The organism is Cupriavidus sp. SW-Y-13, from assembly GCF_009793345.1.
Taxonomy (GTDB): domain Bacteria; phylum Pseudomonadota; class Gammaproteobacteria; order Burkholderiales; family Burkholderiaceae; genus Cupriavidus.
Window position 1 is genome coordinate 171,993 of sequence record NZ_WHLX01000002.1, and the last position, 57,671, is coordinate 229,663.

Sequence of the window (57,671 nt, forward strand, 5' to 3'; positions counted from 1 at the left end):
GCAGGGCGAGGATGCGGTGCGCTTCGAGGTGCGGGACACCGGCATCGGCATTGCCAAGGACAAGCAGCAGGTCATCTTCGAGGCATTCCAGCAGGCCGATGGCACCACAAGCCGTCGATTCGGCGGTACGGGGCTGGGGTTGTCGATCTCGCGCGAACTGGCGCGGCTGCTGGGCGGTGCAATCACCGTGGTCAGCGAGCCAGGGCAGGGCAGCGTATTTGCGCTGACCGTGCCGCGTACGCTAATGGCCGATGCGTCTACGCAGGCCGGCTTGCTGACGCAGGCGCCGCCGCTGCAGGTTGCCGCGCCACCGCGTCCGGTGCTGCCTGCACCGGCGCCGGCTACCGAACCGCTGGAGCGCGTGCAGCCTGGGTATCCCGCGCCGATCCCCGATGACCGCGACCATCGCACGCGCGGCAGCCGGCTGATTCTCGTGGTCGAGGACGATACCGATTTCGCGGGCATCCTCTACGACCTTGCGCACGAACTCGATTTCGACTGCCTGCACGCCACCACGTCGGCGCATGGGCTGGAACTCGCGCGGCAGTATCAGCCATGCGGCATCCTGCTGGACGTGGCGCTACCCGATCAATCGGGGCTGACGCTGCTGGACTGGCTCAAGCGCGACCCGACCACGCGCCACATTCCCACACATCTGGTTTCCGTCAGCGACCATGCCGAGGCCGCGCTGCACCTGGGCGCCATCGGCTACACGTTCAAGCCCAGCGAGCGAGACAAGCTCGCGGCGGTGATTCGCGGGCTCGAAGCGCGCATGACGGCGGGCAAGCGCCGCGTGTTGGTGATCGAGGACGATCCATCGCTGCGGGAGAGCATCCGCGCGCTGCTGAAATCGCTCGATGCCGAGATCGTGACCACCGACAGCGTGGCCGGCGCAAAGACCGCGCTGAACGGCACGCCCTTCGATTGCGTGGTGATGGACATGGTGCTGCCGGATGGCACCGGGCATGATCTGCTGGCCCATATGGCCGACGCCGAATCCGGCGCCATGCCGCCCGTGATCATCTACACGGGGCGCCAGCTCAGTGCGGAGGACGAACAGCGCCTGCGCCGCTATTCGAAATCGATCATCATCAAGGGCGCGCGCTCGCCGGACCGGCTGCTCGACGAGGTGACGCTGTTCCTGCATAGCGTGGAGTCGTCGCTGCCGCCCGAGCACCAGCGCATGCTGCGCGCGGCGCGCAGCCGCGACGATGCGTTCGATGGCCGCAAGCTGCTGCTGGTGGAAGACGACGCGCGCAATATCTTCGCGTTGTCGAAGGTCATCGAGCCACTGGGCGCCACCGTGGAAATCGCGCGCAGCGGCCGCGAGGCGCTGGACATGCTGAACAAGGTCGATGACGTGGACCTGGTGCTGATGGACATCATGATGCCGGAGATGGATGGCATCACGGCCATGCGCCATATCCGCCAGATGCCGCGCTACGGACGCCTGCCCATCATCGCGCTGACCGCCAAGGCCATGCAGTCCGACCGTGAAGCCTGCCTGCAGGCAGGCGCGAACGACTACATCGCCAAGCCCATCGACGTGGACAAACTGCTTTCGCTCTGCCGCGTATGGCTACACGCAAACTGAAGTCGCGTATCGCTGGCGCCGCGCCCTCTGCCGATCTCATGGGCGAGAGCGAGGGCGAGACGTTGCTGCCCGACGCCAACTTCGAGATCGAGCTGGAACTGCTGCTCGAAGCGATCTTCCGCAAGTACCAGCACGATTTCCGGCGCTATTCGCGGGCGTCGCTGCGTCGGCGGCTGCAGCAGGCGTTGCGCGATTTTCATCTGGCCACGCTATCGCAACTGCAGGACCGCATGCTGCGCGATACCGCGCTCTTTGGCCGATTGCTGCAATACCTGACGGTGCAGGTCAGCGAGATGTTCCGCGATCCCAGCTACTTTCGCGCGATCCGCGAGCATGTGGTGCCAGTACTGCAGACCTATCCTTCGGTCAATGTATGGGTGGCCGGGTGCAGCAGTGGCGAGGAGTTGTGGTCGCTCGCCATCCTGTTCGAGGAAGAGGGGCTGGCATCGCGCACGGTGTTCTACGCGACCGATATCAATCCGGAGGCGCTGGCGGTTGCGAGGGCAGGCGTCTATGATGCGGGCCGCCTGCGTGGTTTCGGAGAGAACTACCTGGCGGCGGGCGGCAAGCGTTCGCTGTCGGACTACTATCACGCGGCCTATGGCAAGGCAAAGTTCCGTTCGCAGCTGATCCGGCAGTCGGTATTCGCGGACCATAGTCTGGCCACGGACAGCGTGTTCCAGGAAGCGCACCTGATTTCCTGCCGCAACGTGCTGATCTATTTCGACCGGCCGCTGCAGGATCGCGCGATCGGTTTGTTTGGCGAAGCGCTCGCACGGCGCGGATTTCTCGGGCTGGGCAGCAAGGAGAGCCTGCATTTCAGCGCGCACGGCGATGCGTTCGAAGCGGTGGCCGCGCAAGAGCGGCTCTACCGCAAGGTGTGAGACGCGCAATGGCAATCCCCGACCTGCGTCCCTGCAGCGCCGTCGTGATCGGCGGATCGGCCGGTGGTATCGAGGCGCTCACCGCGTTGCTGCCGATGTTGCCGGCGCGGCTGGGTGTGCCGATTGTCATCGTGATGCATCAGCATCCGTCCATGCCGAGCCTGTTGCCCGAGTTGTTCACGGCGCGGTGCGCGCTGCCGGTGAGCGAGGCCGACGACAAGATGGCGGTGCTGCCAGGCCATGTCTATTTCGCTCCGCCCGACTACCACCTGCTTGTGGAAGCAGACCCCGACGCAGCGGGCAGCATGCGGCTGGCATTGTCAGTGGAGCCGCCGGTGCGGTATTCGCGGCCATCCATCGATGTGCTGTTCGAATCGGCGGCCATCGCATGGCGCGCGCAGGTGCTGGGCGTGCTGCTGTCCGGTGCGAACGACGACGGTGCGCGCGGGCTTGCTGCAATCCGGGCAGCCGGCGGGCAGGCGTGGGTGCAGGCGCCCGAAAGCGCAAAGGTGGACACCATGCCGCAGGAAGCCATCGCGCGTGGCGCGGCGGAACGCATATTGAACCTGGAAGAAATTGGCCACGGGCTGGCCAGCATTATTGAATGACCCCTACCATGCAACCTCCCGTCAAGATCCTCGCCGTCGATGACATCGCCGCCAACCTGACGGCACTGGAAGCGCTGCTGGCCAAGCCAGGCGTGGAGATCGTGCAGGCCAACTCCGGCGCGCAGGCGCTGGAAGTACTGCTCGATCACGACTTCGCGCTGGCCATCCTCGACGTGCACATGCCCGAGATGGACGGTTTCGAATTGGCCGAATTGATGCGCGGCAGCAAGCGTACCAGCCATATTCCCATCCTGTTCCTGACGGCTGCAGGGGAAGATAGCCAGCGTGCGTTCCGCGGCTATGCCACGGGCGCGGTGGATTTCCTCTTCAAGCCGATCGACGCGCGTGTACTGTCGGCCAAGGTGGATGTGTTCGTGCAGCTCGCGCAGCAGAAGCTGCAACTGGCCGAGCAACTCGAAGCCGCGCAGCAACTGCTGAAGACCAACGAGATGCTGATGGCAGTGCTCGCACACGACCTGCGCACGCCACTGTCTGCCATCATCGCATCGGCCTCGTTCCTGGGCCGCTTTGGCGGCGAAGAAAAGATCCGGCCCGCCACGGACCGCATTGCGCGCAGCGGCCAGCGCATGGCGCGCATGGTGGATCAGTTGCTGCACGTGGCGCGCCTGCATGGCGGCCGTGTGGAACTGATGCCGCAGGACGAAGACCTTCGCGCCATCTGCGCGGCCATCGTCGACGAGTGCGAGGCATCGCGCGGCCAGCCTTGCATGACGCTGGACACCACAGGCGATACGCGGGTGCGTGTGGACGGCGGCCTGATCGCGCAGGTGCTGCAGAACCTGGTGGGCAACGCCATGCAGCACGGCGATGCTTCGATGCCCATTGCCGTGCGCGTGGATGGCACTGCGCGCGATCACGTGGTGATGTCGGTGACCAACGGCGGCGTGATCGATGCCGCCACGCTGCCGCATATTTTCGACGCCTTCCGCTCCGGGCCGGGACGTGCGGCACCCAGCGGCAACTCCGAAGGGCTCGGCCTCGGCCTCTATATCACGCGCGAGCTTGTGGTGCTGCATGGCGGGACGGTGGAGGCCGTTTCATCGCCCGAGCGTGGCCTGACCACGTTCACGGTAACGCTGCCGCGCGAATGCTGCTCGGCGCAGCGCGCGATTCGTGCCTGACGGCGCAAGGGACATGGCACGCATCCTGCGCTCCTGAACCGGAAACCATCCACTTCGGGAGATCGCATGCAACAAGACGACGTGCAGAACCGTGAAGAGAAAATGCAGCGCCTGCGCGGCAACCGGCGCTATACATGGACGCATCCGATATTCCTGATCGCGATCGCACTGATCGTCGTGGGCTACGCGGCCACGTTCTGGTAGCCATTGGCGGCAAATCCGCTGCCTGTAAGGTTTGCACGGTGTGGTGAGGATTGGCAAAGGGAAAGAGCAAGGCCAAGGGCAAGGACAAGGCCAATTCGCCGGTATTGAAGATTTCTGACTCCGATATGAAATTTTCTTTGACGCAGGCGCGCGCAGGGGCGAATGGGGCACGATAGCTGGTCAGTTCGCCGCCCATGCGCCCAAAAACCGGTCGTTCGCCCCGCGCGCCCCCGCCATGCAATGTTCCGTCGGATTCTTCAACGCCGTGCCCATGGCCGTGCTGTTCATCACGGTGGGGCTGGGTTACCTGATTGGTATGCTGCGGGCCGGACCTATCCGCCTGGGCGGGGTCTGCGGCACGCTGATCGTGGCGCTGCTGCTGGGCCAGACCGGCTGCCAGATGCACGGCGAACTCAAGGAAGTGTCGTTTGCCCTGTTCATCTTCGCGATGGGCTACGCGGGCGGGCCGCAGTTCTTTGCGAACCTGAATCGTTCGAGCCTGCGCTACATGGCGCTGCCCCTGATCGAAGCCGTGGTGGTGCTGACCGTGGTACTGGCCGCCGTGCCGTTGCTCGGGCTGGACGCCGGCACGGCGGCAGGGCTGGCGGCGGGCGCGGCCACGGAATCGGCGGTCGTTGGCACGGCAGCCGAGGCGCTGCGGCACCTGAACCTCGATCCTGCCGAGGTGAGCCGCATGGAAGCCAATATCGCCACGGCCTATACGCTGACCTATCTCGTCGGGCTCATCAGCATCGTCTTCTTCACCAGTCAGATCGCTCCGGCACTGCTGCGCATCAACCTCAAGGAAGCGTCGAAGGAGTTGGCCACACGGCTTGAAGCCGCCTCGGATGACGATGTGGCCACGCATCCGGCGTTGCCTCGCCTCGTGGGGCGCTCGTACCGCGTGGAGCAGGCGGCGGGGATGACGATCAACGGGCTGGAGACCCGCATTGGCGGGCGCACGTTGCTGATCAGCGTGTTCCGGCATGGCGAGCAGGTGGAGCCAACGCCGGAGCAGGTGCTCGAAGCCGGCGACATCGCCGCCGTGATCGGTGTGCGGGACAGGCTGCTGAAAGCGGGCGACCTGATCGGTCCCGAAGTGTTGCTGCCGCCCGGCCATGCCGATGCCCTGCAACTTGGCGAGCAACACATCATCGTGCGCAAGCCTGCCGTCAATGGCCGCACGCTCGGCGAACTGGCGCACGCGGCCACGCAGCGTCATATCCGTACCGCCTGGGTGCAGCAGATCGTGCGCTCCGGCATGAGCCTGCCGATCACGCGGGCCACGCGGCTGCAGCATGGTGACCGCGTGACGCTGGTCGGCGTGGAACCGGCGCTGTCGGCGGCCGGGCAGGAACTCGGCACCGAAGTCCGCACGACCGATGTCACCGACCTCGTGTTCCTGTGTGCGGGCATCCTCATCGGGCTGGTCGTGGGCAGCCTGACGCTCAACGTGGGCGGCATTCCGCTGACGCTGGGCAGTGGCGGCGGCGCGCTGCTGAGCGGGCTGGTCTTCGGATGGATTCACTTCAAGCGCCCTACCATTGGCGATATGCCTGCGGCTGCCGTGCAGTTGCTGAAGGATCTGGGGTTGGCGGTATTCGTGGCGTGCGTGGGGCTTTCTGCTGGCCCGGCTGCGATCTCGTTGATCCGCGAGCATGGTCTGGTGCTGCCGCTGATCGGGCTGGCGGTGTCGCTGGGGCCGGCTTGCCTGTCACTGTGGATCGGACACAAGGTGCTCAAGATCGAGGGCCCGCTGCTGGTGGGTGCAATTGCCGGCCAGCATGTGAGCACGCCGGCCATCAGCGCGATCATGGCGTCCAGCCAGAGTTCGGTGCCGCTGCTGGGCTACACGGTGACCTATGCCATCGCCAACGTCATGCTGCCGGTGCTGGGGCCGATCATCATCGCGTTGGCCCACGGCATGCAGTAACGCGTCGCACGTACGAGGACTTCATGAATCCACTGATTGCGCATCCCGCCATCCTGTTCGTGGTGTTGATCGTGCTGATGGCGATTGCCACGGCGCTTGGCGCAGTGGTTCTGCGCCGGATCTATCCGGTACCCGGCGACAATCGCGACGATTTCAACCTGGTGCAGGGCGCCACACTGACGCTGCTGGCGCTATTGATCGGCTTCACGCTGTCGATGGCAGTGGGCCGTTATGACCAACGCAAGAACCTTGAGGAAGAGGAGGCCAACGCGATTGGCACCGAGTATCTGCGCGCGGATCTGATCGAGGGACCGGAGGCAGACAAGGTGAAGGCGCTGCTGATCCAGTACCTGGACCAGCGCATCATCTATTACCGCACGCGCGACAAGGACGAACTAAGCGAGATCGCGGTGGCGACGGCGCGTATCGAAGACGAGATGTGGAAGACGGTGCGCGACGTGGCGCGCGACAAGCCCAATCCGATCACCGGGCTAGTGGTGTCAGGCATGAATGACGTGATCAATTCGCAGGGCTATACGGAGGCGGCGTGGATCAACCGGATTCCGGTGGCCGCGTGGTGCCTGATGATCGCCATCGCGTTCTTCAGCAACATGATGCAGGGCTATGGCATGCGCGGCAGCCACGTCAAGGCGGTGCTGATCGTGGTGCTGCCATTGACGGTGTCGCTGTCGCTGGCGCTGATCTCGGATATCGACAGTCCGCGCGGCGGACTGATACGCGTGGCGCCGCTGAACCTGTTGAGTCTTGAGGCGTCGCTAAAAAAGTAGGTGCTGCATCCGCGTCTCACTTGCGCCGCATTTCCGCAGTTTCACTTCTGCAACGTCCCGTGCCGCTGCGCGCGGCTATGGCGACGTGTCCGGCCGTCAGGCCGCGCCCTGCTTGCTGTGGCGCGCAAATTGCATCGTGACGGGATTGCTCAGGGTTCCCGTGCGACTGTCTTCACGAGGCGCACATCTGGCCGATATCGAACCGGGAAACGTTGCGCGCGGCCTTCGCGTGCCTTGGTCGCCCGGAAACGCTGAACCACCGCTGGCCTCCGGCCAACGGCGCCCGATTCCATTTTGTCGGAGGTTCAACATGTCCCGCTATATCGTGCTCGCAACCTTTACGGACCAGGGGGTCCGTACGGTCAAGGAGACCACCAAACGTGCGGCTGCCGTCAGGGAAGCCGCCGGGCAATTTGGCGTCAAGGTCACGGATGTCCTCTGGACGCTAGGCAAATATGACGTAGTACTGACGATGGAAGGACCCGACGATGCCGCGGTCACCGCCTTCGGCCTGACCATTGCCGCTCAGGGCAACGTGCATACCCAGACGCTGCGCGCATTCGATGCAGATGAAATGCAGGCCATCATTGGAAAGATGCGCTGAGCGGTACTGCAGAGAAGGGCGGGAAGAGGGGGCTCAGCCCTTCTGAATGACGACGATCTTCAGCGCTTCGGCACCGCCGGCGATCGCCAGCAGGCGATCCACATTGGGATGGGCACCCGGACGGTTGCGTGCATCGGCGGTGTGTTCGGCGAAGACGGCCAGGGCGTGCTCTGCAGCGCGTGCGTCGAGCGTGCCGAACGCCTGCTGCAGATAGTTGTACACGGCGAGCGAACCCTGCTTGCCCTGCACATTCTCGATGCTGGCCACGACGGCGCCGGCGGTGTCTACCAGGTCGATCCGGGCAATGCCGTCGATGGCGGGCAGTTGCGCGAGGTTGTCCTTGAATACGTTGCCGGGCTGGATCATGGAAGCACTCCGTGTTTCGAGAAGACAAACAAAAACGGACGGTCCGCGATGGACCGTCCGTGTCTGCGTGATGCGTTGGTAGGCTCGATTGGACTCGAACCAACGACCCCCACCATGTCAAGGTGGTGCTCTAACCAGCTGAGCTACGAGCCTGTAAGAAGGCGCGAATTCTATCTAGACCTTGGCCGGAGCGCAAGCATTTCTTTTCATCACGCGGCCAGCGTCTGGGCGACGAGGGCCGCTGCGGCTGCGCTGGACATGCTGACTGCCAGCCAGCATCCCAGGAGAAGGGCGCCGTTTTTCATGTCAGCGTTCGATCACCGGCGCATGCACCGGGGCGATCGACTCGTGCGTCGTCTGCGTACGCTGCGCGGCCTTGTGGACCATCGTATAGGCGTAGTCGATGCCCATGCCGTAGGCGCCCGAGTGTTCCTTGGCCAGGCTCGTCACGGCGTCGTACGTTTCCTTGTTCTTCCAGTCACGCTGCCATTCGAGCAGCACTTGTTGCCACGTCACCGGCACCACGCCAGCCTGGATCATGCGTTGCATCGCATAGTCGTGCGCTTCCTTGGTGGTGCCGCCGGAGGCATCGGCCACCATGTAGATCTCGTAGTCACCTTCGAGCATGGCGCACAGGGCAAACGTGGTGTTGCAGACTTCGGTCCACAGACCGGCGACGACGATTTTCTTGCGGCCATTCGCGGCCAGTGCGTCGCGCACCTTCTGGTCATCCCAGGAATTCATCGAGGTGCGTTCGAGCGTTTCCTTGCCGGGGAAGACGTCGAGCAGTTCGGGGTAGGTATAGCCGGAGAACGATTCGCTCTCGACGGTGGTGATCGTGGTCGGCACGTCGAAGATCTTGGCTGCCTTGGCCAGGCCCACGACGTTGTTCTTCATGGTCTGGCGGTCCATCGACTGCACACCGAAGGCCATTTGCGGCTGGTGGTCGATGAAGATCAGTTGGCTGTTGCGCGGGGTCAGGACTTCCAGCTTGGCGTTGTTGGCGTTCGACATGGTGATTCTCCGGTATAAAAAGGTGTTCAATAAGTTTGAGGTTTTATCGGGCAGCGCTGGCTTCGCTTCGTTGGCTTCGTTTCGCTTCGTTGCGTGGCTGCGCTGTCCATGGGTTGAACTATAGCGGTGGCCCCGCCGGAGAAAAACCGGGGTTCGCTGTCATAGTTGTTCAAATTTATTGAATCCATAGCGAAAGGCTAAAAGACATCCGGGCAGCAGGGAAAAAGGGGATTGGGTCATACATAGGTGTGAGACCGCGCCAACGAGTGCGCGATGGTATCCACCCTACGACGGCGCCTACGATGACATCACTCTGGCGGCAACGGTCGCCAACCCACTCATCGTGCAAGGAGCTTGCAGCCATGGCCCAGTCGCTTTCGTTCAACACTCCACCAGCCCCGAAGGCCATCGTCGTTGGTGGTTCGCTGGGCGGCCTGCTTGCGGCGGTCTGCCTGCGCGCGGCCGGCTGGGACGTGCAGGTCTTCGAGCGCTCGCCCCAGGCACTGGATAGCCGTGGCGGCGGACTGGTGCTGCAACCGCCCGTGGAAGCCGCGCTGGAGTTCGCGGGCATCCATGCCGGATCGGACTTCGGCGTGCCGTCGCGCGATCGCACCTTCGTCTCGCGCAACGGCTCGGTGCGCCGCATGTACATGCCGCAGACACAGATCGCTTGGAACGGGCTCTATCAACGGCTGCGGCAAGCCGTGGACCCCGCCACGCTGCACGCGGGCGAGACGTTCGTGTCGTTCCGCGAGGAAGGGTCCGGCGCGGGCCGCCATGTCATCGTGCGGTTCGCATCGGGCCGCGAGGAACGGGGTGATCTGCTGGTGGCCGCGGACGGTCCGTTGTCGGCCGTGCGCAGCCAGGTGTTGCCGGGCGCCGCGCCACGCTATGCCGGATACGCGGCGTGGCGCGGCGTGCTGCCGGAGCGGGCGCTTACTGAAGGCGCGCATGACCTGTTGCAGGGCACGTTCGCCTTTCAGGACGGGCGTGGTCATCAATTCCTGACCTATGCGATTCCAGGCGAGGATGGCAGCGTGCGCATTGGCGAGCGCCGCCAGAACTGGGTCTGGTATCGCCCGGTGGCCCAGGGCGCCATGCTCGATGCGGTGCTGCGCGATCGGCAGGGCCAGCAGCACACGCACTCGCTGCCTCCCGGCGCGATGCGCGACGCCGAGGTCCGGACGCTGCAGCACGACGCACGTGACCTGCTGGCGCCGCATCTCGCCAGCCTCGTCACCGCGACGCCCGATCCGTTCCTCCAACTGATTCAGGACTACGAGGCGCCACGCATGGTGTTCGGCCGGGTGGTGCTGATCGGCGATGCTGCATTCGTCGCGCGTCCACACACCGGTGCCGGTGCGGGCAAGGCAGCGGCCAACGCACTGGCGCTGGCCGAGGCATTGCGTACCGGCGGCAACGCCAACCGGATCGACGTGGGACTTGCGGAGTTCGAGGCGGGCCAGCTTCCTGCGGACAGGCAACTGGTGCGCTGGGGCATCACGCTGGGACGCCGCATCATGGGTGGGGCGGTGGCGCAGTTGGCGTGAGGGGTTTGAACGCTACCTACTTCCACGCATACGCAATCCCCGCCCCATACGTGATTTGATTGCGCGTGCCGCGCTGGCTGACGATGGGACTGTCGGCAGCGTCGCCGGCAATGCGCTGCATGTAGATCATCGCGCCGGCAAACCAGTGCTTGTCGATCTGGTAGATCGCGGCCAGCCATCCCGTGTATTGCTCCAGTCCGCCACCGGGGCTGTAGATGGGCAGGCCGCTGGCGGTGCTGTCCGCTTGCGTCACACCGAAATAGGTCTGGTTGAAGCTGCGGCTGACCCATGTCAGCCCGATACCCGCGCCGAGGAATGCGCGGCGGCTGACGGGCAGCCATGCCGTGCCCGTGGCGTTCACGCGCACGCCGCCATATTCGATCCCGGCATTGGTCATCACGTTGACACCGCCGCGCAGACGGTACGGAATCGCGCCGCTCGCGATGTATTCGTAGCCGATGTAGCCACCGGCTTCCACGGTGGTATCGATCTCGTGGATGCGCGATACCACGGGATCGTCGACATCCTTGCGACCGAGCCGCAGCGATACGGCAGGGCCGTATTGCCAGCCGGTCAGGTTGCCGAAGTTGAATTGCGCGTAGGGGCCATACCACTCGAGCAGGCGTCCGCTGTCGGTGGTGTAGCGCAGGCCCGGCAACACGCCGAGCATGCGCTCGTTGCCGCCTGCGTATTCCGTGGTGGAACCGATGCCGAGGCCGACCATGTTGGGGATCGCGCCGGGCAGGTCGAACGGCGTGGCGTCTGCGTGACCAGGGATCCCGCCCAGCAGCAGGGCACAAGTCGCGGCGGTGAGTCGGGATCGGCGCATGGCGATGTCGGCATTCGTCAGGATCGGACGAGTGTGCGACGGATGCCCCGCGATTGGTATTGAGACTTTTAGTGCGCCGAGTTAAGCAGCGGCATGCGCCTTCCCCGCCAGCGCGTGCGGGCAGGGAAGGCAAGCTGACAACTCAGTGCGCGGGCGTCATCGATGCCCTGACCGCCTTCACATTGCGCTCGGAAACCGGCGCGGCGCGGTTGTTCCAGCCCTGGCGCAGGAACGTGGCGAGTTCGGCCACTTCGGCGTCGTTCATGCGATGCGCAAAGCCGGGCATCACCAGGATCGACGGCGCCTTGGCCGTGGATGGCGTGCGTGCACCAGCCAATATCACGTTGACCAGCGCGGTCGGGCTGTCGGCATTGACGACCGTTGCCCCATCCACGCGCGGGAACACGCGCTCCGCACCCTTGCCGGTGACAAAGTGGCAGGCCGCGCAGTTATCGAGATACAGCCTTTCGCCGAGCGTCAGGTTCTTGGCGGCCGTCAGCTTGCGGATCGTGGCGTCTGAACCTTGGGGCTTGATCGAAGCCGCTTGCGACGGTACCGGCGACAGGCTCTTCAGATATGCCGCCATCGCAGACAGATCGGTGGTGCGCATATGCGACGTGCTGTGCTCGACCACGGCGGTCATCTCGCCCGCCACGGCAGCGGTGCGGTTACGTCCGGTCTGCAGATAGTCGACGATGTCCTGGTTGGTCCACTGCGGCATGCCGCGCAGCGATGGTACGGGCCAGCCATTCAGATCCCCACCTGCGAGGTACTGCGCATCGGCGCTCGAATCGGCTTTCTCGTTCATCGCGAAACCACGCGGCGTGTGGCAACTGCTGCAATGGCCGAGCCCTTCCACCAGGTACGCGCCGAGCTTGACCTGATCGGTCCATGCCTGGCGCGGCTGGAAAGGCTTGTCCGAGGTGAACACGTAGTTCCAGGCCAGCATGCCCCAGCGCAGGTTGAACGGGAAATCCATGCTGGTCTCGGGCGGCTGCGCGTTGCTCGGTTTCACGCCTTCCATGAAGAACGCGTAGAGCGCATGGATGTCCGCGTCGGTCACCTTGCCGTAGTTCGGATAGGGCATGGCCGGATACAGGTGCTGGCCATCGGCCCGCACACCCTTGCGCACCGCATCGGCGAACTGTTTCTCGGTGTACTTGCCGATACCGTGCTGCTTGTCTGGCGTGATGTTGGTGGAATAGATGATGCCGTGGCCGCTGTCGATGGCCAGGCCGCCGCTGTACTCGGGCTTGCCCGTTGCGCTGTGGCAGGCCATGCAATCGCCCACGCGGGCCAGGTAGGCACCGCGCTGGATGAGCGCGGGGTCCGATGCGGCAAGTGCCGACGGTGCCATCGATGCCGCTGCCGTGCCGAGCGTGGCGGCGATGAGGAAGGAACGTAAGAATGTCATGGTCGTCGTGATCAGGCTTGCACCAGCGGTCCCGGGTTCTTGAGGTACTGCTTCTTGATGGCGTCCGCGGCCATCAGCGTGATGGCACCGATGGTGGCAGTGGGATTCGCCTGGAAGTTCTGCGGGAACGCGTTGCCGCCCGGCACGAACACGTTGTGCACGTCCCACGATTGCAGGTAGCGGTTCAATGCGGAGTCACGCGGCGACGTACCCATGATCGCGCCGCCCACGTTGTGGGTGGACACGTACTTGGTGATGTCCCAGTGCGAATCGAGCGCGAGGAAGCTCTCGGACATCGCATCGGGCTTCATCTCCTTCGAGATCTTCAGCACGATCTCGCGCAGATAGCGTTGCAGCTTCAACTCGTTCTCGCGCCAGTCGAACGTCATGCGCAGCAGCGGCTGGCCCCACGGGTCCTTGTAGCGCGGATCGAGATCGAGGTAGTGGCCGCGATACGACATGCACGTGGTGGTGATGCTGATCTTCATCGAGCGACCGTACCAGTCCACCATGCCTTCCTTCCAGCCCTTGCCCCAGCTTGGCGTGCCGGGCGGCAGCGCGGTGCCGATGGGCGCACCGGTTGCCTGCGAGCTATGGATCTTGGCGCCGCCGATAAAGCCCAGCGACGGACCATCGAAGTTGCCCGGCGAGATGTCGTTGAACATTTCACCCGTGGCGCCAGCCGTGGCAAACGGGTTGAAGTGCTTGTCCTTGAAGAACAGCGTGGCGCCACCATTGCTCAGGAACGCATAGTTGCGGCCCACGGTGCCGGTCTCGGAGATCGGATCGTACGGCTTGCCGATGCGCGACAGCAGCATCAATCGCACGTTGGCGAACTGGAAACTCGACAGCACCACGATCTTCGCGGGCTGGAACACCTCTTTGCCTTGCGCGTCGATATAGGTCACGCCGCGCGCGGTCTTGCGATCCTTGTGCAGATCCACGCGAATCACGTTCGCATTCACGCGATACGAGAAGTTCGGCATGCGCTTGACCACATCGAGAATGGTCGTTTGCGGCGATGCCTTCGAGTAGTTCAGGCACGGGTACTTGCTGCAATATCCGCAGTAGTTGCACGGTGCCAACTGCGCGCCGTACGGATTCGTCCATGCCTGCGACACATTGGCCGACGGATTCGGGAACGGGTGATAGCCCATCTTCCGCGCAGTGTCGGCGAACATCGAGCAGTTCAGCGTGTCCTGCAACGCAGGCAGCGGATACGGATTCGAGCGCGGACCTTCGAACGGATCGCCACCGGGCTGCACCTGGCCGCGCAGGTTGCCGGTGTTGCCGGAGAGACCGCAGACCTTGTCGAAGAAATCGTAGTACGGCTCGATCTCGTCCCATGTGAACGGGAAGTCCTTGATGCGCATGTCCGCATCGAGCGTGCCGCGCTTGTACGCCTTGTCCGCGTAGGTCTTGAGCTTGATATCGGTGGGCGTGGGACGAATCAGCACGCCGGTCCAGTGCAGGCCGGAGCCGCCGACGCCCGTGCCGGGCGCAAAGGCGCCCCACTTGCGCGTGGGCAGCGCGGTTTCATCCTGCTTGTAGCGTACGGTCAGCGCGGCATCGCGCGGCGTGGCAAAGACCTTGTTGCGCGTGGCATAGCCGTACTGGTCGGCAGGCTTCGGATACGCAAAATCCTCGGGCGGCCGATCCGGGCCGCGTTCGAGCGCGCGCACCTTGAGACCGGCCTGGGCCAGTTCGATGGCCATCAGCGATCCGGCCCATCCAAGGCCGACGATGACGACATCGACGTCGTCGTTGGTGATCTGGGGCATGTGTGTGCTTGTCGTGGGCGTGAAGTGGCCAGCCGCGCGATAGGTCGCACGGCGCGCGTCACGCCTGAAATTCGAAAAAGGAAGAAGCGCCGCTCAGGCGCGCTTGCCGCTCACGCTGACGGGGCCGAGCGGGTAGGGCACGTTGTGCTGGTCCACCCATTCGATGTACTGCGCGCGCGCACCGGGGAAGCCGATGGCGACCCAGGCTTTCATGTCCTTGTTGCCGCCATACATCGGATCGGCCAGATAGCCGTTCTTGGTATCGCCCAGCAGTTGCGAGAAGAACTGCGAAGCCTTCAGCGAGGTCTCGCCCAGCGCGGCAAAGTCCACGGTGTCTTTCTGCAGCGCCGTCAGCAGGGCGTCCTGCTCCTGGGCGGAAAGCTGCTGGAACGGCTTGGCGTGGCGCGCGTTGGCGGCCTGTTGCACCAGCGCGATACCACGCCGATACACATCCTGCGGCGCGTACGGCAACTGGAAACCCAGCGTCTTCGGCGCAGTGATGTTGTGCGGGCCCTGCAGATAGATGTCGTTGCCAAGCCCGCCCTTGAGCTGCTGATCGATGAAGACGGGGACGTTGGTCTCCAGCGCGCCAGGACCCTTGCCCTCGGCCGGAATCAGCCGGTCGCACGCGGCCAGGATGAACTGCCACTCGGGCGCGCTGAAGAAGACGGGCTGGTAGTGCTGCAGATGCACGTCCTCCAGGCCCTTGGCGCGAAGTTCGTGAAGCGGAATGGCCGCGACGGGCACGGCAACTGCGGTTGCCTTGAGAAAGTTGCGACGTGAGAACGGGGGCGTAGACATGTGAGGTCCGTTGTTATCAGGCGTCGTCCCCACGCGAATCTCTGATTGGCAGGCGTGGCGCCTACCCCGGATCCGTCTCACGCTGGAAAAGGTCGGTCATCGTACCTCTAAGTTGTTATGGAATGCAATGATTAGATTGCTAATTGATTGTTCGTGTGGGTGGACAGTGGTGGCTGGGGCTTCTTTTCTTTCTTTTCTTCCCCCGCCGCGTCAGCGTGCCGCGCGCACTCGGGTCAAGCAACCCATCCCTCAACCCGCATCCATCTCCGCAAACAGCAGCTTCGCCACGCGCGTGGCTTCGCTCCCTGCGGGGATGCCGCAGTACATCGATGCCTGCAGGAACACCTCGCCGATTTCTGCGCGCGTGACGCCGTTGTTCAGCGCCGCCCGGATATGGGTCTTCAGTTCGCCGGTGCGGCCCTGCGCGGTCAGGATCGACAGCACGCCGATGCTGCGGGCGCGGCGGTCCAGGCCGGGGCGGTTCCAGATGTCGCCCCACAGGTTCTTGATGGCGAATTCGCGCATGGGTTCGCTGAAGGCGTCGGTGCCCTTGGTCGACGCCGCAACGTATTCCTCGCCCAGTACTTCGCGGCGAATCTGCTCACCCTTGTCGAACAGTTCCTGGCTCATGCTTCGCTCCCTTTGCGTTTTGAAGGATTCCGGTGGCGGTTGCCAGCCGATGCAGCAAAGTCTGGAGTGGTGCGCAGGAGAAGGAAAGATGCCTGCGTAGTTCTCATGTTCACCAAAAGTGATTGCCGGGTAGGGACAACCCCGGTGAGAACAAGAAGTGAACACGAGAACAGCGTTCGCATCTTTTGCGAGGTCCGGTTCCGCTCATAGACTGGCTTCACATTGGCGGGCCGGACTGACCGGCTGCCTTCCTCGCAAGGTCATGAGCATGCAAAACGTTTCGTCGGAATTCAACGCGCTGGTGCTGTCGCTGATCGGGGCTGATGCGATTGGCTCCTACATTGCCGGAGAGATGGTGTCCGGCGATGGCGCAACACTGTCGTTGACTGACCCGGCCAGCGAGCAGACCCTGCTCGTGTTCGCCGATGCCAACGCAGAGGTGGTGAGCGCCGCAGTACGCAGTTGCCACGCCGGCCAGAAGCAATGGGCCGCATTCTCTGCGCAACGCCGGGGCGAAGTCATGGCGCAACTGGGCAAGCTGATCCAGCGCGATGCCGAGCCGTTGGCCCGCCTCGAAGCGATTACCAGTGGCAAGGCCATCAAGGCAGCACGTGCACAGGTGGCTGCGGTGGCCGAGATCTTCCGCTACTACGCCGGCTGGACCGACAAGTTCCTGGGTAACGTGATTCCCGTACCTGGCGGACAACTGAACTACACGTTACGGGAGCCGCTGGGCGTGGTGCTGACGATCACCCCATGGAATTCGCCGATTTACCTCGCTGCATGGAATGTCGCGCCAGCGCTCGCCATGGGCAACAGCGTGCTGCTCAAGCCATCGGAACTCACACCGCTGACCGCACTGGCCATGGCCAGGCTGGCTCGCGAGGCGGGCATGCCTTCGGGCACGCTGAACGTCATCAATGGCCTCGGCAAGACAATCGGCGATGCGGCCATCTCGAATCCGCTGGTGAAGAAGGTCGTCTTTGTCGGCTCGACGCAGACCGGGCGTGCAGTGAACGCAGCTGCCGCACAGCGCCCGATTTCGTGTTTGCTGGAGCTGGGCGGAAAATCGGCCAATATCGTGTTTGACGATGCGGATCTGGCGCAGGCTGCTCGCGCCGCCGTCACGGCAGCATGCGCCAACACCGGTCAGAACTGTGCCGCAGGCTCGCGCCTGCTCGTGCAGCGCGGCATCTACGACGAGTTCGTCGCGGCAGTCGGCAAGGCAATCGCCGACTATCGCATTGGCCATCCGTTGGATGAGTCCGTGGAAGGCGGCCCCATCAACAATCGCGCGCAGTTCGAGCGCATCAATCGCATGGTCCAAATCGGCCTGGACGAAGGGGCAGAACTGGTGACCGGCGGTGTGAGCGAAGCCACGGGCAACGGTTTCTACGTGAAGCCCACGGTGTTCAAGCATGTGAGCAACGACATGCGGATTGCGCGTGAAGAAGTCTTCGGACCCGTGGTGGTGGCGATTCCTTTCGATACGGAAGCGGAAGCGGTGGCCATCGCCAACGACAGCGAGTTCGCGCTGGCCGGCGCCGTCTGGACGCGCGATGTGGCGCGCGCCCATCGCGTGGTCGCCAAAGTGAATGCGGGCCTTCTGTGGATCAACATGTACCGCGACATGCATGTCGCCACGCCATTCGGTGGCAACGACAGCAGCGGTTATGGCCGCTCCAGCGGCGCCGAATGCCTCCATGAATACACCCGGACGAAAAGCGTCTGGGTGCCGATTGCCGAAGGCTGCTGAACGCCAGCCCTTCCTTTTCTCATTCTTCTTTCAGGTTTCAACATGGAAAACTTCAAGACTGTTGGCGTGATTGGCCTGGGCAATATGGGCCGTGGCATGGCCCTGACGCTGCAACGTTCGGGCTACGCCGTGCTGGGCCTGGACAAGTCGGAGCAGGTTGCTGCTGTCGCACGCGAGGCTGGCATTCCGCTGGCATCGAGCCTGCCGGAACTGGCGCGCGCGTGCTCGGCCATCGTGCTGTCGCTGCCGACCTCCGCCATCGTACGCGCCGTGCTGGAAGGCGCGGAGGGCCTGCTCGCCAATGCCGCTCCCGGCACGCTTCTGATCGATACGACGACTGCGGATCCGCAAATCACGCGTGAACTGGCTGCGGTGCTGAAAGAGAAGAACATCCGCTTTGTCGATGCACCAGTGAGTGGCGGTCCGACGGGTGCAATGAAGGGCGAACTGACGATGTTCATCGGCGGTTCGGAAGAGGACGTGGCCTATGCCAATCCGATCCTGTCGGCGCTAGGCACCAAGCGTTTTCATATCGGCGATGTCAGCGCGGGCCACGTGGCCAAGCTCATCAACAATCTGCTGACGGCCTCGCACCTGGTCACTGCCAGCGAAGCTTTCCGCCTGGCCAACGCAGCCGGTATCTCGACGGAACAATTGATCGAAGCCGTCAATGCGGGGTCGGGTCGCAGTGGGGTGACGCTGTTCAACTACCCGACACGCATCCTGAACAACACGTACAGCTCCGGCTTCACGATGCAACTGATGCGCAAGGACGTGAATCTTGCCGTGTCGCTGGGTGATGCCCTGGGCCTGAGCCTGCCGACGGTGTCGGTCATCGGAGACATCTGGAAGTCGAGTGCCTCGGCGCTGGCCGACGGCGAAGACTTCAACCGTATCGTCAACTTTGAACGCGACAAGTCACCTGCCAAGGTCTGACCGCGCCCGAAACTTGCTTTTTTGTTTGAGCGCCGTACCTGTATAGAGGTGGAAACCACCCGGAGGTGCGGCGTCGATTCCCAATCGTCTCTTCCCGCCAACCACCGCCTGGTTCAGCCAGCCGGAGAACCCTGAAGCTCGTATGCAAGCACCATCCCACTGAAATTGGAGTGAAAGATGTCGTTCCCGCGGATTCTCGTTTCCTGTGTTGGCCTTTCCATCGCGATGCTGTCGAGCGGCGCTGCGCTGGCGGAGTTTCCAGATCGCCCCATTCGCCTGGTGGTGCCCTTTCCTCCGGGCGGCAGCGTGGATTCCGTCGCCCGACTGGTCTCGGTGCAACTGAGCGAACGCCTCAAGCAGCAGGTGGTCATCGACTACAAGCCAGGTGCGGCGACCATCGTCGGCGCCGAAGGCGTGGCGCGCTCGCCTGCGGATGGCTACACGCTGCTGCTGGGAACCTCCACCACCTTTGTGGTGAACCCCATCATCTATCGCAAGCTGAACTACAACGCGGACACGAGCTTCGATCCCATCGGCGTGCTGGGAAGCAATTCGCTGGTGCTGCTCGCCAACAATGGCGTGGCGGCGCAGACGCTCCCGCAACTGCTGGCCGACATCAAGGCGAAACCGGGCACCTACTCCTATGGCTCGCATGGTACGGGTTCGACAGTGAACTTTGCCGGCGAGATGCTGTGGAATGCGGCGGGTGTGAAGGTGCTGCACGTGCCTTACAAGGGCAGTGCGCCGGCGATGACGGACGTCATGGGCGGGCAGATTCCGTTGAGCTTCGACGCGGTGCCAGCCTCGGTTGCTGCCTTGAAGAGCGGAAAGATCCGGGCGCTGGCTGTCACCGGTCCCAAGCGCAATCCGATGCTGCCGAATGTGCCGACCATCGCAGAAAGCGGTTTCCCCGGTTTCCGCATGGACTCGTGGTTCGCCATCGTGGCACCGAAGGGTGTCCCGGCTGCGGTCAAACAAAAGCTGGTGACGGAACTGGCGAAGTCCATGGCGGACCCTGGCTTGCAGGAGAAGCTGGTGAACCTGGGCTTCGAGCCGGAGTACGGCACGCCGGCGAAATACACCGAATCCGTCAAGGCGGATACGGCGACGCTGACCCCCGTGGCGAAAGCCAACAACATGATGCAGGACTGATCCGGAGTTCGATATGTCCCGTTCTGCCGCCCTTGAATTCGCGGTCAATCATCTGGAGTCGGGCCAGTTGTTTGCCGACCTGTCCCGACGTGTCTCCATTCGTTCAGAAAGCGATATGGGCGCGGACCCTGCCACGCTGGGACACTACTTCGATGTCGAGATCGTGCCGTGGCTCCAGCGGCTGGGTTTCGAGGTGGAAGTCTCGCCGAATCCCGATCCCAAAGGTGGTCCGTTGCTGGTGGGGCGACGTATCGAAGATCCTGCGCAACTCACGGTGCTGACCTATGGCCATGGCGATGTGGTCAACGGTCAGGAACCAGGTTGGCGGAAGGGCGCTGGTCCGTGGACGCTCGCGGTCGATGGCGATCGATGGTACGGACGCGGAACCGCAGACAACAAGGGCCAGCACAGCATCAACCTTGCGGGGCTGGAATACGCGCTGGCGGCGCGCGGTGGGAAGCTGGGCTACAACGTCATCGTGCTGATGGAGATGGGGGAGGAGGCCGGCTCGCCGGGACTGCGCGAGTTCTGCGAAGCTAATGTGCAGCAGTTGCGTGCGGATCTGTTCATCGGTTGCGATGGTCCGCGTGTCAGGGCGAACCGACCCACGCTGTTTCTCGGCTCACGTGGCATGGTGAATTTCAGTCTCACCGTTCAGGCGCGGGAGCGCGCGTATCACTCGGGCAACTGGGGTGGTGTGATTTCGAATCCGGCGACCATTCTCGCCAACGCGCTGTCGACTATCGTCGATGCACGCGGGCAGATGCTGGTCCCCGAGCTGTTTCCGCCCGCTATTTCCTCCGCCGTCAAAGCGGCACTGGCCGACATCGAATTGGGTGGTGGCAAGGATGACCCCGAATTCACGCCTGGGTGGGGCGAGCCCGATCTGTCCCCTGCGGAGCGACTGGTGGCGTGGAACACCATCGAAGTGCTTGCATTGGGTGCCGGTTCCGCGCAACGCCCCGTCAATGCGATTCCCTCCGCAGCGGTAGCGCATTGCCAGTTGCGCTTCGTGGTGGGCACCCCGTGGCAGGATCTCGAAGCGATTCTCCGCAGCCATCTCGATGCGAACGGCTTCCCGGAGGTTGCCATCAAGGTGACCATGAGCGGTGCGGCTACGCGGCTGGATGTGGAACACCCGTGGGTGAAGTGGGTGGCTGGCTCGATTGAGTCCAGCACGGGTACGTTGCCCGCGATTCTTCCGAACCTGGCCGGCACGTTGCCGAATGACGTCTTTGCGGATGTGCTCGGCCTTCCCACTATCTGGGTACCTCACTCTTACCCGGCTTGCGCGCAGCACGGGCCGGACGAGCATATGCTGACGAGTGTGACCCGCGAGGGCCTGCGGATGATGGCGGGACTCTACTGGGACCTTGGCGAGCACGCTGGCCTCCCGGTGTCCAACGCGGCCTGACCGGATTGAAGGATTGACAGGGCGATATCGAAAGGTGTTCACTCGGTCAGATCGAACACTCCGAGATATCTCCCGTCATGACGTTGGATCAGCTTCGCGCTTTCGTGGCAGTCGTCGAACATGGCAGCATCCGCGCGGCGGCGAGGTCGCTGGACCTTGCGCAAAGCGGGCTGACGCAGCAGATCAAGCGACTGGAATCGTCGCTGGGCGCCAGCCTCTTTGCACGGGGGAACCGGGGCATTGTGCTGACCGGCCCGGGAGAAACCTTGCTGGCGCGCTCACGCATCATCCTTGGCGAATGCGAGCGGACGGAGCAGGAGTTCCAGAGCTTCCAGGGAAATCCGGTTGGCGCGATGAACGTCGGCGTTTCTTCCGAGGCGTTTGCTCGCGTCGTGCCGCCGGTGCTGCGCGCATTCCGACAACGATTCCCAAGTTTCTCCGTCCATCTGGCGAGTGGCCCATCAAGTTCGCTGCTGTCCGGCATCCGTGAAGGAAGGCTCGACTTCGCGTTGACACTGGTGTCGCGCAAGACGGACATGACAGACCTCACCAGCACGCGGCTGACCAAGTCGGACCCCGTCATCGTATGCAGGGTCGGCCATCCCAACGAGAAGGCGCGAAGCATCAAGGCGCTGGCCGACTGCGAGTGGGTGAATACGAGACCGCCGGGCCAGGCGGGGTTGCCTTCCAATCGTCTTGTCGACCTGTTTCACAACGCTGGATTGGAGACACCGAATATCGCGGTGACTGTGGAATCGCTCTATGACACGCTCAATCTGGTGTCGAGGACCGACCTGCTGTTTCTCTCCCCGAGAATCGCCCTCGAACAGGAGGGGTTCATGGGAGCGCTCAGGGAAATCCGCATCGGCGAGGCGATACCGCCGGCTGACCTTTGTCTGGTGCAGCGTACGGCGGTACCGCTTCCTCCCATCACCGGAGAGTTCGCGAAGATGCTGATTTCCTACAGCAGGATGCTTCGCAAGGGAGGTACTGCGGGAGGGTGAGCGTAGGTGGCTATTGTCCCGCCACCGCCTTCGGCCTCACCGAATCCACCGTCCCCTGAATGAACGCCTTGATCTTCTCCACATCGTCGGCAGTCAGCTTGCCCGTGAAATCAGGCATGCCGCGTGCCATGAACGGGCCCTTGAAGACGATGCGGTCGAGATGCGAGATGGACTCGGCGCTGACGAAGCCGAGGTTCGGGATATTGCCGCCACGATCCACGCCCGGTACGCCGTGGCACATCACGCAACTGCTCACGTAGAGTCCGGCGCCGTCGTTGACCTTGGCCGCGTCGTACTTCACGCCGGTGAGCAGGCCATCGGTGCGGTAGCTGGCAAAGGCCGGTGGCTTGGCCTGTCCGCCGAGCGCGAATGTGTAGACGGTGCCGGGGCCCTGGCGGTCGGTGGCGCGTTGGGCCTGGCCGTACACGCCGCCCCATCCCACGGCGATGGAGATGAACTGCCGGCCATCGACTTCATAGCTGACCGGCGCGGCGATGACACCTGTACCCGTTGGCGTTTCCCAGAGCTTGCTGCCGGTCTTCGCGTCGTAGGCCACAAATCGGCCATCTGCCGTGCCCTGGAAAACGAGGTTGCCAGCGGTGGTCAGCGTGCCGCCGTTCCACGGTGAAACGTGTTCCTGCGACCAGACCGTCTTCTGCTGCACCGGGTCCCATGCCAGCAATCGGCCGAACGGCTTGCTCTTCGGTGGTTCCGCGTTGAGGAACTTGGCGGTGTTCCATCCCGTGTTGCCGCCGGGCTGCATCGGTTGCGCGCCGTTGAAGGTCCAGTTCTTGTCGTCGAGCAGGTTGACCGGCACGTTCTGCGCGGGCAGGTAGACGAGTCCGGTCTGCGGATTGAACGACATCGGGTGCCAGTTGTGCGCACCGTAGGGGCCGGGGATCGAATCGAACGGTTTGTCCGTGGCGCGGGCTTCGGCCACATCGACAGGCCGTCCCTTGGCGTCATAGCCCGTGGTCCAGTTCACATCGACAAAATTCTTGGCCGAGATGAACTGGCCGTTGGTGCGGTCGATAACGAAGAAGAAGCCGTTCTTGGGCGCGTGCAGGATGACCTTGCGCGGCTGGCCGTTGATGGTGAGATCGGCCAGGATCATCGGCTGCGTGGACGTGTAGTCCCAGTTGTCGCCGGGCGTTTCCTGGTAGTGCCATTTGTACTGGCCGGTGTCAGGGTCGAGCGCGACGATCGATGCCAGATAGAGGTTGTCGCCACCAGCGGGGCTGCGCTTGCGATGCGACCATGGCGAGCCGTTGCCCGTGCCCACATACATCAGGTTCAGGTCGGGATCGAAGGTCATCGAGTCCCATGCCGTGCCGCCGCCGCCCGCTTCCCACCACTTGCCGGCCGGGTCCCAGGTCTTGGCGGCTGTCTCCATCGATGCATCCTCGAATGGTTTCGAGGGATCGCCCGGCACCGTGAACCAGCGCCATTTCTGCGCGCCGGTATTGGCGTCGTAGGCGGTGATGTAGCCGCGCACGCCAAACTCCGCGCCGCCGTTGCCGATGATGACCTTGCCGTTGAACACACGCGGCGCGCCCGTGATGGTGTACGAGAACTTGCGGTCGATGATCGTGTCCTTGTCCCACAGTTTGCGTCCCGTGGCGGCGTCGAGCGCAATGAGTCGCCCGTCATAGGACGCCACGAACACCTTGCCTTGATACAACGCAACGCCCCGGTTCACCACGTCGCAGCAGCCACGGTAGCCGAGCGCGCGGTTCACCTTGGGATCGAAGGTCCAGAGCCGGCGGCCCGTGCGCACATCCACGGCGTGGACCACGCTCCATGACGCGGTCACGTACATCACGCCATCGACAACCAGCGGGGTCGATTCCACGCCGCGCGTCGATTCGAGTCCGTATGACCAGACGAGGCCCAGGTCTTTCACATTGTTGGCGTCGATCTGGGTCAGGCGGCTGAAGCGGGTTTCTGCGTAGTCGAGTCCGTAGCTGGGCCAGTTCTGTGTGGTCTTGGCATTGGCGCGGATGTAGTTGCCATCCACCTTGGCCGTGGCCGCGCGTATCTTGGTCGCGGACATTGGGGATGAATCGGGTGCGGCGTGGGTGGCCAGGGGCAGGGCCAGCAGGCAGGCCGCGGCAAAGCGGGGCCAATGCGGGCGCCGGAAGCGCCACGTCTCGTGCGTCATGTTGTCTCCTCTGCGGGTTTCTTGTTGTGCGCTACGGTACTGCCGGGACGCTTACCGCGCGGTAAGCCGATACAAGCCTAGTCGATCAGAATCGTCGCTGCCAAAGGAAGTGGTAAATTCGGCGGGCTTTCCCTGACATGCGCTCCCTCTCCTCATGACTTCCTTCGCCAGCATCGCGGCCATTTCCTTGGACCTTGACGACACCCTGTGGCCCTTCGGCCCGGCGGTGATCCGTGCCGAGCAAACCTTGCATGAATGGCTGCTGGCACAGGCGCCGCGCACCTCGACGCTGCTGACCTCGCCGCAGGTGCTGGGCGCCTTGCGAACGAAGTTCGAGGCATCGCGGCCCGATCTGTCGCACAACTTGCGCGAGCTACGGCTGGGTTCGATCCGGATGGCGCTGGAGATGTCTGAGGAAGATCCGGCACTGGCCGAGTCTGCCTACGACGCGTTCTTTGCTGCGCGGCAGCGTGTGGATTTCTTCGAGGATGCGTTTCCGGCGCTGGAATGGCTAAGCGCCCGATATCCGCTGGTGGCACTGTCGAATGGCAATGCCAGCCTCAAGGTCACGGGCGGGCATCATTTCTTCAAGGCGGCGTTGAATCCGGAAAGCACGGGATTGGCGAAGCCCGATGCCGCGATCTTCCGCGCTGCAGCAGACGCAGTGGGATGCCGGCCGGAGCAGATGCTTCACGTCGGTGACGATGCGGATCTGGATATCGTCGGGGCGCTGGCGGCAGGTTGCCACGCAGCGTGGCTGGTGCGTGGGGATTCGGTGGGGGGTGTTGACACTGCGCCGGCGTGGACACGCGGCGGCAGCGCGCCGCATCTGGTGGTGCGCGATCTTTACGCGCTGTGCCGGGCCATCGATCCGGCCTGCCCGGTGGCAAAGCAGATGCCGGCCGCCGCGTTCGCGTAAGCGCGGGCGGCCGATTCCGGCGTTATTCGCCAGTTTTCTCCGGCGGCACGGCTTTGCCGAGCAGCTTGCCAAGCAGGCCATTCTTGCTGGCCGCCTGCTGGCGTTGATTTTTCGGTGCCGATCCGGCCCGGTTGGCCCCGGCCTGCTTGAGGCTGTTGTTGATCTTGAGGCCCTTGTTCTTCTCGAGGTCGGTTTTCTTCACGGACGTCGTTCCATTGAGTTAAGGGCGGGATTGTACGCGGATCGGTCGGGCAATCAGTTGCCTTCCCGCGAGTCGCCCTTGATTGCCTGCTTTGTGGCGTAATAGCCGCGCTTGGTGGTGTCCTTCACGGCATGGCCGGCAGCCTTTGCGCCATGCCCCACCGCACGCGCCGCCTCGGCAAACGCGTGCCCGGTCTTGCGGCCCGCTTCCTTCACGTCTGCCTTGAAGTTGTTCTTGAATTCGCGGGCATCCTCGCCCACGGTGGCGTGCGCCAGCGGCGTCGCCAGCGCTATCGACATGACGACGATGGCCGTGCGAAAAGTGATGCGGAATGTCATGAGCAGGAATCGATGTGGTGGGGGCCGGTGGCTATTCTACTTCTCCTGCGCACCGGCCTCTTTCCACGATCCGCGCGATCAGCGCGATAACGCACCGCATTCCGTGATCGCACTGTAGACGAGCGTTCGCAACTGCCGCCGCACCGGATAGGCCGATGAGGGCAGCAACTGTGTCAGGAACAATCCGATCAGGTCTTCTTTCGGATCGACCCAGAAGAACGTGCTGGCCGCACCGCCCCAGAAGAAATCGCCAGCGCTGCCAGGAATCATCGTGCTGACCGGGTTGATCGTTGTCGCGAACCCGAGGCCGAAGCCCACGCCTTCATAAGTGGCCTCGCTGAACATCGAGCGCGACAGGCGCGGCAGGTCCACGCCGCCGGGCAGATGGTTCGATGTCATCAACGCAAGCGTCTTCGGTCCCAGCAACCGCACGCCATCGAGTTCGCCGTCGTTCAGCAGCATCCGTGCAAAACGCATGTAGTCTGCAGCGGTGGATACCAGTCCGCCGCCACCGGACAGGAAGCCGGGCGGTTGCAGATAGGGGCTGGCCTGCGGATCGTCCTGCAGCATCGGGCCACGCGGCGAGATCACCTTCGACCCCAGCGCGCCGATCGCATAGCACGCGCAGAAACGGTCGGCCTTGTGTTCGGGCACATGAAAGCCCGTATCGACCATGCCGAGCGGATCGAAGATGCGCTGCTTCAGGAAGACATCGAAGGGCATGCCGCTGATCTTGCCCACGAGATAGCCGAGCACATCGGTGGCCACCGAGTAGTTCCACGCTTCGCCGGGCGAGAACTCCAGCGGCACGGTGGCCAGCTTCTCGATCATGTCGTCGAGCGTGCCGGCCGTGGCCAGTTCGCCCAGCTTGAGCTTGCGATACGCGGCATCGACATTGCTGTTCTGCTGGAAGCCGTAGGTCAGGCCCGAGGTGTGGCGCAGCAGATCGATGACCAGCATCGGTCGAGCAGGCGGACGCGTCTGGAAACTCTCCATGAAGCCGCCCGCGAAAACGCCGAGGTTGGCCCATTCAGGGATGTACTTGCTGACGGGGTCATCGAGTGCGATCCGGCATTCCTCCACCAGCATCATGATGGCCACCGACGTAATCGGCTTGGTCATCGAGTAGATGCGGAAGATGGAGTCCTCGGCCAGTGGCACTTGCCGCTCGCGGTCGGCCATGCCGAGCACGGTGTTCAGTGCGAGTTCTCCGCGCCGCCAGACCTGCACCAGTGCGCCGGGCAGCTTGCCGGGCGCAACATACTGCTCGTCGAGAAACTTTTCGATCCGGCCTAGCCGTTCCCGGGACATTCCCTGCGTGTCATGCATCGTCGTGCGTCTCCGCTTTATCTACGCTGTCAGCGTACCCGGCCGGAGCAGCATTCATGCGGAGGGTTTGCGTTCCCGCCATGCCAGCAGCCCTGACCATCCGAGTGTCATGCCGGCGGCGGCCAGCAGGATCAGCACCGCGCCGCCAATCTGCGACGCCAGCAACTGATGTCCGAATGCAAGCCGATCCACCAGAATAGCCACGACAGGATAAATGAAGGACAGGGCGCCTGTCAGGTGGGTCGGAAGTTTCTGAATCGCGCCATAGAGCAGGATGTACATCAGGCCCGTATGGATGAACCCCATCGTCGCCAGCGTGGCCCACGGCAACGTTCCGACAGGCAGTTCGGCCTGCAGTGCCATCGGCAGCAGCATCACGGTGCCTACCAGCACATGGATCATGGCGATCAGGTGCGGCGCCACGCCCTTCAACTGCTTGGCGATCAGCGCGGCCAGCGCGTAGCAGAATGCCGCGCCAAGCGCCAAGGCAATGCCCGTCAGGTAGTTGCCGTGCGAAGGTCCACTGTGCGGCTTGCCTTGCACGATCAGCAGCATGCCAGCGAATGCCAGCAGCAGCCACACCACCTTGGCCACGGTGATGCGCTCTCCCAGGAACAGCGCGCCGAGCGCCACGAGCATGAACGGTTGCGTGTTGTAGACCGCGGTGGCAATCGAAATCGATGCGCCTTCATAGGCCGAGAACAGCAGCAGCCAGTTGGCGACAATCGCCACGCCGCCCGCAACGGCCAGCAGCACCTGGCGCAGGGAGATGCTGCCGGGCTTTAGATATCCACGCGCGAAGCAGACCGGCACCAGCACCAGCGCGCCGAACGCGCAGCGCCAGAACACCACCTGCGTGACCGGGCGACCAGAGATCACCACGAGCCAGCCGATGGTGCCCGATATCACCATGGCCGCCGCCATTTCCAGCATGCCCCGCGTGCGGTCTTCCATGACCTGTCTCCAGCAATGTTCCTGAAACGAGGGTTGCAGTTTAAGACTGGCTGCCTACAATGCACAGGCGAAAAAGCAGGTGAATGGCGGTTTCCGCCGTTCTTTGACAGGCAAAACCGGAAAAATACCGATGTCACTCGACGATCTCGACCGTCGCATCCTGGCGCTGCTGCAGCATGACGGCCGCATGCCGATCAAGGCACTGGCCGAACAGATCGGACTGTCGGCGCCCGGCACCTCGGAACGGTTGAAGCGGCTGGAGGATCGCGGCGTGATCCGTGGCTTCACCGTGGACGTGGAGCCGCGCACGCTCGGTTTCTCGATGCAGGCCATTGTGCGCATCCGCCCATTGCCGGGCAAGTTGCAGGCTGTGCAGAAATTGATCGAAGGGATTCCCGAGTTTGCCGAGTGCGACAAGGTGACCGGCGACGACTGCTTTTTCGGCAGACTCTACCTGCGATCCATCGAACACCTGGACCACATCCTCGATCAGGTCACGGAGCTGGCCGAAACCAGCTCGTCCATCGTCAAGTCGCAGCCAGTGAAGCGGCGATTGCCGCCGCTGTAGGGGCGTCGTTAAGCCGCAGAAAATTTGAATCCATGGATCGATTCACCAAGGCTTGATCCTCCTTAAGATCTGAAGGTGAACCCCACGGTTACAGTCCGCGCCATCCCGCACTACGCGCATGGCCGAACTGATGAACCGCAGTTGTTACCGTCTCGTCTTCAACCCGCATCGCGGCATGCTCATGGCCGTCGAGGAGTCTGCTGCGAGCCGGGGGAAAGGTCCGAATGGAGGTCGGAAGGCGACAACCGGAAATGCCAGGACAGACACCGTGCGCTTCGCCCTGCCGACGCTGGTGCTTGCGGCGTGGATAGCGGTGGGTTTGCCGGTCAACGGCTGGGCCCAGGTGGTGGCGGACCCGAACGCGGGCGCGCATCGTCCCACCATCGGCCAGACCGCGAATAGGCTGTCGCAGGTGGATATCACGCGGCCTTCGCGTGCGGGAGTTTCGACGAATGCCTACACGCGCTTCGACGTGCCCCACGCGGGTGTCATCCTCAATAACTCGCCGACCGCGATCGCAACGCAGCAGGCCGGGTACATCAACGGCAACCCCAACCTGCTGCCTGGTGGCTCGGCGCGCATTATCGTCAATCAGGTCACCAGCGCGCTGCCGAGCCAGTTGAAGGGCTATCTCGAAGTGGCCGGGCCGCGTGCCGAAGTGATTGTGGCCAATCCGAACGGCATCTTCGTCGATGGCGCCGGCTTCATCAACACCAGCCGCGCCACGCTCACCACGGGCACACCGATGTACGGCGGTAGTGGCAGCCTGGATGCCTTCCGGGTGAACGGTGGTCAGATCACGATTCAAGGTAAGGGACTGAATGCCGCAAACGTCGATCAGATCGATCTGATTGCGCGTGAGGTGAAAGCCAATGCTGCGTTGTATGCCAATCGACTCAATGTGATCGCCGGGGCCAACGAGGTCAACCATGACACGCTGGCCGCTACGCCAATCGCCAGCGCCAGCCCGGCCCCGGCTTTCGGCATCGACGTGGCCCAGCTTGGCGGCATGTACGCCAACAAGATCATGCTGGCCTCCACCGAGCGCGGTGTGGGGGTGTCGCTGGCGGGTGTGATGGCCGCGCAGATGGGCGATATGACGCTGAGGTCGGACGGCAAGCTCGTCATGTCCGGGCAGAGCAGTGCGAGCGGTAACCTTGGCATCTCTGCCCGGGGCGGCATCTCTCATCGGGGCACGACCTATGCGCGGGGCGCCGTCGACCTACGCACCGATGACACGCTCAAGCACAGCGGGATGCTGGCGGCGCAGCAATCGCTGGGCATCAAAGCTGGCGATATCGCGTCGACCGGTACGCTCGCGGCCGGCATCGACGCAGACGGTGCGACGGGCAAGGCAGCAGACCTGACGATCAAGGCAAGCGGTGCCCTCGCCGCGACAGGCCGGAACATTGCGAGCGGCAATGCCACGCTCCACGGCGCCGGCGTGAACCTGGCGGGGAGCCAGACCACCGCACGCGGCAATCTGGATATTTCCGCCAAGACTGGAGATCTGGACCTGCGGGGCGCGTCGACCACCGCAGGCGCTGCGTTGACGGTTTCGGCAGCCGGCGCGCTCGACAATCGCGGCGGAACGCTCTACGGCCAGCGCGTCACCATCGATCAGGTAGGGGCGACGCTCGACAACTCGGGCGGCCGGATACTGGGTGGCCAGGACATCGACATCAAGGTGGCGTCGATGTGGAACCTGGGCGGTGACGTCGAGGCGAATCGGGACGTTACGGTATCGGGTGCCGTATCGGGCAGCGGATCGATGATCGCGGGCCGCAACCTGAGACTGACGGTCGACGGCGACTACACCAACGACGCGAAGAACCGGCTCGGTGCCAACGGCGACATGCGAATATCGGCCAGCGGCACACTAAGCAACACCGGCGCCCTGGCCGCCAAGGGTGCGCTGACGGTCGCCGGCAAGCACGTGGTCAATGCAGCGGTGGGAAAGATCAATGCATCGAGCACCTCGGTCACTGCCGACACCAGTGTTTCGAACGCGGGGCGCATCGAAGGCACCACAGTCAAGGTCAACGCCCCGACCATCGACAACACAGGCACCGTGATTGGCGAGGACGTCACGGTGCAAGGCACTGACATCACCAACGATGGCACATCGGCATTGATGGCAGCAGTTCGGGACTTGAAGCTGTACGCCACCAGCTCTGTGCGCAATCTCGATGGCGCCACGCTCTACAGCGCAGGAAACCTGCAGATCGCCCGCGATGGCACGCGCGACGCCACCACGGGATTGCTCACCGAGCAGACGAATGTGCTCATCAATCGCTCCGCGGCAATCGAGGCCGAGGGTGACATCGACATCGCAGCGAAGGACGTCCGCAATACACGCACGCGCATCGTGACCGAAGCGGGTACGCCAGTGCAGACAGCCGTGCAGACGCTCAAGCTCTGGCAGGCGGGTCTGTCAGGCAGGGCGTTGAACTATCACGCCAGCATCACGTTTCCTGGCTGGAAATGGGGCACGGAGAATGCGTCAATCAGCGCGGACCAGGCCAATGCGTTGCGTGCGCCGATCACGGTGACGGTGAACAAGTCCACGGTCACCAAACTCGACACGGACAAGAAGACGCTGTCCTTCACGGATTCGCCAATCGAGGAATTTTTCTCCGTAGGCTTCGGGACCAACTGCGATGCCGAAACCGGCATCTGTTCGCGCCCGATCGCCACGCGCGCGACGCAGTATTACGAGGCGATCCTCGACAACGGCGACACCTACAGCATCACCTTCTGGCCCGATTGGGACCCGAACATCCATATTCGACCGGACGATGTCCGCCTCGCCAACTTCGGTACCGACCACACCGAGGTCTCGCGCGCCACCATCACGACGACTGCGACAGACCGGCTCATCAGCGCCACCGAAGCCGCGAAGATCCAGGCTGGCGGCAACATCCGCATCAACAGCGAGGGCGGCAGCATCTTCAACCAGTCATCGACCATGGCAGGGGGCGCGAACCTCGTGCGTGTTGCCGGGAAGGTCGAGGATGTCGGCACGGTGTTGCAGCAGAGAGTGACCACGCAGGACACCTCGACGTTTGTCTGGCACCGACGTACCGGGCCTGGCACGAAGCAACAGGTCGTTGCCTACCCCAGCGCACCGCAAGCCCCGACTACCGTCGCCGCGCTGGCCGCCATCGCCACGGCGAATCAGGCAGTCAAGACCAGCGCGCGGAAGGTCTCCGTAAAGTCGGTGGATACCGTGGGGGCAACGCTGACAGGAAGCGGGATGTCGCGCGGCGGCAAAGGCGGCACGGGATTGACCGCCGATACCTTGCCCGGACAGCCCCTCGCCGGTGGCATTCCAAACCTGACTCTGCCGACCAACGGGCTGTACACGATTCGTTCGGCGCCGGGCGACACCTACCTCGTCGCCACGGACCCGCGCTTCACGCAATACTCGCGATTCCTCTCCAGCGACTACATGCTTGGAGCCTTGGGCATCGATCCGCAGATGACGCAGAAGCGTCTTGGCGATGGCTTCTACGAGCAGAAGCTGGTCCGCGACCAGATCACCCAACTGACGGGCAGGACGTTCCTCGCCGGGCACACCAGTCAGGTGGACGAATACCAGGCACTGATGAGCCAGGGGGTAGCCGTCGCCAGCGCCTTCGGCCTGATGCCCGGTATCGGACTGACTGCCGAGCAGATGCGCCAACTCACGACAGATATCGTGTGGATGGTGTCGCAGGACGTCACCCTGCCCGATGGCTCCACGCAATCGGTGCTGGTGCCAAAGGTCTATCTTGCGCACGGCAATGGTATCGACCTGAACAGCACGGGCGCGCTGGTCGCCGGCAAGAGCGTGGAGATTCAGGCAACGGACAATGTCGCGAACAGCGGCGCCATCGTTGGCGATAAGTCCACGAAGGTGATCGGCAACAACATCGTCAATCGTGGGCGGATCGGTGGCACGGGTACGACGGTGGTGGCGGCGCAGGAGGATGTGCGCAACCTGGGCGGCCGGATCACCGGCACCGATACGCTGGTATCGGCCGGACGCGATGTCATCAATGCGGCGCAGACGATCACGAACACGACGACACTGGCCAACGGCAACAGCGCAAGCGCCACGGGCGTGGGTGCCATTGGCACGATCTCGGCCACCAACAACGTTGCCGTGCTGGCCGGGCGCGACATCGGCATGGCGGGCGGTAACGTAAGCGCCGGCAACGACGCCCTGCTCGGCGCAGGCCGTGACCTCGACCTCGGCACGGCCGCCACGGGCACCACGCAGGATGCCACCGCGCATGGCGGTCGCGATTACCTGCGTGAACAGACCACCCGTGGCGTCGGCAGCCGTGTGCAGGCGGGCGGCAGTGTCACGGCGGTAGCCGGGCGCGATGCCACACTGACCGGCTCGGCTATCCAGGCAGGCAGCGACGCCATGCTGCTGGCGGGACGCAGCGCCACGGTCACCGCATCGCTCGATACGCAGACGCGCGATGCAGGATCCTCGAGCAACAAGCGATCGCAATTCACGCAATCGTCCTATGACGAAGCCGCGCGAGGCAGTTCGGTGCAGGCTGGTAACAACGCCACGCTGGGCGCCGGGCAGGCTGCAGCGGCGGCTATCCTCGAAGCCAATGGCATCGCTGCCGTACCGGCCGAGGCGAGCGGCACTGGCAACCTCGCCGTGCTCGCCTCCTCCGTCACTACCGGCACCGCTACGGCCAAAGGTGGCGCGGTGGCACTGGTAGCCACGGGTGATGTGACCATTGGCACGGTTGCCGAGCAGCACACATCCGATGGCTGGTCGCAATCGAAGACATCCGGATTCCTGTCGAAGAAGGAGACGACCACGATCACCCGTTCGCGCGACACCGTGGCGGTGGGCTCGGTGATATCGGGCGATACCGTATTGGGCAGCGCCGGACGCGATCTGGCGGTCAGCGGATCGACGGTGGCGGGCACTCAGGACGTGGGACTCGAAGCCGGCCGCAACCTGACGATCGGTGCGGCGGAGAACACCAGCGAAAGCCACAGTTACTCACGCACGACAGCCAGGGGCTTCGGCGCCACGGGTGGCGGCCTCTCCTACGGCTCGCGTGACCAGAAGGACACGATCAACGACAACGCCGTCACGCAGACCGGCAGCCTCGTCGGCAGTACCGATGGCAATGTCAGCCTGAAGGCCGGGAGCACGCTACGCGTGACAGGCAGCCAGTTGATCGCCGCGAAGGATCTGACAGGCGTGGGCGCCGATGTGGCGATCGAAGCCGCCAAGGGCCGCGCGCATCACGACGAAACCCACGAGATCAAGCAGACCGGCCTGACGCTGGGGGTTAGCGGCGGCGCGCTCGGCTCGGCAATCAATGCGGGCCAGAAAGTCAGCTCGGCGACCAAGAGCCAGGATGGCCGGGCGTCGGCGCTGTGGGGTATCGCAGCAGGTCGCGACGCCTATGACGCGGCCAAGGGCGCTGGCGATGCCATGAAGAGCCTGGCTGGCGGCTCAGGACCGCTCGGCACCGCCGTGACCCTGTCGCTGGGCAGCAGCAAGAGCAAGAACACGCTCACGCAGGACAACACCTCGCACACGGGATCGAAGGTGCAGGCTGGCGGCAAGGCGGTCTTCATCGCCACGGGTCAGGATGCCAATGGCAACAAGACAGCCGGGAACTTGGACATCGTCGGCTCCAGTATTGCGGCCACGCGGGTGGGACTGGCGGGCCAGGGCAAGGTCAATATCGTCTCTGCGACCGATACCTACGAGACCCACACCACGAACAAGTCGAGCAGCGGCAGCATCGGCATGTCCTACAGCGCGCAGGGCTTCGGCGTGTCGGCGTCAGGGTCGACGAACAAGGGCAACAGCGACACCAGTGGCGCGACGCAACTCAATAGCCGCATCACGGGCAGCGAATCGGTGTCGATCGTCTCGGGTGGCGACACCAATATCCTCGGTGGCGTGGTCAGCGGCCGCAAGGTGTCGGCCGATATCGGCGGCCACCTCAACCTCGCCAGCTACCAAGACACCGAGCAATCCCGCGCCCGCCAGACCAGCGCGGGCGGTGGTCTGAGCTTCAGTCAAGGCGGCGGCCTGAGCGGCTCGCTCTCGGCATCGACGGGCAAGGCCAACGGCAACTTCGCCAACGTGGCCGAGCAATCCGGCATCTATGCAGGCGACGGCGGGTTCGACTTGAACGTCAAAGGCAACACCGACCTCCAGGGCGCCCTCATCGCCAGCACGGCCACGAAGGACAAGAACTCGCTGAAGACGGGCACCCTGAGCTGGGACGATATCGAGAACAGATCGGACTACAAGGGCACGTCGTTCGGCGTGGCCGGTGGCTTCACCTTCGGCCCCAAGGTCAAGGACGAGAAGACCGGCCAGACCTCGGGCAAGAACACCGGCGGCGTGAGTCCCATGATCCCGCAGCACAAAAGCGGCCGCCAACGCGGCACGGCGCAGTCCGGCATTGCGGAGGGCACGATCCACATCACTGACGACGCCAACCAGAAGCAGGACGTAGCCACCCTGAATCGCGATACGACTGATACCAATTCGACCGTTCGCAAAGGCCCCGACCTCAACAACTTGCTGAACAAGCAAGCGGACACGATGGCTGCGGCGCAGGCGGCTGGCGAGGCTGTGGCGAAGTCGGTGGGGGATATTGCCAGCAGCAAGCTCAAGGATGCAGCGATAGCCCAGAGCAAGGCAGAGAAAGCGTTCGACGCCGACCCCAGCGAAGACAATCGCGCCAACTTGGCAAAGGCCACCGCGGATGTCGAAGGTTGGAAGGACGGCGGCGAGTATCGCGCTGCCTTGCACGCGGCCGGTGGCGCAATGATTGCGGGGCTGGGCGGTGCAAATGTGATTGCTGGCGCGGTCGGTGCCGGGGCGTCATCGCTGGCGGCTGGGAAACTGGCTGAATTGGGCAGTGCGGTGTCGGGAAGCGTTGGCAGTGGGAATGCCAACCTCGACGAAGCGATTGGGAACCTTGCGGCGAATATCGTGGCTGGGGGGATTGGGGCGGCTGTAGGTGGTGGGGCTGGAGCGGCTACCGGGGCGAATGTGGATCGGTTTAATCGGCAGTTGCATCCGGAAGATAAAGCAACGGCCCGACGAATTGCCGAGAAAGCGGCAGCCGACGGTATCACCAAACCCGATGGCTCGCCAATTTCGGTTGCTCAGATTGAGGAAACCATGCGGTCTGGAAGTTATCGCGGTGAGAGCGCCGGCACAATCATTGCCAAGGATGATCCGAATGCCATTTATGACTCGGGCGCGAAGTTTTCCCAGATTGGCGACGGTCCTATGATGATGCAGGTTACCTCTAAACCCAAACCTCATGTTGCGTCGCTGATTCAGTCGATGACTGGCGGCGACGATTCTCCTTATACCTGGGTCGGTATCCCATCTGGTAAGAGTAGTGGACCAATTTACTCGACAACAAATCCGTATGTAGGCGGTACTTGTGCTTCGGCAGAATGTGCAGCGGGATTGGGACAGCAAGGGAGAGGTCTACTGCCAGATTACATATCCGGAAGCACTTCTGCATTATCTGGAGTTGTAGGAACTTCAGTGAATCTCCATGACGGTACCGCCTATCTGCACGGAGGAGTTACACAGGCGAATCCCCGGTCAATATCGTTTAAACCGGGTCAATCCATAACCGTGGGATACATATTTGGCGCAAACAATGCTAAGGCAGTAAGCTCGTTTTTGACAGGCAGCGGCACCCAAGCTTTTCTTTCTGTTCCCACACCTTGGAATGTGAACGCAGTCGTCTCTGTTACGCACGCCTATGGAGGGCGCTCCGCACTTGAATTTGGAGTGTCACCACGATCAAAAATATCGTTCGGCGCCTCCCCATGGAGTCATTCTGCACCTCTGAATAAGCCACAAAATGCACAGGAGAAATAGCTATGATTGCCCCAGGAGGGCCAGATGAAGAAACATGGTCAAAAATGTCTAAAAAGTCCAAACGCAATTACTGGATAGTTAGTTTGATTTCTTGGTTAATTATTTTGATACTCGTCATCTACAAAATTACTTTGTCCTGACATCCAATCGCGGCATCTTCGATCTAAAAAGCCTTCGACACTACTCGAGCGACGAAAACCGCACCAACCTCGCAAAAGCGACATCCGGTGTCGATGGCTGGAAGGAAGGCGGCGAATTGCGGCGAATATCGTGGCTGGGGGAATTGGGGCTGCGGTGGGTGGTGGGTCCGGGGCGGCTACTGGGGCGAACGTGGATCGGTTTAATCGGCAGTTGCATCCGGACGAACGCAAATGGGCGAAGGACAACGCCAAGGAGTTTGCGGAGTTTTATGCGGAGAAGACTGGCAAGGAACTGACGGACGAACAGGCGCAGCGGATGTTGTTGGCTAGTGGATATCGCTTGGTCGATGACATGGCGAGCAAAGGGGTCGCTGGCGACAAATACGCCGTGGCATTTATCAGCGCGAATGCTGGGAGTCTATTCAGTGCGACGGCAGAGGAACGCCGCGATCCGGGGCCGCTTGGTGGGCCGTTGACGCCGGAGCAGAGGGCGATGCCGGCACACAATCCGAATCCTCAATTGGGTATGGCTGCCGGTGCAGGGCTTGGGCTTGTGGCGGTTGGCACTGTTGCGCCGGTCGTCGCTACTGGATGGGCGCTAGGGACGGCATATGACTACGGTAGCGATACTCTCAATTATTCCTCGGGGCTTAGCGATAGTCCACCCGATGTACGGAAGTCTGTTGGGGTTGGCGGAATATTTGCGGCATTTTCGCCAATGGGATTAACGATGACTCATTTTGGAAAAGGTATCGGGGCCAAAATAGTCGCTGGAACATACAACGCAGGACGAGCAGGCACTGCCTCCTTTGGCGCATCCTCCATATACAGCCCAGATCAAAATCCCGGATTGGCAGGAGGGCTCGGGTTCGGATCCGCCGCTCTAAGTCCTATCGTTCGCTACGCAGTTCCAGGGCGGGTTGGCATATTTGTAGACAGTGTCATCCAAATCACTCCTGGCTCTCTGCAAAAAATAATTGAGAATAGCCACAAGGAAACCAAATGAATTTACCTGATGAACGAAAAAATATATACCGGCGCCTCCTGGCTGGATACTTGGGGATCGCCCTCTTAATTCTGCTTGCTTTGGCTTTCTCATTAGCTCAGGGTGCCGGATGGAAGCCCCTAATTGGGGGGCTCCCCGCCTATGTGTCCCTATTTATAGTGGTCACCTATTACTTCATAAAAGATATTCGCAGACAACGGCGCAGAGAAAGAGGGGAACCAGAGCCTCCACCAAAGAAAAGCTATTGGGAACAAGATTGAGCAAGCCGCGGCAGCACGCTCGGCTCGGCGATCCATGCCGGCCAAAATGTCAGTTCCGCGAGCCTATTGGGTAGCCCCTGGTGGCATCAGTGCCGGTTTTATACCTTGGGCACGCTCGATACCAAGCGATCGAATCAATAAGTGAACGGGAGCAAATAACATGCGCGGACCCAGCTCAGATGAATGGGAAAAAATGTCGTCAGGTGAAAAAAATCCTATTACATTTTTATAATAACCGTTTCGGTAATTTTGATAGCGCTAGCGTTCAAGACTTTCTTGTAGTTATTTTCTATGTTTAATCTAGAGGGCGGCGCAAATCAGTTCGATGATTTTCAAAATATTTTGATTAAAATCATGTCCGGATCAACGCAGAATTCGATAGAAAATTTTGCAAATGGACAACAATAAATCATCCAGAAGATCCCTTCTGCGAAGGGCCATCGGCGCCTACCTCGCCCTCCTTGGCTTACCGGGAACGATCCTCGTATTTTCGTATGCGCAGGGTGCAGATTGGCTACCTGTATTAGTTGGTTTTCCCGTGATTCTGACAATTTTTGCGAGTACTGCCTATCAACCTATCAAAGAACTACGCGTCCACCGTCGTGCAGAACGTGGTGAGCCGGAGCCACCGCTCAAAAAAAAGCTATTGGGAGCAGGATTAAGTAAGTATCAGTGCGCGGATCGACGATAAATGTCGGAGGAGCATTGCAGACACCAACACGAATTGGTGAGGCTGGAATCAGCGAGCGATTATCGTAGTAGGGAGGGGCGCCAGCAAGATCGTGGCTCGGACGTACAGCGACGGGTTAGCAGGTGCAGCAGCATTTGGAAGCTCGGCCGTTTTTAGCCCGTCGCAAAATCCTGGCCTCTCAGCCGCTCTAGGATTCGGGGCGGCTGGCGGGGAAGCGTTGCTTCAGCACGTAGCTCCCGGGCATTCCGGCGTTCTTGTTAATGGTCCATCCAACTGACTCCAGGAGCTTTTCAAAAAATTATTGAAAATAAAAATAAGGGAAAAAATGAAGCCGCACGATGAGAGAGAACAGATTTACCGAAGAGTGCTTTACGCCGGAATCGCAATTTTGCTACTCATGGGATTAATTTTTTCACTTTATCACGACGCTGGATGGAAACCATTCATCTCGGTTTTCTTATATACGTAACATTTTTCATATTTGTAAATTATCACTTTGTCAGAGATATTCAAGCACTACGGCGAAAAGAAAGAGGAGAGCCAGAGCCTCCGCCAAGGAAAAGCTACTGGGAGCAAGATTGAACCCTTCCCCCACAAAAAAACCCCGCCGTCCGGCGGGTTTTTACATCCAGCAAACCAAAACCTCAACGCTTCCGCGACGGCTAATCAAGTCCCCCGCGTGCGTGCCGACGATGCCCCCGCCGATGCCGAGGTGGGTTTCACCAGCCCGCCAAAAAACACCCCTACTTCCCCTTCACCGCCTTCGCCTCCAAATCCCACAACTTCCGATCACTCGTGGAAATCGCCACAGCCCCATGAGCCAGGGCAGTGCGGATATCGTCCTGATTGCACACGAATCCCGACGTCACGATGGGTGGCAGTGCCTTGCGGTCGGCTTCTGGCAGATGCGACAGCATGGGCGCGGGCATCAACTGCACGAGGTTGGGGTCGCTCTGTTCCAGCGCCTTGACGCTGCGTGGCCATGTAGAGCGATCGGTGACAAAGACTTTCTGCATGGTCACCATGCCGGCGCGGTTGGCGCGCTGGATGGTGGCCACGCGGGTCGACACCAGGCTTGTGACCCCGATGTCGGCCAGGTACTCGACGCCGCCCTTGTCTTGCGACAGCCCTTCGCAGCTATCGATATTGACGATCACGTATTTGCCGGCCTTTGTCAGCGTGGCGATCACGGGCTGGAGCTTGCGCAGTTCCACGTTAGCCACGATGGCCACTTCGGCTTCGCTGCCGAGGATGGCTTCGACCTGTTCCACGCCGTAGAGCGTGGCGATAACGGGGTGGCGTGTGAGGCGGGCGCCGAGAGACCTGTCCATGTTTACTTCTTGCTTTCGTGGGCCAGCACGTCGGAGAGGCCGAGCTTGCCCGGATTGAGGATGTTCTGCGGATCGAGCGCGCGCTTGACGGCTTCCAGTACCGGGAATGCCGTGTCGAGCGAATCTGCCATGTACGGCGCGCGCAGCAGGCCAATGCCATGGTGGTGGCTCAGCGCGGCATTGTATTGGATCAGCACCGCGTTGGCGGCATCCCATGCGGCGCGATACCACTGTTGGCGATTTTCCACCGCCACGTCACCGCGCAGCGAGAAGTACAGGCAGGCGCCATCCACATAGGCATGCGACTGATGCGCGGAGCCGGCCAGCGTGCCCGGCACGGCATTGATCGCGGCCACCACGTCGGTGTAGATCGCGGCGAGATCGCTCCACGGGCCGGCCATTTCCAGCGTATCGGCCACGAAGCCGGGACTGCGCTTGAAGCCTTCGGCGCTCTTGCCGGTGAGGTAGCGCGTATCGAGCCAGCGTTCGAAAATGGCATCGCCGTCGAGCTTGTCGCCGAGTCCGGCGCAGACGCGCGTGCTGATCGCCATCACGGCATCGACCATTTCCTGTGCGCCTTCGTCGGCCACGAGCAGCACGTTGGTCTCGGGCAAACCGAACTGCACGCCGCTCTCCAGTTCGTCATAGAGACGCAGCGCCGCCGGATTGGCGCCTTGTTGCATGATCTGGCGGCACGCTTCCAGCCCGATGGCGAAGCTGCTGAAGCCGTAGGCGATGGCGCGGCCATAGTCCGGCAGGCGATGGAGCTTCAGCCGCACGCGCACGATCACGCCAAGCGTGCCTTCGGAGCCGACGAACATCTGCATCAGGTCAGGACCGAGCGCCGCACGCGGATAGCCGCCCACGGTGACCAGGCTGCCATCGGCCAGCACCACGTCCATGCCGACGATCATGTCTTCGATCTTGCCGTATCGCGTGGAGAGCTGCCCGGCACCACGGCAGGCCACCCAGCCACCCACGGTGCTGATGGCGTACGACGACGGCCAGTGGCCCATCGTCATGCCGTATTCGTGCTGGATGGTCTGCTCGAAGATGTCGCCGAACATGCCCGATTCCACTTCGACGATCTGGCTTTCTCGATCGAAGCCCAGCAGGCGGTTCAGTTCGCAGACGTCGAGCACGATGCCGCCGCGCACCGGCAGTGCGGCGCCGGTCACGTTGCTGCGGCCCGCCGATACGGTGACGGGAATCGCGCCGGCATGGGCGATGCGCATCACGGCCTGGATCTGCTCCACCGTTGATACGCGCACGATGGCGCCGCGCGGCGTGGCCGGCTTGCCGCCGGTCTCGGTCATCATCGAACCGGCCCACCAGTCGCGCGTCCAGTTCACCACGTCGCCGGTGCGGGTCAGCACTTCGTCGGCGGCGCCGCGCAGGGCATCGAGCGTGGCGGTGTCGATGGTCACGGCATCGCGCTGCAGCCCCGGCGCGTCCGGCGTCTGCGTGATGCTGGCCGCGAAGTGCGGGGGCGTGTGCTTGCCGACGACGTAGTTGCCGCGGTTGTAACCGCGCTTGATGGCTTCCTTGCTGATCATGCTGTCTCTCCCATAAGGACGGATTTTTCGAGGGCAACGGCGGCCAGGTAATCACTGACCTGCCGTGCCACGGCCTGCCCGGACAATCCGAGCTCGGCCTGGAGGATCTGCGCCACGCGTGGCGCGGCGACGGCGGATGCATCGCGCGCCATCAGGCGTGCGCGGATGCGTCGCGAGAGCACGTCATCGACGGTGCCAGCCAGTTCATGGCGCACCGCGTAGACGATCTCGGCTTCGGTGTGCGGCAGCCCTGCGACGATGGGCTTCGCGAGCGATGGGTCGGCCTGCAGGATGTCGCTGACAAAGCGGGCCTCGGTGCCGTAGCGTTCGCCCAGGTGCGCGGACATGCCGCCCGATGCCACGATGGCCTGTGGGTCGTAGCCGGCCGCGCCCAGCAGGTATGCGGACTTCGTGCGGCATTTGCCGCGCTTGCCGATGACTTTCTGCACGGCATCGATGGTCTGCTCGGCCATATGGCGCGAGGTGGTCAGCTTGCCGCCGACAATCGTTACCAGCCCGTCGTTGGCGACATGGATCTCGTGGTCGCGACGAATCTCCAGCGTCTTGCCGCCGGGCGGCGCCACAAGCGGCCGGCAACCGGCAATGCTGCCGACCACATCCTCGGGCTGCAGGTCGGTCTTGAGCGCCGAGCGCGCACCTTCGAGCAGGAAATCGAGTTCCTGCCGCGTGCACATGACGTTGTCGAGATCGCCGTCGTAGTCTTCGTCGGTGGTGCCGAGGTAGGACACATCGCCCCAGCGCGTGATGGTGGCGCGGCGGCTGCGGCCGGGCACGGGGATCGTCACCGTGCAGTCGTTGCGGATCTTGAGCCAGGGGATGGCCACGTGCACACCCTTGGCGGGGCGGATATGCAGCGTCTTGTCCTCGCCCTTGCGGCGGCCGGTCCAGTCGCGCAGCCACACGCCAGTGGCCATGATCACCGCGCCGGCGCGCACGCGGATTTCGCGGCCATCGGCGTGGACGATCGCGCCATCGACCTTGTCATGCGCGTTGCGCGTGATCTCCATCACCTGCGCGTGATTGGTCACTGCGGCACCGTGGAACGCTGCGGTGCGCGCGATGTCGAGCGTCAGCCGCGCATCGTCCACGCGTGCATCGAAATACAGGAAGCCGCCCTTCAGGTTGGCTTCGTTGAACGTGGGGCAGTGCGACAGCACTTCGGCCTTGGTCAGCTTCTGGTGCAGGATGCCTTCGCGCCAGCCGCCGGCCAGGTCGTAGGTCCACAGCAATCCTTCGAAAGCCTTGGCCAGGCGCTTGTCGAACACGCCGTCGCGCTCCATGACGGGGAACAGGAACGGCAGGCGCTGCACCAGATGTCGCGCGTTGCGGCGCAGGCGTTGGCGCTCCAGCAGTGAATGGCGCACGAGCCCCAGGTTGCCCTGTTCGATGTAACGCAGGCCGCCGTGGACCATCTTCGAGGATTTCGACGAGGTGCCCGAGGCGAAGTCGCTTTTCTCGACGAGTGCCACGCGGTATCCGCGCAAGCTGGCGTCGAGTGCGGCATAGGCGCCAGTGACGCCACCGCCGACGATGAGGATATCGAACGTCTCGCTGGCAAGCCGGTCGAGCTGTTCGGTGCGCACCAGCCGCAAGGGCTCGGTGCTGGTCATGGCGGCGCGTTCCCGATTGGCGCCGCGGGATGGCAGAACCATCATGTTGCTGAGGTCTCCAGATCGTATCGTTCAGTGCGCGGCAAATGCCTGCACGTGGTTCAGTTCGGAGGCCACGCGCGCGTGCCAGAGTGCACGTCGTTCGGCCCGTTCGTCGTTGCCGATGCGCGGCATGAACACCGCATCCGGCTCCGTGGTGGTACGCGCCTGCTCCAGCGAATCCCAGAGCAGGCCCTGCGCGCCGGCCAGCCACGCAATGCCGCGCAGGCTGGCGCGATCGGTTTCCTTCATGCGATGGATGGGCAGGCCGGTGAGATCGGCCTGCATCTGCAGCAGGGCATCGCTGCCGGACAGCCCGCCGCCGACCACGAGGCTCGATACATCGACGCCCGCGATCTCACGGTTGGCATCGATGCAGGAGGTCACCGAATGCGCGATGCCGGAGAGGATGGCGTACGCGATCTCGGCCTGCGTGGTCGCCATTGACACACCATTGAGCGCGGCGCGGGCCTCGGGCTGCATCTGCGGCACCCGCAGGCCGGTCAGGGCGGGAATGAATGTCACGCCGCGCGATGACGGCACCGTGGCGGCCAGCGCGCTGATCTGCTTCGCATTCTCGAACCAGTGCAGCTTGTCGCAGACCCAGTTCAGGGCCGAACCAGTGGTGGCCACGAAGGTTTCCACCGAGAAGTGCGAAACCCCCTGGCAGCGCCGTGCGGTCATCGTCAGCGTGCTGTCGGACTGGCCGGTGTGTATGGGCAGGTCGGGACCGATCACAAGATCGACAAAGCTGCCTGTGCCGTGCAGGCACATCGACTGGCCGGCGTCGAGGCAACCCAGTCCCACGGCGCCAGCAAGCTGATCGCCCGCGCAGGCGAGGATCGGTACGTCGATGCCGAGCAGATCGGCGCGCGTGCGCCCGAAATCGTCAGCGTCCTGGCGCAGGGCTGGCAGCAGTTCATGCGGAAAGCCGAGCGCGTCGATCCATTCGTCCAGATAGCGGTTCTCGCCGAGCACGTAGGCGCTGCACGAGGTGGCATTGGTCGGCGTGGTCACGCACGCGCGCTCTGTGGAAAGATGCCAGAGCAGCCACGTGTCGACGGTGCCGAAGGCGAGCCGCCGCTCGCGCAAGGCATCGGCCACGGCAGGTGTCTCGCGCAGGTGCCGCGCGGCCCAGAGATAGGGCGAGCGCACGCCGGCCGGGCGGCCCACCATGCTGCGCAGGCGCGGGTCCCAATCGGGCGCGAGCCGATCCAGTTCGGCGGCGTAGCGCGTGTCCTGCCAGACCATGGCAGGCACCAGCGCGCGGCCGGTACGCGTATCCCAGAGCACGGCAGTTGCGCGTTGCGTGGCCACGGCCAGCGCCACGACTTCGAGTTTCCCGCGTGCGGCTTCGGCCAGCGTGGCGCGGCAGACGTCGAGCGTCTTGTCGAGCAGTACGTTGGCATCTTGTTCGACCACGCCGGGGCGTGGGGAATCGACCTGCAGGGGCGTGTATTGCAGGCACGAGACATGGCCGTCGGCGCCGACGACCGCTGCCCGCGTGCCGGACGTCCCCTCGTCGATCGCGAGGATGACTTTCCTGTGTGGCATTCGGATTATTTCTCGGTGGCAGGTTGCATGTATCCGGCGCTGTCGCGTGCATCGCTGCGGAACTGCGGCGCGTCGGTTTCGTTATCAGGGTGGATCGCCGTGCGCGTGGGGTCCCAGCGGATCACGAAGCAGATGACGCTGGCGATGAGCGGCACGACGGAGAGAATCAGGAAGGTGGTTTCCAGCCCGTAGCGGGCACGGAACAGCGGGAACACCAGCAGGCCCAGTGCCGCACCGATGGCGCCCAGCGCGCCGATCACACCGTTGGCACCGGCCCGCAGCTCGCTGCGGAATGACAGCGACGACAGGCTCTTGCCGTTGGCACCCGGGCCGCCCGAGTGAAACAGGATGAAGAGCGAGGGCACGACCACGGCCACCCACGTCGGCATCTTGCCGTTGAACAGGCCCAGCGTGAGCAGCATCACAAAGACCGCCGCGAAGCCAAATGCCGAAGCGCGGCGCAGACCGAGCTTGCGGCCGATCAGCGGCGAGAGGAAGCCGCCGAAGATGCCGCAGACATTGAAGACCAGCGCGCCAATCGTCGCGTAGACGAAGTCCTTGCCGAACAGCGCTGCGCTGATCAGCGGCAGATACCAGCCGATGCCGAAGTACTGGATCGACTGACCGATCTGCACGGTGGCGGCCAGCACGGTACGCGGCAGGTAGATGCCACGGAAGATCAGCAGCACGTTGGCCAGACCGCGACGGGCGAGGTTGGTGACGGGAATGCGCTCAGCAGCAGGCGCGGCCACGAACGGGCGGCCGTAGATGCGGGTCATCGCCACCGCAGCGGCTTCGAGACGCTCCTTGCGCGCCAGCCACGTGGGGCTTTCCACGAGGAACAGCGCTTGCAGGATCAGGATGCCCACGCCGAAGACTGCGGTGGCGGCCACCGAGTAGCGCCAGATCGTGTCGCCAACATTCCACGAATAGAACAGCAGCGCCAGTACCAGGTTCAGGCACACGGCCGTGTACCACATGCCCTGCCATGTATTGAGGCGGCTCTTGAGCTTGACCGGCGTGAACTCGGCCAGCACGGCCATGGCGATGGCGAAATCGATCCCGTACGCCGCGCCCACGAAGAAACGGCCGACGAGGATCTGCTGGAAGTCCGGTGCCATCACGACCAGCACGGCGCCGGTAACGGCAAACACCTTGGCGAGGATCAGCGGCTTGACGCGGCCCCAGCGGTCGGCCATCCATCCGCCGATGGGGTTGAATGCGATGGCGACCCACGATGCGAACGAGGTCAGCAATGCGACCTGCCCGGGTTCGAGCTGGAGGTTGCGCGTCATCGGCCCGAGGCCGGCGCTCAAAGCGGAATTGGAGAAGGCGTCGAGGAACAGTCCGCCGAGTGCCAGCCACCAGATGACGCCGGCGCGGCCGCGAATGCCAGGACAGGAATCTATGAAGGCGATGACATCGTCGATGCCACGAAGCTTGATGGCAGAGGTTTGCACGGCGGTCTCCTTATCGTTGTTCTGTAAGAGGCCGCGCAAATTGCACGCGCTAAGAGACCATCTTACAGATGGTCTCTTATCTAGATCTGCCCGGGCAATGTAGGGGTTTGCCGAGGCAGTGTCAACCGGGGAAACCCGCCCCTTGTCCGTTTATTGGGCCACAACGGGCACGGTGAAGAGCGGGTGAGTGATCAGCGTTCCGTCAGGCGGGATTCACGAGTTCGATGCTGTTCCGCTCGCGCTTGGCGCGATAGAGCGCCTGATCGACTTCGCGCAGCAGGGCCTCGAAATCGGGGATGCTGGCAAGCGTATCGGTGTCCGCCACACCGGCGCTGAATTCGAGCGCGAAGGGCAGCCAGGGCGTGACAGGCCCGTTGTGCAGCGCGTCGCGCAGGCGCTTGAGAAAGCCGTGGGCCTGCGTCACGTCGGTGTACGGCAGCAGGATCAGGAACTCCTCGCCGCCCCAGCGCACCAGCACATCGCGCTGCCGCTTCAGGCGCATCACCGTGTTGGAGAACGCCTGCAACGCGGCATCGCCAATCGCATGGCCGTACTGGTCGTTGATCGACTTGAAGCGGTCGAGATCGATCATGGCAATCGCCAGCGGATGCGGATCGGTGCGTGCGCGCTGCCATTCTGCTGCCACGATGTCACCGGCGCCGCGACGGTTCAATGCCCCGGTCAGCGAATCGGTACGGCTGAGGTTCAGGATGCGCTGGCGCAGTTGCTCCTGCAGCGCCAGTGCGTAACTCAGCGTGAGCAGGAACGATACGAGCGCATCCATCAGCAGCGCGTCGATGGTCGGGAAGAACGGCGCGTGAAAGGGCAGCGGCGGCAGCGGATGCAAGGTCAGCATGATCGCGCCGGAACCCTGAAAGGCGAGCAGGACGGCTTGTCCCGCCAGCAACCCCCATGCGCCGCGATAGCTGCGCGCCATGCGCCATGTCACGCGCGCCTGGATCGCAATCGAAGCGAACATGCAGAGGCAGAACCACGGCAGGGTGTAGGGGCTATGCAACGCAAGCAAGGCACCAGCGAGATACAACATGGGCACGCCCAGCAGCATGCGCAGATGCCACGCGCGCGAATGGCCGCGTTCCAGCAGGTGATAGAGCGCCAGAGTATGGGCGCCCACTGCGGTCATGAGCAGCGTGGTGCCCACCGCATGCGCGCCGGCCGGTGTGAAAACGGGCAGCCAGGCGAGCGATCCGGAAGGCACGCCGGGCTGCAGCAGCGCCGCCACGTGATAGGCAGCCATCAGCAGGTCGCCGGCCAGCCACCAGTGCAGGGAAGTATTGTGCTTGCCCAGTCCCAGATAGGAGAGGCATAACAGCAGCGTCGTCATCAGACCAAAGGGCGTGATGACGGCAAGAAGGATTACGGGGTCGTTCAGGAACATTGGCGGGGGCGCGCCGACAGGAAGGGCGAGATTTTATCCCGCGCCGGGACGCCGGTGTACGGGCCTGCCGGGAATATCGGTGCGTCCGGGCGGGATTTACGTTCGCTTACATCCCGCGCTTGATCCGGAGAGGCATCACTCGCCCGATGTGGCGAGATCGTGGCTAGAAGCTCGCCGCCAGCCCCAGCGAAAAGCCGGAAACGTTGTTGCCAAACACATAGCGGACCACGGCGCGAATCCGGGTAACAAAGACCTCGTGCGCACTGGTATCGAGTTCCAGCCCGGTGCCGAGCGTGGTCAGCCGGTTGAAGCCGAGCACATTGGCCTGGCTGCCGAGGTATTGGGAATGCGAAAGCTCCAGCACGTAGCGCACTGGCCGGTCCAGTGCCCGCAGGTTGAAAAGGGGCGCGCGCCAGCGCGCGTAGAGATTGGCAGTCTGCGCCGTGGCCGAGCCCTTGACCCCGGCCGATGTGCCGCCAAAGGTCTGCAGATAGATGTTGGTGTACCGGAGCTCGACGTCAATGTCGTGTTCGGGCCGGTAATGCTCCCAGTCCAGCATCACCGCGCCGCCCAGGCCGTAGGCGTTGAGCGATCCGTTGTCCAGAAAATTGATCTGCTCGTCGACGGCGCGCTCGACCACGACCTTGGCGACGGCAAGGTCGCTCGAAACATTGCCGATCGAGGCGTTGAAGATCGGACGGAACACCAGCTCTTTGTCTGCCGTCAGCGGAAAATCCCAGCCGATTCCCACCGTGCCCGAGAAGGTGTTCCAGCGGGTGGGAATCTGGCGGGAGTCCGAGCCGTCGGTGGCGACGAAGGTCGGGTCGTAGCGGCTGTACGCAATCGCCCCTTCCAGATACAGGGGGAAGGATTTGCTGATGGTGAAGCCGCCGCCAAGCTGGGACATCATGATGCCCGGGTCTCCGCTGGTGGCGTTATTGATCGACAAGGAACTGGAGGCCAGGTCCGGCACCACCGAATACGCCATCAGAGACATCACCCCGTTCGCCTGTTTCTGCACATTTGCGCCGGTAATGCGGAACTGCGCATCAGCCGGGGCGGCGGCGCACAGGCAGGTGGCGGCAAGGGCGAGGTGTTTCAGGCGCATGCGGGGTTGCCGTACATGGATGGGGTTGGCGCTCCCATGGTCGCAAGGATTCGCCGCCGGCGGAATTCAGTTTTCTCACGATGCGAGTTTAGGAAATCCGGTGTCTCTCCCACAACCCATTACGGCGAAGTCCTACAGGGGATTCTCCAATGGTTTCCTAAACTGTCCCTGAGCCCTGCTTCCGACGCCATCCGGCCTGCCAGGCTGGCTGCGGACGGGACCGGGCCTTCCTGAACCGATTGAACCGATCACAAGGAGCGCGATCATGAACAAGGATCAAGTGAAGGGCCGCATGAACGAGGCCAAGGGCAAGGCCAAGGAACTGGCCGGCAAGATGACCGGCAAGACCTCGACCGAAATGAAGGGCAAGGCCGAGCAGGTAGCCGGTCGCACCCAGTCTTCGTATGGCGATACGAAGGAAAAGATGAAGAAGAATCCGAAGTAAGCGAAGTAAGCGAAGTAAGCGATCGTTCAAGCGATCGTTCGGAGTGAAAAAGCGGGGCGCCGGCCGCCCCGCTTTGTTGTTTGCAACACGCGTTGTTCGGCAGTTCGAGGGCTTGACCTCTGAAAGGCCACTGTTGCAGAGAACCAGCCGTCAATTCGCATGGAGCGCCCGGAGCTGCATCCGACTGGTTTCCAGATCCAGTGAGCTTTGTGCTGTGAACGCCATCGGATACGGGTCCATGTGGATAAGTCCGCTGATTTCAAACAGCAGAACGTTGTATCGGTGCGGAGCGTCTTCCTTGAGCAGCGGTTGAATCCTGAGGGTGCCAGGAATCAGGCGCGGCTCGAAGTTGTCGATAGCACGGTGCACGACGCCGATAATGTCGTCCCATCTATGTTCTGACAGATAGCTGCCTGCCATGGCCGGCACACCATAGTTCAGGGTTGAACTGGCCGCGTGCGGGAACCGCTTGCGATCGATCTCGTCTTCGCGATTGGTGGTATTGAGCAGGTAGGTGAGATCACGCTGGATGATTTCGAGCATTTGCGCGCGTGTCACCGTGTATTCGGTCGCATTTTCTGCTGGTCGCGTTGGCGCATCATCCCGCAGCCTGTCAAACAGTGTGGGCAGCAGTTGCGCGCTGGGGCGGCGTGGGGCGCGATGTTCACTCACGGCCAGTCCTTCCAGCGGTGCGGGTGGCAAGATCCGGCACCCCGACCTCCATCCTTGACCATCCGGTCCTTCCCGGTACCTGCCGAGGTTGGCGCAGAAAGCCCTCTCCGCGCCGATAGATACTTCAAGTCGCACATACTCGTCTCACTGACTCGTTGACCGATTCCGGTGCCGATGATAGTCGAATACACAAAAAAAGCGATAGGAAAATCAGATTTAAGAAAATATAAATACTAATTTAAGAATAATTCTATTGATGTCGAGTCATATCTATAGCTGCTATGTGATTCTGTAATCGATAAACGTATAGTAGAAATACTAAAAATTTGGATTGAATTTTATCGAAATCAATAGATGTGTATAAATAGGTGTTGGAAATTGCATGCGTGGAGATTTTAAAATAGCCTGATCAAGGCTGTTTTTTTCTGCAGCCTTCCGGGCAAAAGAACTGGCCCATTCAGCAAAATTCAAGAAGGGCTTCGGATGGATATCTCACGGCAGGCGCTATTTGGCCGACTCAATCCCACGTTGTTCAAGGCGATAGAAAGTGCGACCGCCTTCTGCAAGCTTCGCGGCAATCCGTACGTGGAGCTGGTGCACTGGCTGCACCAACTTCTGCAGACCCCCGACGGTGATCTCCAGCGGATGCTACGGCATGCCGGGGCAGACCTCCAGACGCTCGAGGCCGACGTCACGCGCGCATTGGCGACCCTGCCGGCAGGGGCGAGCTCGATCAGCGACTTCTCGTTTCAGATCGAATCGGCCATCGAGCGGGCGTGGGTCTATGCCACGCTGGCGTTTTCCGATGATCGTGTGCGTGGCGCTTACCTGCTGACAGCATTGCTCAGGACACCGGAGTTGCGGCGATCGGTTCTTGGCATCTCGAACCAGTTTGCCAGGGTGAGTGCGGAGGATCTGGTTGGCATGGTGCCGGCTCTGGTTGCCCAGTCGCCCGAGAGTGTGGAGGCAGCCTACGATGGCAGTGGCTTCTCGCCGGCTGTTCCAGGCGAGGCAAGTCGTGCATTGGCGCCGACGAGGTCCGGCCAAAACGCTTTGAGCCAGTACTGTCGTGACTTGACCGAGGAGGCCAGGGGAGGCCGACTTGACCCCGTGATTGGTCGCGAGCACGAGATTCGCACCATGACGGACATTCTGCTGCGCCGCCGGCAGAACAACCCTCTCTTGACGGGTGAGGCCGGCGTCGGCAAGACGGCGGTGATTGAAGGGCTGGCACAGGCCATCGCCGTGGGCAACGTACCGCCGAGCCTGAAGGAAGTCCGACTGCTAAGCCTCGACGTAGGTGCCTTGCTGGCGGGTGCCAGCATGAAGGGAGAGTTCGAGGCGCGGCTGAAGGGCGTGCTCGAAGATGCAGCGAAATCTCCACAACCAGTGATTCTTTTCGTGGACGAAGTGCACACCCTCGTTGGCGCAGGCGGCGCGGCCGGGACCGGAGACGCCGCAAACCTGCTCAAGCCAGCGCTGGCCCGCGGTGCTTTGCGGACCATTGGTGCCACTACGTGGAGTGAGTACAAGCGCCATATCGAGAAGGATCCCGCACTGACGCGTCGATTCCAGGTGCTGCAGGTGATGGAACCGGAGGAGATTGCCGCAGTCGCCATGGTGCGCGGTCTTGTGGAAACCTTCGAAGCGCACCACCAGGTGTTGATCCGTGACGAAGCCGTGCGCGCGGCAGTGAAGCTATCGCATCGCTACATTCCTTCGCGCCAGCTTCCGGACAAGGCGATCAGCTTGCTGGACACGGCTTGCGCGCGCGTGGCGCTATCGCTCCACGCGCCGCCAGCTTTGGTCGAGCGTCTGCATCAGCGGCTCGCGGCGGCAAGGGCGGAAGCAAGTCTTCTGTCCAGGGAGGCCAGTCTCGCCACGCCTGACGAATCCCGCATGTCAGCCGTCGAGCAGACGATCCGGGACACCGAGATTGAACTTGACGAGGCCCAGACCCATTGGCAGCAGCAACGAGCGATTGTTGCGGAGATTCATGAGCAGCGTCGGATCGCCGCGGCTTTCGACGCGGCGGACGGCACGCCTTCATCCCGGATGGATCTGATCAGTCTGGACGCATCGCTTCAGGCCATCCAGGGGGATGCACCCATGGTCTTCACCGATGTGGACGAAGCCGTGGTTGCGGCAATTGTGGCCGACTGGACTGGCATTCCTGTCACACGCATGGTTGCCGACGAAGTCGCCACCGTAATGGCGTTGCCCGAGACACTGGGCAAGCGTGTCATTGGTCAGCCTCACGCCCTGGATCAACTGGGTGAACGCATTCTGACGGCGCGCGCACGGTTGACAGATCCAAAGAAACCCCTGGGCGTCTTTTTACTGGTGGGGCCATCCGGGGTTGGCAAGACCGAAACGGCATTGGCGCTGGCCGACGCGCTTTATGGTGGCGAGCAGAATCTCATCACCATCAACCTCTCGGAGTTTCAGGAAAGTCATACCGTCTCGACTCTCAAGGGGGCACCGCCCGGCTATGTTGGCTATGGGGAAGGGGGTGTGCTGACCGAGGCCGTACGTCGCCGTCCGCATAGCGTGGTATTGCTCGACGAAGTCGAGAAGGCCCACCCGGACGTGCATGAGGTCTTCTATCAGGTCTTCGACAAGGGCTACATGGAAGATGGGGAAGGACGCTACATCGATTTCCGTAACACGATCTTGCTCCTCACCAGCAATGCGGCCTCCGACCTGCTGACCAGCCTTTGCGACGATCCGGCGCTGATCCCGGAGCCCGCAGCCCTGCGCGACGCGTTGATGCCCGAACTGCGCAAGGTATTTCCTGCGGCTTTCCTCGGGCGGCTCGTGGTGGTGCCTTATCTCCCGCTGGCATCTGACAACCTGGATCGGATCGTTCGTCTTCATCTGGATCGCGTGGTGGCGCGCATGCGCGATCAGCACGACATTGCGCTGACGTACGACGATGCGGTGGTTTCGCACATCGTACAGCGTTGTCCGGTTGGTGAGACCGGTGCCCGGCAATTGATCAGCTTTATCGAGCAGATCGTCCAACCGCAACTGGCTAGACGGTGGCTCGCGGCGCTTTCAGAAAAGCGCAAGCTCGCCGCAATCGAGATCTGCCTTGCCGAAAGCAAAGCAATGTCGCTCGTCTATCGCACCGAGTACACCTCAGCAGCAACAAAATTCCCGAGCCAAAACGCGACTTCGGAGTGCCACAACCCTCAAGTTCCGTTAGAGCATTTCTGAAGCGAGGTATCGCAATGCGTGTGACCTACAGGACGGTAAGTACAGCTTGCACGACACTGGAGGAACGCAAGGAATACGGGCAAGTTCCTCCTGCGGACAAAGGATATGTGGCGGAGAAGGTGGAGTACGCGCTGCGCTTTCCGCGGGTCACGACAGTTCGCAGAAAGGATGGCACCACAACGCAGGCGCTGTTGCAGCAGCTCGTAGTGAGCGCTGCGATTCGTGCCGACGAATTTCTTGCGGACTTCTACTGGCATTACAAGGCGGAGGTTTGCTTTGACATGAGCTTTATACCGCCGAAGCCATTTCTAAGCAGAGGGAGCGTCGCGGAAGGGGCGAATCGCCGCCATAGTCTGAATCCGTTTCCTCGTGGCTACGTTGCCGGGTTTCTCCGTCGGCCAGACATCATCCTTGTTGAGGACGCCCACGTAAGGTGGCCGGGGCTATCGACCTCCGACCACGAAGGCGAGCCTCATGTCGACAATTTGCGTCGAGTTGTCGAGATGAAATTTCCGGGCGACAGACTTCCGAAAGACCAGCGAGACGACTATGTACGAATTGCAGCCGGATCGTTAAGCCGTCTGGTTATTGCAGACGTGATTGACTGTAATGGCAATCTGAACCGAGTGCGGAATGCAGTTAGTCAGCCCTCTTTGCAATCTTCTTCCTCCGCAATAAAAGAGCGAGCACCTGTTCGATCGGAAAATCCGATAACCGAACCGGCCTTCTACGAGAAATGGCTACATCAGGTTGAAGACGGAGTAACGCAACTCCAGCGGGAAGTGGATTCCTTGGTTGAAGGAGCTCGCCTGGGGATTCAGGAGCTTTCCGTCGAAACACAGGCGTGGCTGCGGAAACGGGCGGTGTGGCTCTTTGAGACCGGTCATTGGATACGGGATGTAGCAACTGATGCCTGGACATGGATCGATGAGACCGGTCAGGCCGTCATTCGCTGGACCCGCGAAGGCATGATCGCCGCATGGCGAGAGATCCAGCAAAAAACCGATCTGGCGTGGGAACAAATCAAAGAAATTGATTGGGGTCAGATCGTGATTACCGTGGCCGGTGCGGTGGCAGTGGTGGCCTTGGCTATAACCGGCGTGCTCCTTATTGTCGCTATTTCCGAGACGATGCTCGCTGCGCTACTCGCTCTGCTTGCGATTGGCAGCGCAGGATCCTTGGCTGCAGCATGACGCATCACTGCCGGCCTTGACCTATGACTCACACCATGACTTCCTTCTCCCCATTGGCACCGACCGAGGCCATTGAGCGCTACAGTCACGAACTGACATTCAGGGATCCGTCGGATAGCAATCGTATCGTTATCCGTCCTGCGCTGATCGGTACGCTATTTTTTGAGCGAGGATCACAGCCGATGGTACGTCGGGGACTGTTGGACTGTACGGATCGCTTCCTAACAATGTTTTCACAGAATCTTTTTGGAGAATTTGATGGAAAATCAAGATACTCTAAAAGAACGAAAAATGGCGTCGAATCCATCCGGAGGTCAATAGTTTCTACGCAGCCTAATGGTCGTGTTCATTTTGCTCTATCCGATGTTACTGAATTTGACAGTGCACCAGAATTCTTAATTGAAATGTTAACAGGACAGGAGCTACTCGAGAATAGATATGGCGTTCTTTCTCATCTCAAATTTGTGCTGCCTTGGTCGTTCGCTGAAAATACAGAAGGGATAGATAAATTTCATGAGCTGATGACCTTCTGTTGCAAAGCGCTGCCAATCCGTGGTGGCTACGGCGGGCTCAGTTCCGTCTTGCCCTATGACTTCGATCGTCACTTGCCCATGGAATATCAACTGTCAAGACGATTTCAAGGCTTGGAAGTGGACGCATGGGCACTGGCGGAGGCATATGACTATCAAGACAACCACATAAAGAGCACGAATTGGTACACGGTGCTTGGCGACCCTCTGCTGGAGAAACTCGGCAGTGAGGCAGACGTCAGAGCCGCGCTTTGCCGTGAAGACATTCTGATGGAGCGGCACGGGCAGTGCCTGGTGATCCGGGCGGGCGACTATCCGCTACTGGGCGCGCCGGAAGAGGGGCCGTTGGAGCCCTACATCTTTGTCAACCGGGTGATCCGTCCTTTGCGCAAGCCGCTGCGCGGATCCATGCATTCCTACATGGAGGGTGTGGAGAGGTTTGGTGAAGAAGAAAGCCGGCGCTGGGTCGCGCGCTTCGATGAACCAGAAGGTCCGATCGATGACAGCACGCCGCAGCCGAGTCGAGGCGCGTCAGCGCTGCCGTTCCAGACGTGCCCTCGTAGCGGGCGGTGGGTGGCCAACCACCTGGGCAATCGGATCGCGCAGGTCAAGGCGGGTGATCCGATGCCGGGTCCCGAACGTAGCGATGTCGGGAATCAGGTTGTCTGGTACTTCGTGCGCGACATTGAATGAATGCCAATCAGGCAGGATGCATTGACTTTCCTTAAGCACTGGATATGTGCGGGAGGAGAGAATGAACGCCGGGAGTCTGCTACAGAAGAGAGCCATGAATGCCTCGTTGAATCTGCCGGGCACGGCTGACCGCTTCGATAGCCGTACCGTCATGCTGAAGGGCGACGGTCTTCCGGCATTGATGGGGCAGTCTGCGCTTACGGTTGCGCGCGTCGAAGGGCGCGAAGACCTCTGCGAATTGTTCGAGTACCGTGTCACGCTCAAGACGCCAGATAGTCTGAACGCCGTCTTTGGACCTGCCGCAAACTTGGACATGTCTGCGTTGCAGGGTCGGGAACTGACGATTGTCATTGAGCTGGATGGGAGCGGAACGGGCCGGGCGGCGCGCATCGGTTCAGGCAGCCGCGAGATTTCCGGGCTTGTCACCGAGGTGAAAGGGCCGACTAGCGAGGGACGTTGCTTCGCCTATACGCTGACGCTCCGTCCGTGGCTGTTCCTGGCGTCGCTCACATCGGACCACAAGATATTTCAGCAGAAGACAGTCATCGAGATACTCGATGAATTGCTGGTCGACTATGCGTTCCCGGTGGAAATGCGCTTGGATGTGGCGCGCTATCCGACGCGCGAGTACCAGGTCCAGTACGGCGAAGCCGACTACACCTTCTTCAAGCGACTGACTGAAGAATGGGGAATCAGCTTCTTTTTCGAACACTCGGACGGCCGCCATCGGCTCGTGCTGACGGATGGTAACGGCGCCTTCCGCAAGCCCGCGAGCGCTGCATATCACGCGGTACGATGGCACGATTCGACGGGGCGAATCGACGAGGAACATCTCTACGAGTTCTCGACGATCGACTCGCTCGTTTCGGGCGCGTGGGTTTCAAACGACTACGATTTCGGCAAGCCTCGGGCGGACCTGAGCGTCGGGACGCGGGATGCGCGTCGCACGGCGCACGCTGAACACGAGGTCTACGAGTGGCCGGGGGATTACGCGCAGCCTGCCACTGGCAATGATCCATGGAAGGAAGGGGACATGCTCTCCCGTGTCCGCCTGGAAACGCTGCGCCAACACGGCACCCGGGTGGCGGGGAAGGGGAACCTTCGAGGGCTACCGGCGGGATGCACCTTCACACTCGCGCACCATCCGCAGGAAGCTGCCAACACCGAGTACCTGGTTTTCGCCACGCATCTGACGCTCGAGGATGTGGCGGAAGAATCCGGACAGCCGCAGCGCTGGGCGTGCGTATTCGCATTCGAAGCCCAGGTAACGAAGGAGGTCTATCGTCCGGGCCGGGAAGTGATGAAGCCCCGCACGCATGGACCGCAGACCGCGATGGTCGTGGGACCCGCAGACCAGCAGATCTGGGTGGACGAGTACGGACGCGTGAAAGTCCAGTTTCACTGGGATCGGATCGGACAGCGCAACGAGAATAGTTCCTGCTGGCTACGCCAGTCCTCCGCCTGGCAGGGCAACCAGTTCGGCGCGAGCCACTTGCCGCGTATCGGACAAGAAGTGATCGTGGATTTCATGAACGGCGATCCGGACTGCCCGATCATCATTGGGCGAGTGCCCAATCGCGTGAATATGCCGCAATGGGAGCTGCCAAGCCAGCATGCGTTGTCAGGGTTCCGCAGCAAGGAGCTCCACGGCGAACGACACAACACCTTCCTGCAGGACGACACGGATGGGCAGATCCAGACACAGATCGGCAGCGACCACCACGCGTCACTGCTGAGCCTCGGCTATATCACGCGCGTTGCCGATGCAGAGGGACGGAAGGAAAAGCGAGGGGAAGGTTTTGAGTTGCGCACCGACGGCTGGGGCGTACTTCGCGCGGGTCAGGGCATGCTCGTCAGTACCGAGGCTCGCCCCGATGCGCAGGGGCACCACAAGGACATGCATGAAACCGTGCAGCGACTCGCGCGCGCAGACGAGATCCAGAGGAGCCTCGGTGATCAGGCCACACACCAGAAG

The 57,671-nt window shown here is 62.3% G+C and carries 43 protein-coding genes and 1 tRNA gene (2 of these 44 cut by a window edge); 23 read left to right on the forward strand and 21 right to left on the reverse strand.

What is annotated here, in order from left to right; genetic code table 11:
• From GA566_RS16735 to GA566_RS16770, 8 genes are all read left to right on the forward strand, one after another.
• Positions 1 to 1,594 carry the 3' portion of a response regulator gene (locus tag GA566_RS16735; RefSeq protein WP_160473423.1) on the forward strand. Its footprint begins 1,538 nt before the window's first position, so the window shows 1,594 of its 3,132 coding nt (coding positions 1,539-3,132); its start codon lies off the left edge, out of view; the stop codon is at positions 1,592 to 1,594.
• A gap of 38 nt (positions 1,595 to 1,632) precedes the next feature.
• Positions 1,633 to 2,478: a protein-glutamate O-methyltransferase CheR gene (locus GA566_RS16740; protein WP_160474631.1), complete on the forward strand. Its 846-nt coding sequence runs from the start codon at positions 1,633 to 1,635 to the stop codon at positions 2,476 to 2,478.
• 8 nt (positions 2,479 to 2,486) lie between these two features.
• Positions 2,487 to 3,086, forward strand: a complete 600-nt coding sequence (locus GA566_RS16745) for a chemotaxis protein CheB (protein WP_137925618.1) — start codon at positions 2,487 to 2,489, stop codon at positions 3,084 to 3,086.
• Positions 3,083 to 4,228, forward strand: a complete 1,146-nt coding sequence (locus GA566_RS16750; RefSeq protein WP_237380434.1) for a hybrid sensor histidine kinase/response regulator — start codon at positions 3,083 to 3,085, stop codon at positions 4,226 to 4,228. The genes GA566_RS16745 and GA566_RS16750 overlap by 4 nt, the downstream gene beginning before the upstream one ends.
• A 66-nt stretch (positions 4,229 to 4,294) precedes the next feature.
• Positions 4,295 to 4,432, forward strand: a complete 138-nt coding sequence (locus GA566_RS16755) for a hypothetical protein (RefSeq protein ID WP_160473424.1) — start codon at positions 4,295 to 4,297, stop codon at positions 4,430 to 4,432.
• A gap of 235 nt (positions 4,433 to 4,667) precedes the next feature.
• Positions 4,668 to 6,365, forward strand: a complete 1,698-nt coding sequence (gene aspT, locus GA566_RS16760) for an aspartate-alanine antiporter (RefSeq protein ID WP_137925617.1) — start codon at positions 4,668 to 4,670, stop codon at positions 6,363 to 6,365.
• Between the two features lie 23 nt (positions 6,366 to 6,388).
• Positions 6,389 to 7,153 (forward strand): hypothetical protein, encoded by a 765-nt coding sequence (locus GA566_RS16765; RefSeq protein WP_160473425.1) that lies wholly within the window; start codon positions 6,389 to 6,391, stop codon positions 7,151 to 7,153.
• A gap of 310 nt (positions 7,154 to 7,463) precedes the next feature.
• Entirely contained in the window at positions 7,464 to 7,757 is a 294-nt protein-coding gene (locus tag GA566_RS16770; protein WP_137925615.1) for a GYD domain-containing protein, read from the forward strand.
• 33 nt (positions 7,758 to 7,790) lie between these two features.
• On the opposite strand, the gene GA566_RS16775 is transcribed toward GA566_RS16770, so the two are convergent.
• From GA566_RS16775 to GA566_RS16785, 3 genes are all read right to left on the reverse strand, one after another.
• Positions 7,791 to 8,123: a DUF2322 family protein gene (locus GA566_RS16775; RefSeq protein WP_137925614.1), complete on the reverse strand. Its 333-nt coding sequence runs from the start codon at positions 8,121 to 8,123 to the stop codon at positions 7,791 to 7,793.
• A gap of 76 nt (positions 8,124 to 8,199) precedes the next feature.
• A tRNA-Val gene (locus GA566_RS16780) sits at positions 8,200 to 8,276 on the reverse strand.
• Positions 8,277 to 8,429: 153 nt separating this feature from the next.
• On the reverse strand, positions 8,430 to 9,137 hold the full coding sequence (locus GA566_RS16785) for a hydrolase (RefSeq protein ID WP_137925613.1): 708 nt from the start codon (positions 9,135 to 9,137) through the stop codon (positions 8,430 to 8,432).
• A gap of 362 nt (positions 9,138 to 9,499) precedes the next feature.
• On the opposite strand from GA566_RS16785, the gene GA566_RS16790 reads away from it, so the two are divergent.
• Complete coding sequence (locus GA566_RS16790; RefSeq protein ID WP_160473426.1) at positions 9,500 to 10,687, forward strand: FAD-dependent monooxygenase; 1,188 nt, start codon at positions 9,500 to 9,502, stop codon at positions 10,685 to 10,687.
• 16 nt (positions 10,688 to 10,703) lie between these two features.
• Here the strand turns inward: GA566_RS16790 and GA566_RS16795 are convergent, their stop codons facing one another.
• The 5 genes from GA566_RS16795 to GA566_RS16815 all read right to left on the reverse strand — a co-directional run bounded on the left by GA566_RS16795 (position 10,704) and on the right by GA566_RS16815 (position 16,142).
• Positions 10,704 to 11,516 carry a MipA/OmpV family protein gene (locus GA566_RS16795; protein WP_237380435.1) on the reverse strand — a complete coding sequence of 271 codons (813 nt, stop codon included), beginning with the start codon at positions 11,514 to 11,516 and terminating at the stop codon, positions 10,704 to 10,706.
• A gap of 142 nt (positions 11,517 to 11,658) precedes the next feature.
• A complete protein-coding gene (locus GA566_RS16800; RefSeq protein WP_160473427.1) occupies positions 11,659 to 12,930 on the reverse strand; it encodes a cytochrome c in 1,272 nt (423 codons plus the stop codon).
• An 11-nt stretch (positions 12,931 to 12,941) separates the two neighbouring features.
• Positions 12,942 to 14,711 (reverse strand): GMC family oxidoreductase, encoded by a 1,770-nt coding sequence (locus tag GA566_RS16805; RefSeq protein ID WP_160473428.1) that lies wholly within the window; start codon positions 14,709 to 14,711, stop codon positions 12,942 to 12,944.
• A gap of 93 nt (positions 14,712 to 14,804) precedes the next feature.
• Positions 14,805 to 15,512, reverse strand: a complete 708-nt coding sequence (locus tag GA566_RS16810) for a gluconate 2-dehydrogenase subunit 3 family protein (protein WP_160473429.1) — start codon at positions 15,510 to 15,512, stop codon at positions 14,805 to 14,807.
• 249 nt (positions 15,513 to 15,761) lie between these two features.
• The gene (locus GA566_RS16815; protein WP_137925608.1) at positions 15,762 to 16,142 is read right to left on the reverse strand and encodes a carboxymuconolactone decarboxylase family protein; all 381 of its coding nucleotides are present in this window, start codon (positions 16,140 to 16,142) and stop codon (positions 15,762 to 15,764) included.
• A gap of 268 nt (positions 16,143 to 16,410) precedes the next feature.
• Between GA566_RS16815 and GA566_RS16820 the strand changes: the two genes are divergently transcribed.
• The 5 genes from GA566_RS16820 (at position 16,411) to GA566_RS16840 (ending at position 22,404) form a co-directional block, all read left to right on the forward strand.
• Positions 16,411 to 17,898 (forward strand): aldehyde dehydrogenase family protein, encoded by a 1,488-nt coding sequence (locus GA566_RS16820; RefSeq protein WP_160473430.1) that lies wholly within the window; start codon positions 16,411 to 16,413, stop codon positions 17,896 to 17,898.
• A gap of 42 nt (positions 17,899 to 17,940) precedes the next feature.
• Positions 17,941 to 18,834: an NAD(P)-dependent oxidoreductase gene (locus GA566_RS16825; protein WP_160473431.1), complete on the forward strand. Its 894-nt coding sequence runs from the start codon at positions 17,941 to 17,943 to the stop codon at positions 18,832 to 18,834.
• A 177-nt stretch (positions 18,835 to 19,011) separates the two neighbouring features.
• A complete protein-coding gene (locus GA566_RS16830; protein WP_160473432.1) occupies positions 19,012 to 19,986 on the forward strand; it encodes a tripartite tricarboxylate transporter substrate binding protein in 975 nt (324 codons plus the stop codon).
• 13 nt (positions 19,987 to 19,999) lie between these two features.
• The gene (locus GA566_RS16835; RefSeq protein WP_160473433.1) at positions 20,000 to 21,400 is read left to right on the forward strand and encodes a M20 family metallopeptidase; all 1,401 of its coding nucleotides are present in this window, start codon (positions 20,000 to 20,002) and stop codon (positions 21,398 to 21,400) included.
• A 77-nt stretch (positions 21,401 to 21,477) separates the two neighbouring features.
• On the forward strand, positions 21,478 to 22,404 hold the full coding sequence (locus tag GA566_RS16840; RefSeq protein ID WP_160473434.1) for a LysR substrate-binding domain-containing protein: 927 nt from the start codon (positions 21,478 to 21,480) through the stop codon (positions 22,402 to 22,404).
• Positions 22,405 to 22,414: 10 nt separating this feature from the next.
• Here GA566_RS16840 and GA566_RS16845 read toward each other — a convergent pair whose 3' ends face one another.
• Entirely contained in the window at positions 22,415 to 24,565 is a 2,151-nt protein-coding gene (locus tag GA566_RS16845) for a PQQ-dependent dehydrogenase, methanol/ethanol family (protein ID WP_160473435.1), read from the reverse strand.
• A gap of 154 nt (positions 24,566 to 24,719) precedes the next feature.
• On the opposite strand from GA566_RS16845, the gene GA566_RS16850 reads away from it, so the two are divergent.
• Positions 24,720 to 25,484, forward strand: a complete 765-nt coding sequence (locus GA566_RS16850) for an HAD family hydrolase (RefSeq protein ID WP_160473436.1) — start codon at positions 24,720 to 24,722, stop codon at positions 25,482 to 25,484.
• Positions 25,485 to 25,506: 22 nt separating this feature from the next.
• Here GA566_RS16850 and GA566_RS16855 read toward each other — a convergent pair whose 3' ends face one another.
• The 4 genes from GA566_RS16855 to GA566_RS16870 form a co-directional block, all read right to left on the reverse strand.
• Positions 25,507 to 25,686, reverse strand: a complete 180-nt coding sequence (locus GA566_RS16855; protein ID WP_137925601.1) for a hypothetical protein — start codon at positions 25,684 to 25,686, stop codon at positions 25,507 to 25,509.
• A 53-nt stretch (positions 25,687 to 25,739) separates the two neighbouring features.
• On the reverse strand, positions 25,740 to 26,024 hold the full coding sequence (locus tag GA566_RS16860; RefSeq protein ID WP_137925600.1) for a hypothetical protein: 285 nt from the start codon (positions 26,022 to 26,024) through the stop codon (positions 25,740 to 25,742).
• A gap of 78 nt (positions 26,025 to 26,102) precedes the next feature.
• Complete coding sequence (locus GA566_RS16865) at positions 26,103 to 27,353, reverse strand: serine hydrolase (protein ID WP_160473437.1); 1,251 nt, start codon at positions 27,351 to 27,353, stop codon at positions 26,103 to 26,105.
• Between the two features lie 54 nt (positions 27,354 to 27,407).
• A complete protein-coding gene (locus GA566_RS16870; protein ID WP_160473438.1) occupies positions 27,408 to 28,307 on the reverse strand; it encodes a DMT family transporter in 900 nt (299 codons plus the stop codon).
• 130 nt (positions 28,308 to 28,437) lie between these two features.
• Here GA566_RS16870 and GA566_RS16875 point away from each other — a divergent pair, with 130 nt between their 5' ends.
• The 3 genes from GA566_RS16875 (at position 28,438) to GA566_RS16885 (ending at position 37,915) form a co-directional block, all read left to right on the forward strand.
• Positions 28,438 to 28,875 (forward strand): Lrp/AsnC family transcriptional regulator, encoded by a 438-nt coding sequence (locus GA566_RS16875; RefSeq protein WP_137925597.1) that lies wholly within the window; start codon positions 28,438 to 28,440, stop codon positions 28,873 to 28,875.
• A gap of 130 nt (positions 28,876 to 29,005) precedes the next feature.
• On the forward strand, positions 29,006 to 36,769 hold the full coding sequence (locus tag GA566_RS16880; protein WP_255459583.1) for a hemagglutinin repeat-containing protein: 7,764 nt from the start codon (positions 29,006 to 29,008) through the stop codon (positions 36,767 to 36,769).
• Between the two features lie 330 nt (positions 36,770 to 37,099).
• Positions 37,100 to 37,915 (forward strand): hypothetical protein, encoded by an 816-nt coding sequence (locus GA566_RS16885; protein ID WP_160473440.1) that lies wholly within the window; start codon positions 37,100 to 37,102, stop codon positions 37,913 to 37,915.
• A gap of 1,694 nt (positions 37,916 to 39,609) precedes the next feature.
• On the opposite strand, the gene GA566_RS16890 is transcribed toward GA566_RS16885, so the two are convergent.
• From GA566_RS16890 to GA566_RS16920, 7 genes are all read right to left on the reverse strand, one after another.
• Positions 39,610 to 40,197, reverse strand: a complete 588-nt coding sequence (locus GA566_RS16890) for a glycerol-3-phosphate responsive antiterminator (protein ID WP_160473441.1) — start codon at positions 40,195 to 40,197, stop codon at positions 39,610 to 39,612.
• Positions 40,198 to 40,199: 2 nt separating this feature from the next.
• Complete coding sequence (locus GA566_RS16895) at positions 40,200 to 41,753, reverse strand: FAD-binding oxidoreductase (RefSeq protein ID WP_160473442.1); 1,554 nt, start codon at positions 41,751 to 41,753, stop codon at positions 40,200 to 40,202.
• Positions 41,750 to 43,429: a glycerol-3-phosphate dehydrogenase/oxidase gene (locus tag GA566_RS16900; protein ID WP_160473443.1), complete on the reverse strand. Its 1,680-nt coding sequence runs from the start codon at positions 43,427 to 43,429 to the stop codon at positions 41,750 to 41,752. The genes GA566_RS16895 and GA566_RS16900 overlap by 4 nt, the downstream gene beginning before the upstream one ends.
• A 27-nt stretch (positions 43,430 to 43,456) precedes the next feature.
• Positions 43,457 to 44,977, reverse strand: coding sequence for an FGGY family carbohydrate kinase (locus GA566_RS16905; protein ID WP_160473444.1), 1,521 nt, complete (start codon positions 44,975 to 44,977; stop codon positions 43,457 to 43,459).
• Positions 44,978 to 44,982: 5 nt separating this feature from the next.
• On the reverse strand, positions 44,983 to 46,437 hold the full coding sequence (locus GA566_RS16910; RefSeq protein ID WP_160473445.1) for an MFS transporter: 1,455 nt from the start codon (positions 46,435 to 46,437) through the stop codon (positions 44,983 to 44,985).
• Between the two features lie 202 nt (positions 46,438 to 46,639).
• Positions 46,640 to 47,836: a diguanylate cyclase gene (locus tag GA566_RS16915; RefSeq protein WP_137928256.1), complete on the reverse strand. Its 1,197-nt coding sequence runs from the start codon at positions 47,834 to 47,836 to the stop codon at positions 46,640 to 46,642.
• A gap of 163 nt (positions 47,837 to 47,999) precedes the next feature.
• Positions 48,000 to 48,944: a hypothetical protein gene (locus tag GA566_RS16920; RefSeq protein WP_160473446.1), complete on the reverse strand. Its 945-nt coding sequence runs from the start codon at positions 48,942 to 48,944 to the stop codon at positions 48,000 to 48,002.
• Positions 48,945 to 49,209: 265 nt separating this feature from the next.
• Here GA566_RS16920 and GA566_RS16925 point away from each other — a divergent pair, with 265 nt between their 5' ends.
• A complete protein-coding gene (locus GA566_RS16925; RefSeq protein WP_137928258.1) occupies positions 49,210 to 49,389 on the forward strand; it encodes a CsbD family protein in 180 nt (59 codons plus the stop codon).
• Between the two features lie 150 nt (positions 49,390 to 49,539).
• On the opposite strand, the gene tssE is transcribed toward GA566_RS16925, so the two are convergent.
• Positions 49,540 to 50,061, reverse strand: coding sequence for a type VI secretion system baseplate subunit TssE (gene tssE, locus GA566_RS16930; RefSeq protein WP_137928259.1), 522 nt, complete (start codon positions 50,059 to 50,061; stop codon positions 49,540 to 49,542).
• A 483-nt stretch (positions 50,062 to 50,544) separates the two neighbouring features.
• On the opposite strand from tssE, the gene tssH reads away from it, so the two are divergent.
• The 4 genes from tssH to GA566_RS16950 form a co-directional block, all read left to right on the forward strand.
• The gene (tssH, locus tag GA566_RS16935) at positions 50,545 to 53,280 is read left to right on the forward strand and encodes a type VI secretion system ATPase TssH (RefSeq protein WP_160473447.1); all 2,736 of its coding nucleotides are present in this window, start codon (positions 50,545 to 50,547) and stop codon (positions 53,278 to 53,280) included.
• 14 nt (positions 53,281 to 53,294) lie between these two features.
• Entirely contained in the window at positions 53,295 to 54,473 is a 1,179-nt protein-coding gene (locus GA566_RS16940; RefSeq protein WP_160473448.1) for a VRR-NUC domain-containing protein, read from the forward strand.
• A 35-nt stretch (positions 54,474 to 54,508) separates the two neighbouring features.
• Positions 54,509 to 55,696, forward strand: coding sequence for a type VI immunity family protein (locus GA566_RS16945; protein ID WP_160473449.1), 1,188 nt, complete (start codon positions 54,509 to 54,511; stop codon positions 55,694 to 55,696).
• Between the two features lie 94 nt (positions 55,697 to 55,790).
• Positions 55,791 to 57,671, forward strand: the 5' portion of a protein-coding gene (locus GA566_RS16950) for a type VI secretion system Vgr family protein (protein ID WP_160473450.1). Its footprint extends 759 nt past the window's final position; only the first 1,881 of its 2,640 coding nucleotides appear in the window; it begins with the start codon at positions 55,791 to 55,793; its stop codon lies beyond the right edge, outside the window.

Bases quoted from the DNA above. Each gene is read 5' to 3' on its own strand.
- GA566_RS16740 (WP_160474631.1), top strand. From the start codon at position 1,633: ATGGGCGAGAGCGAGGGCGAGACGTTGCTGCCCGACGCCAACTTCGAG.
- GA566_RS16745 (WP_137925618.1), top strand. From the start codon at position 2,487: ATGGCAATCCCCGACCTGCGTCCCTGCAGCGCCGTCGTGATCGGCGGA.
- GA566_RS16750 (WP_237380434.1), top strand. From the start codon at position 3,083: ATGACCCCTACCATGCAACCTCCCGTCAAGATCCTCGCCGTCGATGAC.
- GA566_RS16755 (WP_160473424.1), top strand. From the start codon at position 4,295: ATGCAACAAGACGACGTGCAGAACCGTGAAGAGAAAATGCAGCGCCTG.
- aspT (WP_137925617.1), top strand. From the start codon at position 4,668: ATGCAATGTTCCGTCGGATTCTTCAACGCCGTGCCCATGGCCGTGCTG.
- GA566_RS16765 (WP_160473425.1), top strand. From the start codon at position 6,389: ATGAATCCACTGATTGCGCATCCCGCCATCCTGTTCGTGGTGTTGATC.
- GA566_RS16770 (WP_137925615.1), top strand. From the start codon at position 7,464: ATGTCCCGCTATATCGTGCTCGCAACCTTTACGGACCAGGGGGTCCGT.
- GA566_RS16775 (WP_137925614.1), bottom strand. From the start codon at position 8,123: ATGATCCAGCCCGGCAACGTATTCAAGGACAACCTCGCGCAACTGCCC.
- GA566_RS16785 (WP_137925613.1), bottom strand. From the start codon at position 9,137: ATGTCGAACGCCAACAACGCCAAGCTGGAAGTCCTGACCCCGCGCAAC.
- GA566_RS16790 (WP_160473426.1), top strand. From the start codon at position 9,500: ATGGCCCAGTCGCTTTCGTTCAACACTCCACCAGCCCCGAAGGCCATC.
- GA566_RS16795 (WP_237380435.1), bottom strand. From the start codon at position 11,516: ATGCGCCGATCCCGACTCACCGCCGCGACTTGTGCCCTGCTGCTGGGC.
- GA566_RS16800 (WP_160473427.1), bottom strand. From the start codon at position 12,930: ATGACATTCTTACGTTCCTTCCTCATCGCCGCCACGCTCGGCACGGCA.
- GA566_RS16805 (WP_160473428.1), bottom strand. From the start codon at position 14,711: ATGCCCCAGATCACCAACGACGACGTCGATGTCGTCATCGTCGGCCTT.
- GA566_RS16810 (WP_160473429.1), bottom strand. From the start codon at position 15,512: ATGTCTACGCCCCCGTTCTCACGTCGCAACTTTCTCAAGGCAACCGCA.
- GA566_RS16815 (WP_137925608.1), bottom strand. From the start codon at position 16,142: ATGAGCCAGGAACTGTTCGACAAGGGTGAGCAGATTCGCCGCGAAGTA.
- GA566_RS16820 (WP_160473430.1), top strand. From the start codon at position 16,411: ATGCAAAACGTTTCGTCGGAATTCAACGCGCTGGTGCTGTCGCTGATC.
- GA566_RS16825 (WP_160473431.1), top strand. From the start codon at position 17,941: ATGGAAAACTTCAAGACTGTTGGCGTGATTGGCCTGGGCAATATGGGC.
- GA566_RS16830 (WP_160473432.1), top strand. From the start codon at position 19,012: ATGTCGTTCCCGCGGATTCTCGTTTCCTGTGTTGGCCTTTCCATCGCG.
- GA566_RS16835 (WP_160473433.1), top strand. From the start codon at position 20,000: ATGTCCCGTTCTGCCGCCCTTGAATTCGCGGTCAATCATCTGGAGTCG.
- GA566_RS16840 (WP_160473434.1), top strand. From the start codon at position 21,478: ATGACGTTGGATCAGCTTCGCGCTTTCGTGGCAGTCGTCGAACATGGC.
- GA566_RS16845 (WP_160473435.1), bottom strand. From the start codon at position 24,565: ATGACGCACGAGACGTGGCGCTTCCGGCGCCCGCATTGGCCCCGCTTT.
- GA566_RS16850 (WP_160473436.1), top strand. From the start codon at position 24,720: ATGACTTCCTTCGCCAGCATCGCGGCCATTTCCTTGGACCTTGACGAC.
- GA566_RS16860 (WP_137925600.1), bottom strand. From the start codon at position 26,024: ATGACATTCCGCATCACTTTTCGCACGGCCATCGTCGTCATGTCGATA.
- GA566_RS16865 (WP_160473437.1), bottom strand. From the start codon at position 27,353: ATGCATGACACGCAGGGAATGTCCCGGGAACGGCTAGGCCGGATCGAA.
- GA566_RS16870 (WP_160473438.1), bottom strand. From the start codon at position 28,307: ATGGAAGACCGCACGCGGGGCATGCTGGAAATGGCGGCGGCCATGGTG.
- GA566_RS16875 (WP_137925597.1), top strand. From the start codon at position 28,438: ATGTCACTCGACGATCTCGACCGTCGCATCCTGGCGCTGCTGCAGCAT.
- GA566_RS16880 (WP_255459583.1), top strand. From the start codon at position 29,006: ATGAACCGCAGTTGTTACCGTCTCGTCTTCAACCCGCATCGCGGCATG.
- GA566_RS16890 (WP_160473441.1), bottom strand. From the start codon at position 40,197: ATGGACAGGTCTCTCGGCGCCCGCCTCACACGCCACCCCGTTATCGCC.
- GA566_RS16895 (WP_160473442.1), bottom strand. From the start codon at position 41,753: ATGATCAGCAAGGAAGCCATCAAGCGCGGTTACAACCGCGGCAACTAC.
- GA566_RS16900 (WP_160473443.1), bottom strand. From the start codon at position 43,429: ATGATGGTTCTGCCATCCCGCGGCGCCAATCGGGAACGCGCCGCCATG.
- GA566_RS16905 (WP_160473444.1), bottom strand. From the start codon at position 44,977: ATGCCACACAGGAAAGTCATCCTCGCGATCGACGAGGGGACGTCCGGC.
- GA566_RS16915 (WP_137928256.1), bottom strand. From the start codon at position 47,836: ATGTTCCTGAACGACCCCGTAATCCTTCTTGCCGTCATCACGCCCTTT.
- GA566_RS16920 (WP_160473446.1), bottom strand. From the start codon at position 48,944: ATGCGCCTGAAACACCTCGCCCTTGCCGCCACCTGCCTGTGCGCCGCC.
- GA566_RS16925 (WP_137928258.1), top strand. From the start codon at position 49,210: ATGAACAAGGATCAAGTGAAGGGCCGCATGAACGAGGCCAAGGGCAAG.
- tssH (WP_160473447.1), top strand. From the start codon at position 50,545: ATGGATATCTCACGGCAGGCGCTATTTGGCCGACTCAATCCCACGTTG.
- GA566_RS16940 (WP_160473448.1), top strand. From the start codon at position 53,295: ATGCGTGTGACCTACAGGACGGTAAGTACAGCTTGCACGACACTGGAG.
- GA566_RS16945 (WP_160473449.1), top strand. From the start codon at position 54,509: ATGACTTCCTTCTCCCCATTGGCACCGACCGAGGCCATTGAGCGCTAC.